Annotated in this window: 44 protein-coding genes (1 of these 44 cut by a window edge); 12 read left to right on the forward strand and 32 right to left on the reverse strand. The window is 55.0% G+C overall.

Features of this window, described 5'->3' with window-relative positions:
- Window positions 1-731 precede the first annotated feature (731 nt).
- Window positions 732-1,658, forward strand: coding sequence for a prolyl aminopeptidase (pip, locus tag JSS75_08200; GenBank protein MBS1903667.1), 927 nt, complete (start codon window positions 732-734; stop codon window positions 1,656-1,658).
- 101 nt (window positions 1,659-1,759) lie between these two features.
- Here the strand turns inward: pip and JSS75_08205 are convergent, their stop codons facing one another.
- The gene (locus JSS75_08205) at window positions 1,760-2,641 is read right to left on the reverse strand and encodes an EamA family transporter (protein ID MBS1903668.1); all 882 of its coding nucleotides are present in this window, start codon (window positions 2,639-2,641) and stop codon (window positions 1,760-1,762) included.
- Window positions 2,642-2,781: 140 nt separating this feature from the next.
- Here JSS75_08205 and JSS75_08210 point away from each other — a divergent pair, with 140 nt between their 5' ends.
- Together JSS75_08210 and JSS75_08215 are read left to right on the forward strand one after the other, a co-directional pair.
- Window positions 2,782-3,309: a DUF2231 domain-containing protein gene (locus tag JSS75_08210; GenBank protein MBS1903669.1), complete on the forward strand. Its 528-nt coding sequence runs from the start codon at window positions 2,782-2,784 to the stop codon at window positions 3,307-3,309.
- A gap of 23 nt (window positions 3,310-3,332) precedes the next feature.
- Complete coding sequence (locus tag JSS75_08215; GenBank protein ID MBS1903670.1) at window positions 3,333-5,063, forward strand: hypothetical protein; 1,731 nt, start codon at window positions 3,333-3,335, stop codon at window positions 5,061-5,063.
- Window positions 5,064-5,071: 8 nt separating this feature from the next.
- Here JSS75_08215 and JSS75_08220 read toward each other — a convergent pair whose 3' ends face one another.
- From JSS75_08220 to JSS75_08260, 9 genes are all read right to left on the reverse strand, one after another.
- Window positions 5,072-7,279 (reverse strand): BamA/TamA family outer membrane protein, encoded by a 2,208-nt coding sequence (locus JSS75_08220; protein MBS1903671.1) that lies wholly within the window; start codon window positions 7,277-7,279, stop codon window positions 5,072-5,074.
- A 65-nt stretch (window positions 7,280-7,344) separates the two neighbouring features.
- Window positions 7,345-7,575, reverse strand: a complete 231-nt coding sequence (locus JSS75_08225) for a DUF2795 domain-containing protein (GenBank protein ID MBS1903672.1) — start codon at window positions 7,573-7,575, stop codon at window positions 7,345-7,347.
- 119 nt (window positions 7,576-7,694) lie between these two features.
- Window positions 7,695-8,915, reverse strand: a complete 1,221-nt coding sequence (locus tag JSS75_08230; protein MBS1903673.1) for a tyrosine--tRNA ligase — start codon at window positions 8,913-8,915, stop codon at window positions 7,695-7,697.
- A 2-nt stretch (window positions 8,916-8,917) separates the two neighbouring features.
- Window positions 8,918-9,373, reverse strand: coding sequence for an SsrA-binding protein SmpB (gene smpB / locus JSS75_08235; GenBank protein MBS1903674.1), 456 nt, complete (start codon window positions 9,371-9,373; stop codon window positions 8,918-8,920).
- A 172-nt stretch (window positions 9,374-9,545) separates the two neighbouring features.
- Window positions 9,546-10,493: a C40 family peptidase gene (locus JSS75_08240; GenBank protein ID MBS1903675.1), complete on the reverse strand. Its 948-nt coding sequence runs from the start codon at window positions 10,491-10,493 to the stop codon at window positions 9,546-9,548.
- A gap of 230 nt (window positions 10,494-10,723) precedes the next feature.
- On the reverse strand, window positions 10,724-12,892 hold the full coding sequence (locus JSS75_08245) for a T9SS type A sorting domain-containing protein (GenBank protein ID MBS1903676.1): 2,169 nt from the start codon (window positions 12,890-12,892) through the stop codon (window positions 10,724-10,726).
- A 97-nt stretch (window positions 12,893-12,989) separates the two neighbouring features.
- Window positions 12,990-15,137: a T9SS type A sorting domain-containing protein gene (locus JSS75_08250; protein MBS1903677.1), complete on the reverse strand. Its 2,148-nt coding sequence runs from the start codon at window positions 15,135-15,137 to the stop codon at window positions 12,990-12,992.
- 120 nt (window positions 15,138-15,257) lie between these two features.
- Complete coding sequence (locus tag JSS75_08255; GenBank protein ID MBS1903678.1) at window positions 15,258-17,414, reverse strand: T9SS type A sorting domain-containing protein; 2,157 nt, start codon at window positions 17,412-17,414, stop codon at window positions 15,258-15,260.
- A gap of 102 nt (window positions 17,415-17,516) precedes the next feature.
- Window positions 17,517-19,658, reverse strand: a complete 2,142-nt coding sequence (locus JSS75_08260; GenBank protein ID MBS1903679.1) for a T9SS type A sorting domain-containing protein — start codon at window positions 19,656-19,658, stop codon at window positions 17,517-17,519.
- A 221-nt stretch (window positions 19,659-19,879) separates the two neighbouring features.
- On the opposite strand from JSS75_08260, the gene JSS75_08265 reads away from it, so the two are divergent.
- Both JSS75_08265 and JSS75_08270 read left to right on the forward strand, forming a co-directional pair.
- On the forward strand, window positions 19,880-21,202 hold the full coding sequence (locus JSS75_08265; GenBank protein MBS1903680.1) for a nodulation protein NfeD: 1,323 nt from the start codon (window positions 19,880-19,882) through the stop codon (window positions 21,200-21,202).
- 5 nt (window positions 21,203-21,207) lie between these two features.
- The gene (locus tag JSS75_08270; GenBank protein MBS1903681.1) at window positions 21,208-22,035 is read left to right on the forward strand and encodes a carbohydrate ABC transporter permease; all 828 of its coding nucleotides are present in this window, start codon (window positions 21,208-21,210) and stop codon (window positions 22,033-22,035) included.
- Between the two features lies 1 nt (window position 22,036).
- Here JSS75_08270 and JSS75_08275 read toward each other — a convergent pair whose 3' ends face one another.
- The 7 genes from JSS75_08275 to glgA form a co-directional block, all read right to left on the reverse strand.
- Entirely contained in the window at window positions 22,037-23,026 is a 990-nt protein-coding gene (locus JSS75_08275) for a polyprenyl synthetase family protein (protein ID MBS1903682.1), read from the reverse strand.
- On the reverse strand, window positions 23,026-23,799 hold the full coding sequence (gene tatC, locus JSS75_08280; protein MBS1903683.1) for a twin-arginine translocase subunit TatC: 774 nt from the start codon (window positions 23,797-23,799) through the stop codon (window positions 23,026-23,028). The genes JSS75_08275 and tatC overlap by 1 nt, the downstream gene beginning before the upstream one ends.
- Window positions 23,800-23,804: 5 nt before the next feature.
- Window positions 23,805-25,097: a serine hydroxymethyltransferase gene (locus JSS75_08285; protein MBS1903684.1), complete on the reverse strand. Its 1,293-nt coding sequence runs from the start codon at window positions 25,095-25,097 to the stop codon at window positions 23,805-23,807.
- A gap of 36 nt (window positions 25,098-25,133) precedes the next feature.
- Window positions 25,134-25,571: a ribose 5-phosphate isomerase B gene (gene rpiB, locus JSS75_08290; protein ID MBS1903685.1), complete on the reverse strand. Its 438-nt coding sequence runs from the start codon at window positions 25,569-25,571 to the stop codon at window positions 25,134-25,136.
- Entirely contained in the window at window positions 25,568-26,848 is a 1,281-nt protein-coding gene (locus tag JSS75_08295; protein MBS1903686.1) for a hypothetical protein, read from the reverse strand. The genes rpiB and JSS75_08295 overlap by 4 nt, the downstream gene beginning before the upstream one ends.
- Window positions 26,845-28,092: a hypothetical protein gene (locus JSS75_08300; GenBank protein ID MBS1903687.1), complete on the reverse strand. Its 1,248-nt coding sequence runs from the start codon at window positions 28,090-28,092 to the stop codon at window positions 26,845-26,847. The genes JSS75_08295 and JSS75_08300 overlap by 4 nt, the downstream gene beginning before the upstream one ends.
- 122 nt (window positions 28,093-28,214) lie before the next feature.
- Window positions 28,215-29,729: a glycogen synthase GlgA gene (glgA, locus tag JSS75_08305; GenBank protein MBS1903688.1), complete on the reverse strand. Its 1,515-nt coding sequence runs from the start codon at window positions 29,727-29,729 to the stop codon at window positions 28,215-28,217.
- 168 nt (window positions 29,730-29,897) lie between these two features.
- Here glgA and JSS75_08310 point away from each other — a divergent pair, with 168 nt between their 5' ends.
- Complete coding sequence (locus JSS75_08310; GenBank protein ID MBS1903689.1) at window positions 29,898-32,156, forward strand: T9SS type A sorting domain-containing protein; 2,259 nt, start codon at window positions 29,898-29,900, stop codon at window positions 32,154-32,156.
- Window positions 32,157-32,167: 11 nt separating this feature from the next.
- Here the strand turns inward: JSS75_08310 and JSS75_08315 are convergent, their stop codons facing one another.
- From JSS75_08315 to JSS75_08325, 3 genes are all read right to left on the reverse strand, one after another.
- Complete coding sequence (locus JSS75_08315) at window positions 32,168-33,595, reverse strand: hypothetical protein (protein ID MBS1903690.1); 1,428 nt, start codon at window positions 33,593-33,595, stop codon at window positions 32,168-32,170.
- Between the two features lie 134 nt (window positions 33,596-33,729).
- On the reverse strand, window positions 33,730-35,403 hold the full coding sequence (locus JSS75_08320; protein MBS1903691.1) for a DUF1501 domain-containing protein: 1,674 nt from the start codon (window positions 35,401-35,403) through the stop codon (window positions 33,730-33,732).
- 15 nt (window positions 35,404-35,418) lie between these two features.
- Window positions 35,419-37,146, reverse strand: a complete 1,728-nt coding sequence (locus tag JSS75_08325; protein ID MBS1903692.1) for a DUF1800 domain-containing protein — start codon at window positions 37,144-37,146, stop codon at window positions 35,419-35,421.
- A 226-nt stretch (window positions 37,147-37,372) separates the two neighbouring features.
- On the opposite strand from JSS75_08325, the gene JSS75_08330 reads away from it, so the two are divergent.
- Complete coding sequence (locus JSS75_08330) at window positions 37,373-37,936, forward strand: hypothetical protein (protein MBS1903693.1); 564 nt, start codon at window positions 37,373-37,375, stop codon at window positions 37,934-37,936.
- A gap of 52 nt (window positions 37,937-37,988) precedes the next feature.
- Here the strand turns inward: JSS75_08330 and JSS75_08335 are convergent, their stop codons facing one another.
- The 7 genes from JSS75_08335 to JSS75_08365 form a co-directional block, all read right to left on the reverse strand.
- A complete protein-coding gene (locus tag JSS75_08335; GenBank protein MBS1903694.1) occupies window positions 37,989-40,313 on the reverse strand; it encodes a carboxypeptidase regulatory-like domain-containing protein in 2,325 nt (774 codons plus the stop codon).
- A gap of 120 nt (window positions 40,314-40,433) precedes the next feature.
- A complete protein-coding gene (locus tag JSS75_08340; protein ID MBS1903695.1) occupies window positions 40,434-40,745 on the reverse strand; it encodes a hypothetical protein in 312 nt (103 codons plus the stop codon).
- Between the two features lie 36 nt (window positions 40,746-40,781).
- Window positions 40,782-42,683 (reverse strand): asparagine synthase (glutamine-hydrolyzing), encoded by a 1,902-nt coding sequence (gene asnB, locus JSS75_08345; GenBank protein MBS1903696.1) that lies wholly within the window; start codon window positions 42,681-42,683, stop codon window positions 40,782-40,784.
- Window positions 42,684-42,782: 99 nt separating this feature from the next.
- Window positions 42,783-43,277, reverse strand: coding sequence for a hypothetical protein (locus tag JSS75_08350; GenBank protein MBS1903697.1), 495 nt, complete (start codon window positions 43,275-43,277; stop codon window positions 42,783-42,785).
- Window positions 43,278-43,419: 142 nt separating this feature from the next.
- Window positions 43,420-44,283 carry a sigma-70 family RNA polymerase sigma factor gene (locus JSS75_08355; GenBank protein ID MBS1903698.1) on the reverse strand — a complete coding sequence of 288 codons (864 nt, stop codon included), beginning with the start codon at window positions 44,281-44,283 and terminating at the stop codon, window positions 43,420-43,422.
- Between the two features lie 72 nt (window positions 44,284-44,355).
- Complete coding sequence (locus JSS75_08360; protein ID MBS1903699.1) at window positions 44,356-44,757, reverse strand: hypothetical protein; 402 nt, start codon at window positions 44,755-44,757, stop codon at window positions 44,356-44,358.
- Between the two features lie 4 nt (window positions 44,758-44,761).
- Window positions 44,762-44,974, reverse strand: a complete 213-nt coding sequence (locus tag JSS75_08365) for a hypothetical protein (protein MBS1903700.1) — start codon at window positions 44,972-44,974, stop codon at window positions 44,762-44,764.
- A 149-nt stretch (window positions 44,975-45,123) separates the two neighbouring features.
- Here JSS75_08365 and JSS75_08370 point away from each other — a divergent pair, with 149 nt between their 5' ends.
- From JSS75_08370 to JSS75_08385, 4 genes are all read left to right on the forward strand, one after another.
- Complete coding sequence (locus tag JSS75_08370) at window positions 45,124-45,669, forward strand: NUDIX hydrolase (GenBank protein ID MBS1903701.1); 546 nt, start codon at window positions 45,124-45,126, stop codon at window positions 45,667-45,669.
- The gene (locus tag JSS75_08375) at window positions 45,666-46,727 is read left to right on the forward strand and encodes a hypothetical protein (protein ID MBS1903702.1); all 1,062 of its coding nucleotides are present in this window, start codon (window positions 45,666-45,668) and stop codon (window positions 46,725-46,727) included. The genes JSS75_08370 and JSS75_08375 overlap by 4 nt, the downstream gene beginning before the upstream one ends.
- A 111-nt stretch (window positions 46,728-46,838) precedes the next feature.
- Window positions 46,839-47,903: a hypothetical protein gene (locus JSS75_08380; GenBank protein MBS1903703.1), complete on the forward strand. Its 1,065-nt coding sequence runs from the start codon at window positions 46,839-46,841 to the stop codon at window positions 47,901-47,903.
- 25 nt (window positions 47,904-47,928) lie between these two features.
- Window positions 47,929-50,115, forward strand: coding sequence for a GGDEF domain-containing protein (locus tag JSS75_08385; protein MBS1903704.1), 2,187 nt, complete (start codon window positions 47,929-47,931; stop codon window positions 50,113-50,115).
- 78 nt (window positions 50,116-50,193) lie between these two features.
- Here the strand turns inward: JSS75_08385 and gatA are convergent, their stop codons facing one another.
- The 5 genes from gatA to alaS form a co-directional block, all read right to left on the reverse strand.
- On the reverse strand, window positions 50,194-51,528 hold the full coding sequence (gene gatA / locus JSS75_08390) for an Asp-tRNA(Asn)/Glu-tRNA(Gln) amidotransferase subunit GatA (protein MBS1903705.1): 1,335 nt from the start codon (window positions 51,526-51,528) through the stop codon (window positions 50,194-50,196).
- Window positions 51,525-52,013 carry an NUDIX pyrophosphatase gene (locus JSS75_08395; protein ID MBS1903706.1) on the reverse strand — a complete coding sequence of 163 codons (489 nt, stop codon included), beginning with the start codon at window positions 52,011-52,013 and terminating at the stop codon, window positions 51,525-51,527. Before JSS75_08395 ends, gatA begins: the two co-directional genes overlap by 4 nt.
- Window positions 52,014-52,037: 24 nt before the next feature.
- Window positions 52,038-52,412, reverse strand: a complete 375-nt coding sequence (locus JSS75_08400; GenBank protein ID MBS1903707.1) for a VOC family protein — start codon at window positions 52,410-52,412, stop codon at window positions 52,038-52,040.
- 70 nt (window positions 52,413-52,482) lie between these two features.
- Window positions 52,483-54,324, reverse strand: a complete 1,842-nt coding sequence (dacB, locus tag JSS75_08405; GenBank protein MBS1903708.1) for a D-alanyl-D-alanine carboxypeptidase/D-alanyl-D-alanine-endopeptidase — start codon at window positions 54,322-54,324, stop codon at window positions 52,483-52,485.
- A 12-nt stretch (window positions 54,325-54,336) separates the two neighbouring features.
- The gene (gene alaS, locus JSS75_08410; GenBank protein ID MBS1903709.1) at window positions 54,337-56,910 is read right to left on the reverse strand and encodes an alanine--tRNA ligase; all 2,574 of its coding nucleotides are present in this window, start codon (window positions 56,908-56,910) and stop codon (window positions 54,337-54,339) included.
- A gap of 481 nt (window positions 56,911-57,391) precedes the next feature.
- Here alaS and JSS75_08415 point away from each other — a divergent pair, with 481 nt between their 5' ends.
- Window positions 57,392-57,671: the start of a hypothetical protein gene (locus JSS75_08415; protein ID MBS1903710.1), read on the forward strand. 1,169 nt of this gene lie beyond the right edge of the window; the window shows 280 of its 1,449 coding nt (coding positions 1-280); the start codon lies at window positions 57,392-57,394; its stop codon lies off the right edge, out of view.

Consider the following 57,671-nt stretch of genomic DNA (forward strand, 5'->3'; position numbering starts at 1 on the left):
GCAGCCACAAACATTCGGTCCTGCCCAGAACCTCGCCCACGAATGAATTCGTGGGCTACATCTGTGGCCGTCCTGCCGGACTCAATGCGGCGAAGCCATAATCTCCCTTTACCTCACCCGTCATTCTGAGCGAAGCGAACGTGCTCAGAATGACCCAGAATACAACCCTCCCCCGTAACTCCAATAAACCGCGAGCACCCATCCCCACAATTACCAATAATATCAACAACATCGCTATACACACGCACAGCCGGCCCCCATAATGCAACGAGTCCGCCGTGGCGGACTCGTTGCAAAGAACAGCTACACTATGGTGCTCGTCGTCTCATACTATTAAGATACGATATGCATAAATCCGTGTCAAGGTGCCCATCACAGATTTTCGATTAATTAATATTGCGTGCACCTGCTCACCGCCGCCGAAAGCCACTCCCCAACCATCCCGTGAATAGACGATAGACATCCTCAACAGGTCTGTTCAAGATGTCTGAAGTCTATCCCCCTCCCGTAACGAGAGGAGGATCGACTATACATTGCTTATGCTGGTTGAAGTAGAATCTCAAAAATAGAGATACGCATGAGCAACGGCAAATACGTCTCCTCCTCCCGCTTACGGGAAGTGGTTGGGAAGAGGGAGAGTACGACACTTCGTCGGTATCCAAGAAATCCGGAATCTATCTCTGCTGCAAATTCATTTTCATAGTTCATCTTTCATACTTCATATTTCGCTCATGCCGTTGTATCCGCCGATCGAACCGTTCAATTCAGGGCACCTGCAGGTGTCGGACCTTCACACGATCTATTACGAAGAGGTCGGCAACCCGAACGGGCAGCCGGTCGTGGTCTTGCACGGAGGGCCAGGCGCTGGGTGTTCGCCCGATATGCGGCGCTTCTTCGATCCGAAGCATTACCGTGCGGTACTCTTCGATCAGCGCGCCTGCGGACGCTCGTCGCCGCTTGCGGTGCTCGAAGGCAACGATACGTGGAGCATCGTCGAGGACATCGAGAAGCTTCGCACGCATCTCGGCATCGAGAAGTGGGTGGTATTTGGTGGATCATGGGGTTCGACGCTTTCTCTCTCCTACGCCGAGACGCATCCCGAGCGTGTCACGCATCTGATCTTGCGCGGCATCTTCCTCTCGCGCGATCTCGATAACGACTGGCTCTATAAGTACGGCGCCAGCGAGATCTTCCCCGAGCAATGGGCCGATTTTTGTTCGGGTGTTACACGACAAGGAAATGAATCGTGGGTCGAGGCCTACTATCGCGTTCTCACCGGCCCCGACAAAGACGCGATGCTCGCCGCGGCAAAGCATTGGTCGAACTGGGAGTATTCCATCATCAAGCTCGTGACAACCGAGCGCCCGACCGAGGATCAGTTCGCGCTGAACTTCGCGCGCATCGAGTGTCACTTCATCATCAATCGTTGCTTCCTCGAAGAAGGACAGTTGGTGCGTGACGCACATAAGATCGCGCACATCCCGACCACTATCGTGCATGGACGCTACGACGTCATCTGCGCAATGCAGAATGCGTACGAGCTGCACAAGCTCCTTCCAAAGTCGGATCTTGTGGTCTGCCCGCGCTCAGGGCATTCGATGTTTGAAGACGAGATCAGCGAGGAGTTGGTCAGGGCGGCAGATAAGTATCGGATGTAGGGTCGAGGCATGCCTCGACCGCCGTCGGGTACAGGCTGCACTACGTGAGATTCAGACTGACGAAAGAGCGGGCGACGCATGCGTCGCCCCTACGAGGTTTTTTACATCCGTAGCGAGATCGCTGTTCCGATGAGTACGAGTGCGGAGCCGGATATTTCATATGCATCGAGTTTCTCGCCGAGAATAATCCACCCAAGGAAGACTGCGATTGCCGGCGTAATCACCGAGACGTAGCTCATTGTCACTGCGCTCGTGATCTTGATGAGCTTGAAGTAAATGCCGAATGTGACAATCGTCCCAAGAATGGCGAGATAGAGGATCGGCCAAAGTTGGCTCCATGAGAGATCGATCTTGTCGATCGGCTCGGTAAAGAGCGCGATCACCCCAAGCACAAGCGCACCGACGGCAGTCGTGATGGCATTGACGGTCACGGCCGGGACGTCGTGGGTCCCACGCTTTGTAACGATTGCGCTCGCCGCACTGACGATCGGCGCAATTAGCAAGAGTCCCATCGCCCACAGTCCTTCCACTTTTACTTGCGAGAACTGCGGCAAGAAGATCGTCGCGATACCCAACACGCCGATGACAATACCTGTGACACGTGTACGTGTCAGATGATCACCCGGAATGTAGTAGTGCGCGAATGCAGCGGTAAAGAGGGGCATCGTGCCAAAGATCACCGCACCGAGACCGGAAGGGACATACAGCGATGTTGCATACACAATCCCGAACGACGCACCGTTACTCAGCAAGCCTACCGAGAGTGTCGCAAGCCATTGCTGTTTGGTCTTCGGGACGGAGATGTTTTTTGTTGCAACAAAACCCCAGAGCAGTGACGACGCAACCGTAAATCGCAAGGCCGCAGCAGCAAATGGCGGCATCGCCGACGAATTGCCGAGATGGATCACGAGCCACGTCGAGCCCCAAATGAGGCAAATGATCGTATAGAGAACGAAGAACGTGGTACGAGATGGTTGCTGCATTGCGTGACGTTACGACGGGTCATGCGTACGGTTACAAAGATACGGGATTGGTAGATGGTTATTGATTACAGATTACTGACTACTTGCTACTGACTACTGGCTACTTTCTTCGTACTTTTGTAGGATCAAACCCACCGCACATGGGCTTCGGAGAACTACACATAGTATCGAACTACTTCACCGTCGCGCTGGTGACGCTTGGCATTGCGTTCGAGCTGATCGGCCGCAAGCGCTCGAATGATGGCGCAGTACGGTACGGTTGGAATAGTCTGCGCCTCGGCTTCGTCTTCGCTATCATATCCGTCTTTACCGGACTCGCCACCGAAAGTGCGACGAAGATTCCGTCGGATGCAAGTCTGAGCGAGATGTTTCATAAGACGACTGCGATGGGCTTCGCGGTGTTCGTCGTGATCGTCGTTGCATTCCGAATGGCGTTGGCGAAGGTAATCAACGCGCCCGATAAAGGTGCCGCGACACGCGGTGCATATCTGACGCTACAGATCGTCACGATCGCACTGATGCTTGTCACGTTGGTACTCGGAACACGGCTGGTGCGCACCTATGGCGTCGGGGTCGCACCGGTCGAAAAGATGAACACCCTCCCGCCCACACCGCCTCAACCCGCTGGCGGCGGTATCCAACTGGACACGACACACTACCGTCCGTGACGCCAACGCCACCCCGCTCTTCCGTGCGCACACGCCGCCGCCGCATACTCGACGGTTCGCTACTCGTGCTGGGTATCGTAGCGATCGTCGTTCTTGTGACGCGCTATGGAATGCCGTTTCGCATGGACGATGTGCTCTATATGCAATGGGCGATTCATCATCCGTTCACCGACTCGTTCAGCACCACCGCAGGCGAACTCTTCATGTCGTTCCGTCCGGTCATGGCGATGACCTTCTGGTTGCTGACACACCTCGCCGGGCCGGACCGCTACTGGATCTGGCATACACTTCTGGTCGGGGCATACTTCACGGCAATCGCGTTTACAGGTCTCACTGCGCGATACATCTGCGAGCGAATCTCTGCATTACCGATCTCGGCCGTTGCCTACTGGCTTGCCTTCCTGCCGATCCTGAACGTGCTGTTCTGGTTTGCGGATCTCACGTACGCACTCGAAATGATGTTCTGCTCCGCGGCGTGGTACTTCGGTATTCGCGCACTCGACGAATTCAGAACATCGTTCTGGGTGACCGCTAATATCATCGGGGTCATTGCAGTGATGACCAAAGAGCCGTCATTACTATTGATCCATGGCGTATTCCTCGGGATGGTCATCTTTCGCCGACGTCGCATTCAGCGCGGACTAAAACCCCTCTCGACAAACGGCCGCATCCTCTGGGCAGCGTCCTACGGATTATTTGCCCTCGTCTCACTGGTGATGTTCTTCTCATCGAATGCTACGAGCACCCGTTTTTTTCATTTCGGCGAGATCCCGCGGGAAACTCTGCACTTCTTGATGATGGACCGTCTGCGATACTATTCCGATACCCTTGCGACAACGCCGTTCGTCGTCTTCGTATCGCTTGGGATCGTCGGGCTGATCGTGGCAGACTCGGCTCGCACGGTTCGCAAATCTGCGGTGATCGCGACGATTTTCAGCGTATTGATCCTCGTGTGCTGGGTCGTGTACAAACCCTTATTATTGCTGACGATCCTGCTCGCAGCTCCATTATTCGCAATACAAGGAGGCAACCGCGGAAGCCGACGTGTATTGATTGTCCCGTTCGGCGCGATCGCTATCGTAAACTCGCTTGTGTTGCTGATCACCATGATGTTGGTCAAGACGCAACTGGCCGAGCTCTCATTTTTGCTCACGCTCATCGCTTCGGTCGGCGTTGCGTCGCTTGTTGGTGTAATTTCTGAGCGACTGTTGGTCACATCATCGCTACGAATCGGCGCAACAATCGGCATCGTCATAGCTGCAATCGGCGCGACGATATTTCTTCTGCCGAAGCTGCGCTCGAAGGAAGCGCTCTTGTGCGATGTTCGTTCGAGCCGGCTCCACGCGAACCAAGCAATCCGTCTGATGGCACACCAGCTCCCACAAAGCTCGACCGTCGCCGTGACTACCCCCGCACTCATCGGATTGCGGAGTGAAGACGAACTCACCTCAACAAGCGACGATTACAAAGTATATGCGCAGCACTCCTTCCAACAAGGCTTCGTTCGCGCATACTTCCAGGTGCTCGGGCGTCCCGATCTCCATCTTGCCTATCTTGCTGACTCGACAACACTGCCGCGCACGCTGGATTCGCTCCGCAGTGCACGCGATCATTACCTCTTTCTCGAAACCGGATTAGATGTCGATCTCGCGCATGGTAAACGCAACGGGCGCAACTGGTTCAATGGTCGAGATTCGTTGCTCGCGCGATTTGACGACGGAGGGTTCGCCTCGGAAGTCTGGAAACTTCGCTGAGATACCGCTCAGAACGATTGTCCGAGCGCGAATTGGAAGGAAGACAGGTCCCAAAAATTAAAGTGCCGGTTCCAGATCCATTCGCCGGTTGCAGTCGGTGACATCGGGCGGTCGCCGGTCGAAGATGGATCGGGATCGTAGAGCTTCATCCCAATATCCAATCGAATGACACCGATGAGTGTATTATAGTGGATGCCGAGTCCGGCATCGAGCGCACAATTTTTGATCGCCGGCGAGAGCGGACGGTCCCAGATATTTCCCGCATCGGCAAAGAAGGCCAGGCGCAGATCGGTCAGCAGGCGTTGAAGGCTTGTGATTGCGACGGGATATTGAAACGGCGCATATCTCCACTCGATATTTGCTTCGATAGACTTGTACCCGCCAAGTAACGGGCTATGCGCAGTATCCTGCGACACGACAATCCCGCGAGAGCCCCATCCACGCAACGAGTTTGGACCGCCGGCGAAGAGTCGGCGTTCGATTGGAATGTCGCGGTCTGGGTTCGACGGATTGGTTAACGCAATCGAGCCAAGCGAAAGACGAAGCGCTACGACACTTGTTCCGTTACGGGAAGCATCGAGATAGGTTTTCGCCTGTGCCGTCACCTTCGCATACGATGCACTCGGCAGCTTCGACTGAAATAAGTCTGCTATATCGGGCGTCGCAAATTGAAGTGCGCCGAGCAGAATGGACCCTGTTGTCGGGTTCAGCAGGTCGTTTGTCCAGTCGAGCGTTAGATTGATCGGTGTGATCGGCACATTGAACTGACGGCTTGTCAGCATCGGCGTTGGCGAGACGACACCGGTGTTATCGACTCGGTCGACATATTCAAGGCTGATGTCAGGTGAATATGTGACTCGCGGCAACGCGCCTGCATTGCTCAGCAAGATGTTCGAACTGAAAATTGCTTCGATCACCAGTTCTTTGTACAGATCGGTGATAGAGACGTTCGAAGCATTCCCCAGAATGATGAGCGGGCTGTGTCCGAACACATACGGCACGGAAAGCTGTAACGAACCGGAAACGCGACGATCGCTCTTCGGAATGAATTGCCACGAGAGCTGTGCCGTAAAACTCTCGGCGCCGTTGAATAACGATCGATTATTGAAGGTCGCCGCAAGACCACCGGCTCCTCTGCTCGCACCTCCGAACCCGGCAAACGCACTCGGCGTCAGGTCCATCGTGGATTGCATCCGTAGTTGTACCCGCACGGGCAAGGCCGTACCTTCGGGGATGGTATTGAGTTTGCCGCTATATGCCGAGGTATCGAGATCGACGCGATAGGCTTCGAACACACCGAGCATTCCAAGATTACGCTCGGAATTTGCAAGATCCGTGTAGCGATACCATTGCCCTGAGTCGAGTTCGATCGATCGTTTGACGACACCGGACCGCAACGTTCCTCGCGACCGAATGACGGTATCGTACGTGACCACCAATCCTCCATTTCGAACACGCGGACCGGTTTGGTACACCAGATTAATATTGAGCGTCTTCCGATCGCGATCGACAAGTACCAACTTCGACGAATCGCGCGGCGAGGTGAAGAATGCATATCCATTCTCGCGCAGGATGGTCTCGACACGGCGTGCTTCGGCAAGCAACGCCTGTTCGGTAAACGGCGAGCCATGGGTCAGCAGCGTTTCGCCGTTGACCTTTCGCGCCAGTGTCGAATCGATATGTTCCAGTCCTTCGACCGCGAAGTGATCGATCGAATATCGTGGCCCTTCATACACCTGAAACACAACGGTGTCGCTGACGTCCGGGAGATCGCCGGGATGTCTCGCCTGCTCGGTCATGCGATACCGGTCATAGGCACGCTGCCACTTCGCCGCACTGGCCGAATCTTCGTGGATCACGTAGCGTGCATGTGCATCGAGATATCCTTGACGTCGGTAATAGGCGATCAGTCGGAGCGTATCGGCATCCTGTACCTCGGGATCGATGTACTGCACCGGCATCCCGACCGTGGAAATGACACTATTGAAGAGATGTTCGTACCATTCGGAATGATACGTCTGGACGACACTCTGTAATTCGGCCGAACTAAGCGCTCCATTACCCTCGAAGCGGACAGCCTCGATGGTGCGTTTGCGAAGGCGGAGAATATCGGCTGAGTTCTGTGCTTCGGCGTTGGCGGCCATCAACGCACAGACGCTCAAATACAGAACCAACGAACGAGGACCCAACCGGCTGGGGAGTTTTCGGCGGAGCATAGAAGGGGCGCTCCGCACCGTGCGACGTGAGCCGCCGTTCTTGCGCGCCCCCACGACGATACCGATCAATATTCGTTCAATTCGTCGTCGTAATAAAACTCATCGGTTTCAGCCGAGTAATCCGGCCATACCTCTTCGATGGACTCGAAGACCTCTTCGCTATCCTCGATCTCCTGGAGATTCTTGATGACGGCCGGAGGTGCACCGATGCGTTCGCAATAATCGATCAGCTCATCGCGGGTTGCGGGCCACGGTGCATCTTCCAAAAATTGCGCTAGTTCGGGTGTCCAAAGCATACTATATCGATCTCTAAATTACAAATTAACTCTTGCGTTCTTTTAGGCAAATTACGCGCGTTTGGTTCCGAACGGTTCTGCTTTTTGAAAATTTATTGCAAACGCAATCAGCGCAACGCCTACGCACACCGCAGTTTCAGGAAGCGCCGCTTCCCTACTTTGAGAACGATCCCCTCTGTCGTTGGCGTGACACCTTCCTGGTGGCTTGTCACCTTTTCTCCGTTCAAAGATACACCACCGCCCTGAATCAGCCTGCGGGCTTCGCTCTTGGTCGGGGCAAGACCGGCTTCGACCAGCAGATCGACAATATTGCGCGACTCCCCGGATGGAAGCATCAACTCTTCGATATCGTCCGGCACTTCTTTGCGCACGAACATCTGCTCGAAACGTTCGAGTGCCGCATCGGCGGCGGCCTCGTCGAAAAATTGTGCGATGATCTCTTTCGCCAATCGAACTTTCAGGTTGCGCCGATTGCCGCTGTGGTCGTCGAGCTGCTGTTTGATCGCCGCCAGATCCTTCACGCGCGTCGCGAGTACAAAATACCGATAGATCAAATTATCCGGGATCGACATGGTCTTGCCGAACATTTCGTCGGCGCTATCGGAGAAGTTGATCGAGTTGCCGTACGATTTGCTCATCTTCCGCACGCCGTCGGTGCCTTCGAGCAGCGGCGTCGTCAGGATGCACTGCGGCTCGATCCCGTAGTGTCGCTGTAGTTCTCTACCAACGAGCAGATTGAACTTCTGATCGGTACCGCCGAGCTCGATATCGGATTTGATCGCGACCGAATCCATTCCCTGTGCAAGCGGATACAAGAATTCGTGCAGCGAGATTGGCTGCTCCTCGTCGAAGCGTTTGTGGAAGTCGTCGCGTTCGAGCATCTGGCTCACCGTGTAAGTACCGGCAAGTTTGATGACTTCGGAGAACGTCATCTTCCCAAGCCAGTCGTTATTCGAATGAATGACGAGCCGTTCGCCAAGCAAAATCTTTCCTACCTGATCGACGTATGTCTTTGCGTTCGCCTTCGTTTGCTCCTCGGTGAGCATGGGGCGAGTCTTTTGACGGCCCGACGGATCGCCGATCATCGCCGTGAAGTCACCAATAATCAAGTGTGCTTCATGCCCAAGATCCTGGAAGGTGCGGAGTTTGCCGAGCGGAACACCGTGACCGATGTGCAGATCGGGGCTCGACGGGTCGGCGCCAAGCTTCGCGACGAGCGGCTTGTTCCGCGCTGCGCTGCGTTCGATCTTCTTTGCAAGTTCGGCTTCATCGATGAGATCGACCGCGCCGCGGCGGATCTCGTCCATCTGTTCGTTCAGTGGCGGAAAATTCGTTGGCATAGTTATTCTCTATCCATTTCGCGCTTGATGTCGCGCTCTTTGATGCTCTCGCGTTTGTCGTGCGATTTCTTTCCTCGGGCAATGCCGAGCAATACCTTCACTTTATTCCCGCTGAAGTAGATCGATAGCGGAATGAGCGTAATTCCCTTGGTCGCAAGTTTCGGTGCGAGCTTCTTTAACTCCGAAGCATGGATTAACAGCTTGCGCTTTCGAAGCGGCTCGTGGTTGGAGAGGTTCGCCTCTTTGTAGGTAGAAATGTGGACGTTCTCGAGAAAGAGCTCTCCGTCGGACACTCGGGCGTACCCGCCGGTCAACTGGACTTTCCCCGCTCGCAGCGACTTCACTTCGCTGCCTTTGAGCACGATACCCGCTTCGATCTCATCGACAATAAAATATTCATGACGTGCAGACCGGTTCGTGGCGATCGATTTGATCGTCCGTTCTTTGGGTGTCCCGATATGTGCTGCGGCTTGTGCCAAATGGTGTATCGAATTCTAATTGCGTTTTTGAGAGCGATGCACGCTCTTCGTTCTACGCGATTCTGTAGTAATCGTGACGTATGAAACGCCCGAAAAACAAAACGCTCCGGCGGGTGAAGCCGGAGCGTTGAAAACTTCGAAGCTACTCGTGTTAGTTCGCTTCGTTGGTCGCTTCCGGAGCGGCATTCGCTGCCAGACGGAGTTTCTCCGTGATCTCGCGCTGTGCCGTTGCCGTGTTGGTGAACAACCGCTTGGCGAAGAGATAGTGCTTCGACCAATATTCGCTCTGGAGCGAACAGACCGTCACACCACGCGAGCAGCTTGCATTGGCGAAGAGCCCTTCCCCGACATAAATGCCGACGTGCGAAACGCGGGCATGACGTGCCGTATGGAAGAACACCAAGTCGCCGAAGTGCAGCTCGTTCTTTCGGACATCCTCGCCGAGGCCGGACTGTTCGCTGGCCGTGCGGGGCAATTCGACATTGAACGCTTTGCGGAACACCTCGCGGGTGAATGCAGAGCAGTCGATCCCGGTGCGGCCGACACCACCGAAGTGGTAGCGGGTCCCGACCCAGTCGATGATCTGCTGCATCACGTCCGAACGCGTCGCGGCGACACCCGGGTTGGACTCGTCAAAGAGCGTATAGTCGCTTTGGCGGTCCCGTGCGATCGCAGGATCTTCGGAGCTGGCGAGCAGGTCCTGATTATGGGACTTGATGAAGTCGTCGAGCGATACCTGGATGTTATCTTCTTCGCGCTCTTCCTTTGCCGCTTGGGCAATATCGTCAGCGCTCATATCATCCTCGGTGACGGACTCTTGCGGCAGTGCCTCGGCACTGGCCATGGATTTGATCTTTCCGATGATCTCGGCTTTTTCGGCGGTCGAAAGCGGATGCAGGTTCGAACGGTGGCTTCGAGCAGAGAACTTCGAATGGCGTTTTGCTCTGTGCAGAGCGCTATGCGAGGTCTTCCGTCCCGTCGTCCGACTGCTGTGCCGCTTGCGAGCTTGGCTTTGGTTCGGTGTGAATGCCGTGAGGGCGAACCCAATCACGAGCATCATCACCATCACCCAGCCACGCCCCAGGAAGCGTGTCAGCATAGGCTTGGTATTCGGTTGTGTGGTTAATGAACTAGTATATCGTCACGTACTATGAGTGCTCCCTCAGAAAGATACCGCGTATCTGTCTGAGGGAGCATTCAGATATACAAATATACGCTATTTCCGTGCCACAAGTTCGAAAAATCGGATTTTGACGGCGGTTTTATTTTGCTACCGACAAGGGGAATCACCGTCCTACAAGTACAGCGAAGACCGCAAAATAAGTCATATCAATGTATTACAGAGACAGTAGTCGTGGCAGCCGCCCCGCCGGACGAAAGTGTGAGCACATACGTTCCGCTTGAGATCGAGCCGAAATTCAGCTCTTCGACGTGTTGGCCTTCCGTTTGGAGCCCAAGATCGAACATCGCAACCCGTGTGCCACGCATATCATAGAGCTCGACATACGTCGGAGCACTTTGGCTGAGCGTGTACTGCATCCGGATCCGGTTCACGGCCGGGTTCGGATAGATGCGCTCGATCTGCAACGTTGATACCGTTGCTGCTGTCGGATTCTTCACGTCGGCTTCCTCGTCCGTATCGATTCGCAAGATCGTCCCCCGGAAACCGCAAGTCCACCCGGCGTGGGTCGTGCCGAAAGTGACACTGAACAAGTCGGCGGTGGTCAGTGCGCGTTGGGGGTGCCATGAAGAATCGGGATCGACGGTATGGATGATCATCGCACCATGCCCGACGACCGTGGCATGATAGCCGTCGGCCGTATAGATACCGAGCGGTGCAAGCGTGGAGTATTCGGTAATATCGGTATATTTCCATGTGTCCCCACCGTCACTGGAATATGCAAGCGCACCGTGCCACTGTTGTTGCAGCGGTGGCACTCCGAGTCCGCCCAAACCGCCAAGATACAAACGCGATCGAGCAGCCCCAATTCCGATTGTCGAGAATACGTAAGTATCCGGGATATTCAGTTTTTTCCAGGAAATCCCGGCGTCGCTTGTGCGGAAGACGCCATTAGGAGAAGTGATAAATCCGTATGACGAATCGAAGAACGCAAGACTTGTAATGCCCACCGTGTCCGGCAGCGGGCCATGATAGCGAGTCCAATATTGGCCGCCGTCGGTTGAACGCAAGAATAGCGCTGAATCGCCAACGGCATACACAGCATTGCGCGAAGCGAAGCTGACGGCTCGAAGGTGTCGTGTGGTGTTCGATGGGATGCGCGTCCAGGTTGTTCCGGCATCGGTGGTACCGAAGATGGTCCCGAATTCCCCGACAACGAAGCCGTTGCCGCGGTCATCGAGTGCCGAACCATAAAACGTACTCGTTGTACCGGTTTGAACCGGAAGCCACGTATGTCCGCTATCGACAGTCGTGAGGATGGCGCCGTAACTTCCGGCCGCAAAACCGCGACGGCCATCGTTCATCATGCGGATGGTTCGAAGTGCACTTGTCTGCGGTCTGCGCGGGATGAATGTCCAGCTCGTTCCTCCATCGGTCGTCTTGATCACCACACCATCTTGCCCGACCGCAATACCGGAATATTCCGAAAGCATCGAGACGCGCTTGATGGAAGTCATCGAACCGAATTCGCTGCGAGACCACGAACTCCCGCTATTGCTCGAGTACAACAGTTCTCCGTGATCGCCAACGGCGATCATCGGACCGTTTCCCTTCTTATCGACGCTGTTGAGAGGTTGTGCTCCGAGCGTGAAGTTCATCGAATCCTCAAACTGCCAACTATGTCCCGCGTCATTCGTGCCGAGGATATAGCGTCCCGGTCCGCCAACTGCGATGGCGTGACGATCGTCGAGATAATAGACATCGTTGATCGTATTGCCGGAGGGCATCCGAAAGGACTCGAACGTCCGGGCGGAGTCGCGGCTCGCATAGTACATTCCTCCGTCTCCGACGAACACAATAAGTCCCGGCCTCGGCATGCGAAGACGACGGATTGCACCGAACGACAACTCTTGTGGAAATCTGTTCCATGTCGATCCACCGTCACGGCTGATCAGCAACGTTCCAGCCGCTGAATTTCCGCCGCAGATCAGCGCCAGTTGGTTATCGACCATGAGGACATCCAGTAACGGGTCCGTCACTCCCGTAGACAACGTGGCCCAGGTTTTTCCGCCATCGGTCGTTTTATACGCTGTTCCATTCGCACCAACGACCATACCGGTCAGCGTATCGATAAAACTGACGCCATTAAGCGTGAGTGTGCCGACCTGACGGTTCGTCAGCGTCGTTCCTGCGTCGCTCGTCATGGTAACCAACCCTTTGTCACCGACCATCACGGCTGTCATCTCCGTGATGGCTTGCACCGAACGGTATGTGCCTGCAAGGTTGGAAGGATTCTGCGTGACCCACGTGTTCAGTTGAGCACGAGCAGAATGAAACGCGATGCAACATAAGATCACGATGAGTCTGTGTGTCTTCATTTCCGTTGTGGCTGCGAATGCGAACAAGCAGTCAGGACAACGTTTGAGGCCCTCTAAAGATACAACCGTCGCTGCCGAAACGCAATCGGCAACGCCTCTAACGTGTCACCACGATCTGTGTCGTTGCGGCTGCATTTCCGGCTTCCACGACAAGAATGTACGTCCCCGTGCTCAACCCTCCGAGATTGAATTCGCATGCATGCTCGCCGTCGGACTGCAGCCCTTGCATTGAGCTCAACACTCTGGCACCGAGCAGATCGAAAACTTGTATCGTCGTCGGTGCCTGCTGATCGAGGCGATATAATAGATGAATCCGGTTCACCGCAGGGTTCGGATATACACGCTCGATCTGCAACGTTGATACCGTTGCTGCTGTCGGATTCTTCACGTCGGCTTCCTCGTCCGTATCGATTCGCAAGATCGTCCCCCGGAAACCGCAGCTCCAGCCGGCATGGGTTGTGCCGTACGCAATTCCGAAGAGGTCGTTGGATGTCGGGGTTGTCTGCGCAGTCCAGGCACTTGTGGGATCGGTCGTATGCAAGATCAGTCCGTTTCGTCCGACCATAGTCGCGTGGTATCCGTCTGCAGTATAGATCGCTTGCGGAGGTTTCGGAGAGACGGTCTGCAGTTCGGTGGCGTTCCATGTATCCCCGCCGTCGACTGTATAGGCTACTGCCCCGGTATAATTTCCAAAGCCAATCCCAACGGCATAGGCATGGGTCGGCGATGTTCCGACGGCGATACTATTGAATGCAAAATCGGTGGTCGGCATGACAAGCCTCCACGAGATGCCTGCATCCGTTGTCTTGAAGATACCGGCCGGTGATGCGATCATTCCCCTCGACGAATCGAAGAATGCAATGCCGTTAATACCGAACGAGTCGGGGAGCGGCCCATGATAACGGGTCCAATATTGTCCGCCGTCGGTCGAGCGAAGGAATAGTGCAGAGTCGCCGCCGATATAGATTGCATTGCGGCTGGCTTGTGTAATACAACGGAAATGCTTCGTCGTAGCCAGGGGGACCTGTTTCCAGCTCGCTCCGGCATTCGTCGTTGAAAGCATCGTGCCGAATTCACCGACGATAAACCCACGCCCGTCGGTGTCGAGGATGGATGCGAGCAAATTCTGATTCGTGCCGCTTACCGTTGGCAGCCAAGTGTGACCGCTGTCCGAGGTTATCAGGATCGCCCCATTCCCGCCGGCAGCGAAACCGGTCTTGCCGTCCGGCATCATCTTTACCGTGCGGAACGTCTGGATCTCGGGTTTGCGCGGAATGAACTCCCATGTCGCTCCGCCATCCGTTGTTCTCATCAGGACGCCATCCTGCCCGACGACCATTCCGAGTTTATCGGAATACATCGAGACACCTTTGATCGAACTGAACGAACCGAAGTAGGAGCGATTCCAACTATTTCCCCCGTCGAATGAGTAGAGTATCTCACCGTAGTCACCAACGGCTACCACGCTATTCGGGCTCTTGGAATCAACTCGGTTCAGCGCCGTACCACCGAGCGTAAAGTTGTTGCTGTCGAGCAAATGCCAATGTACGCCCTGATCGGGAGACCCGATCATATAACGGCTCGGGCTGCCGACGGCCACAATATGTTGGTCGTCGAGGAAGCACAGGTCGTTGATCGTATTTTGATACGGGATCTGGAATTGCACGAAGGTATGGGCTGTGTCGTGCGATACGTAGAACGCGCCGTTATCACCGACGAAGACGATGAAATCCGGCCGCAGCATACGAAGACCGCGGATAAACCCAAAGCCCAACTCGCCGCCATATTGACTCCACGTCTTGCCGCCGTCGCGCGTAATTCGGAGCAGGCCGTTGCTGGATGTCCCTCCGCAGATAATCGCGGTATTCTGGTCGACCATCAGCACACCGAACAACTGCTGGGTAATACCGATGTTCAACGTTTTCCAGGTTTGTCCGCCGTCGGTGGTTTTGTATGCCGCACCATTCGAACCGACCGTCATGCCTGTAAGGCTATCGATAAAATTCACGGCATAGAGGTTCTGAGACCCGATCGATTGATTGACGATCGTTGCTCCCGCATCCGTCGAACGCGCAACCGTTCCTTTATCGCCAACCATAAACATCGTCGTCGGCGATACCATCTGGATCGCGCGGTAATACCCGGCAATATTCGACGGGTTTTGTGTGATCCAGGTATTGATCTGCGCGTCGGCAGATGAATAGATACACAGCGATACAATCAACAGAACGAATGAGCGGATCATAGAGCCAAAGAGTTACACACCAAATTCGAACTAATAATAACCATCATTCCCCTAAAAGGTTACAGTACCGTTACGGCTTGAATTCTATATGAGATACGACTTTGTATTACCCCGATCGCCTCATTTGACAACGACGATCTGTGTGGTTGCGGCAGCGTTGCCAACAGAAAGAAAGAGCAGATACGAGCCGCTGGCAAGTTCGCCGAGGTTTAATTCGTCGGTATGCTCCCCGTTCGCTCGCATACCGAGCTGCGCGTCCAGCACTCGTACTCCGAGCTGGTCGAACACTTGCACGTTCGCCTTGCCGGGTTGGTCAAGCTGATACAACAAGCGCACCCGCGATACTGCCGGATTCGGATACACTCGTTCGATCGTGAGATGCGGCATTGCAATGACATCGGGATTTCGGACATCCAATCCTTCGTCGGTATCGATGCGCAAAATCGTCCCGCGAATCCCGCAACTCCACCCGGCACGCGTCGAGCCATAGACAATACCGTACAGATTATTTGTTGTCGGCGCTGATTGCGTAGACCAAGTGACACCGCCATCAACCGAATGATAGATCAATCCATAGTGCCCTACAAAGGTCGCGTGAACTCCATCCGGTGTAAAGACATCGGACGGTGGAAACGGACTGCGTTGTAATAATTCTGTACATACCCACGTCTCTCCCCGGTCGGTACTGTAGCCGACAGCACCGGTGAACTGTCCCCCCGTTGCAAGACCTACACCGATTGCATTCGGCATCATACTACTGGCCGATAATTTCATGAACCCGCACACAATCGGAGAGAGTACCAAATGCCACGAAATACCTGCATCGGTTGTCTTGAACACACCGAATGGCGAGCACACCAACCCTTGCAGCGAATCAAAGAAGGTCATCCCAGTGATCGCAAATGAATCCGGCAACGGCCCATGGTAGCGAGTCCAATACGCCCCTCCGTCCGTCGACTTCAGAAACAGTGCCGAGTCACCACCGATATAGAGCGTGTTCTTGCTTGCCTCGGCGATGCAATGCAATGTCTTCGACGTGGCGAGAGTAACGCGCGACCACGTAACGCCGGCATCGCTAGTCCGCAGCAGCGTGCCGAAGTCGCCTACGACAAACCCTCGCCCATCCTCATTAAGCACTGCTCCGTTGAGCCCGGTGATGACACCAGTTGCAGAGGGAATCCATGTGTGGCCACTATCGACAGTATACAGAATCGTCCCGTAACCTCCGGCGGCGAATCCGCGCTGGCCGTCCGGCATCATCCGGATCGCTCGCAGCGTACGAACTTCCGGCCGACGAGGGATGAACTCCCACGTCACGCCGCCGTCGGATGTACGCATGATCAGTCCGTCCTGACCAACGGTGATACCATCAAGCGCAGAGTACATCGAAATCGCCTTCAATCCACCAAGCGATCCGAAGAAGCTTCGTGTCCAGTTCTCACCTCCGTTGGTCGAATAGAGGATCTCACCGTAGTCGCCGACGGTGACCACGTGCGCAAGATCGTTAGCATCGACACCGTTGAGCTGGGCGGATCCGAGATCGAAGTTCGCACTATCGAGCGCATGCCAATGCGTACCGCCATCGGATGTGCCAAGCATATACCGGCCGGGGCTGCCGACAGCCACAATATGCTGCTCGTCGAGGAAACAGACATCATTGAGGTCGTTCTGATATGGCAGAAGATACTTCGTGAACGACGCGGCATGGTTTCGCGTAACATAGAGCGACCCGTTCAAACCGACGAGGACAATGAAGTCCGGTCGAAGCATCCGAACCCGTTTGACAATACCGATCCCAAGTTCGGCAGCAAACAACGTCCACGTCGCTCCTCCATCGCGCGAAATATGAATCGTGCCGCTCTCCGACGTGCCACCGCAGGCGATCGCAAGGCTATCGTCAACCATCAATACGCTGTGTAGTGGTTCGTTCGATCCGGCACCGATATTCATCGGCAGCCACGTGGCCCCGCCATCGGTGGTCTGAAATGCGACGCCGGCTTCGCCCACACACATTCCACGGAGCGAATCGAGAAAGCTTACGCCGAGAAGCGACTTGGTCGTGAGCGATTTGCTCAAAAGTGTGTATCCCCCATCGGTGGAGTACGCGACGGTCCCTACGTCACCGACGGCGAACATGGTCGTCGGTGTCACCATCTGCACCGCGTGATAGACGCCGGCTAAGTTGGAGGGGTTCTGCGTAACCCACGTATTACGCTGTCCGTGCACGGAGTGCGCAAGACACAGCGATGCGACGAAAATGAGAATTGAGCGAATCATGGCGCCAATCGATTCGCGAGTACGTTGATCGAATAGAGGCATCTTTTTAAGAACAATGTTACATCGCATCTATCGACCTCGCCACATAATAGACATACACCGTCACCGCACCACAACCAATTGAGCAGTAGCTAAAGCCGATTCCGTCGTCAACGTGACGACATATGAACCGGCGGGTAATGCACGCACATCGAGTTCGGAACTGTGCTCCCCTTCGGTAAGGATACCAAGATCTCTTGAGAGAACCCTCTTCCCCTGGATGTCCATGATTGAAATCGTTGCCGAAGAGCTCTCCGGTGTTGAAATCAACAAGCGAATCCGGTCGGAAGCAGGGTTTGGATAAATACGCTCGATGTCCACGGTTGGCAGTACGACGTGTGTCGGATTGCGCACATCGGCCTGCTCGTCGGTATCGATGCGCAAAATCGTCCCGCGAATTCCGCAACTCCACCCGGCATGCGTCGAGCCGAAGCCGACACCGAAGAGGCTGTTCGATGTAAGTGTCGTCTGAAGCGACCACACTCCATCCGGGCTGCTGACATGCGTGATCTGACCGTAGCGACCAACGGCGGTCGCATGGTAACCATCGGCAGTATAAATTGCATACGCCCGGCTCACGACGCTCCCAGAGATCGCTATTCCCCATGTGTCGCCACCATCAGTAGTATGCGCATAAAACGAACCGTCAAACGAGGTACCAAGCGCAAATGCATTTGTCGGTGAACTACCAATCGCGACTGCAATCCACGCGGCAGGTAATCCGGTAGAAATGACCTGCTTCCAGGTAATTCCTGCATCGTCAGTCTTCCACATTCCGTCGGGCGAGCCAACAACCCCTCGCAACGAATCGAAAAAATTCAGCGAAGTGACTCCGAACGAATCGGGCAACGGCCCATGATACCGTGTCCAATACTCTCCTCCATCTATCGATTTCAAGAACAATGCTGAGTCACCGCCGATATAGAGCGTATTGCGGCTCGCCTCTGCGATGCACGTCAATCGTCTACTTGTACTGAGCTTGACCGTAGCCCATGTTGCGCCTGCATCGGTCGTCCGAAGCAGCGTCCCCATTTCGCCGACGATATAGCCCCGACCGTCGGCATTGAGAACTGCCGCGAGCAGCCCTGCAATAGTACCCGACTCGACCGGATTCCATGTGTGACCGCTATCCCGTGTAAACAAGATCGACCCGTAGCCCCCTGCGGCAAAGCCGGTACTTCCGTCCGGCATCATTCTCACCGTTCGAAGTGTACGGATCTCCGGTCGGCGCGGAAGGAACTCCCAACTCGCTCCTCCATCGGTCGTTCTCATAATCACTCCATCCTGACCGACCACCAACCCACTCGTTGCCGAGTACATCGACACACCTTTGAGCGATGTCAGCGCACCGAAGTCACTTCGATTCCATGTGTCGCCTCCATCGCTCGAGTACAAGAGCTCGCCGAAATCGCCGACGGCAACCACTGCATGCGGATCTTTCGAGTCCACCCCATTCAACTGGGCAGCGCCCAATGTGAAGTTATTCGTATCGAGCGCCCGCCAATGGGCTCCTTGGTCCGATGAGCCGACCAAATAGCGGCTCGGACCGCCAACAGCAACGACATGCAATTCGTCGAGGAAGCAGACGTCGTTGAGATCGTTTTGGTATGGCAGTTGATATTGAAGGAAGGTCCGCGCGGAGTCCCGGGAAACGTAGTACGTCCCGTTCGCGCCGACGAAGACGATAAAATCCGGGCGAAGCATTCGGATGTTTTTGATCGCGCCAACGCCTAACTCGCCTGAATACGGTTTCCAGGTAGCTCCTCCGTCGCGAGTGATGCGAAGGCTGCTAAAACTGCTCGCCCCGCCGCACACTAATGCCAAGTTGTGATCGACCATCAAGACCCCATAGAGCTGTTCGCTCCCGCCGATGTTCATTGGCAGCCACGTATTCCCCCCGTCGGTCGTCTTGAATGCATTGCCTTCTTCGCCGACGACCATCCCGGTGAGCGAGTCGGCGAAATTTACTCCGTAGAACGACTTTCGCATGATCGACCTGTTCTCCAGCGTTACCCCGCCATCTAACGATCGGGCGATGATCCCGACGTCACCGACGGCGAACATCGTCGTCGGCGTCACCATTTGCACCGCACGATAGACTCCCGCAAGATTCGGAGGGTTCTGTGTGACCCAGGTATTGAGTTGGGCGTGCGCGACATGCGCTGCCACCAGCAGGATGAAGGATAGAATGAGTGTGTGTCTCACGGCACTATTGAACAGGGGAACAGTATTCCTTAGAGAAGAAACTCTCGAGGGGGTGAAAAGTTACAGCCGCCCACGGGGCCGATAGTGCCCTGATTTGATTAACGTTAGGTTTGTGGGTCTCGGTGAGGCGAAGAATAGGGCACCAGATAGGAACGGGGCTCCTAGGCCGATGACACCCAAGCGAGTATTCGCGTGTTTGTTCGACAACGATACCACACTATATGCTCAGATCCTGCATTGTGATGATCGCCTTGTTGTTCGTGGTCGGGTCGTCCGCCGCTCAGCAAAAGGTCGAGGTCATCGATATCATCGGCGAAGTCGATCCCGCAATGTCGAACTATGTTGACCGTTGCGTCAACGAAGCACAGGAACAGCATGCTGTGATCCTGCTGCGAGTCAATACATTCGGCGGCAGACTCGATGTTGCAACGCACATCCGCGATGCAATAATCAACGCGAAGGTCCCCGCAACGATCGCCTTTATCGACAAACGTGCAATTTCGGCCGGTGCGCTTATCACGCTTTCCGCACAGAAGATTTATATGTCGCCGGGCTCCACGTTCGGCGCGGCAACCCCGATCCACGAGACGGGTGAAAAGGCTTCGGAAAAAGTTGTTAGTTATATGCGCGCCGAAATGCGCACGACAGCCGAACTGCACCACCGCAACCCCAACGTCGCTGCCGCCATGGTCGACGAACAACTGGGCCTCGACAGTGCATCGGGCATCTCCCTGGCAAAAGGCAGCTTACTGACACTGACCAACGAGAGCGCACGCAAATCAGGGTATATCGACGGCGAAGTGAATACGCTCAACGAGGCTCTTACTACCGCAGGATATTCGAATGTGGTAGTCACAGAAGCATCGCAGACGCTCTCTGACGAAGTGATCCGCTTCCTGACACTGCCAATGGTCAGCAGTATCCTTATCCTCATCGGGCTTGTAGGTATTTTCTATACGATCAAGACGGGTCATGTCGGGATGATTACCCTGACGTCGATCGCGGCGCTCATCCTGTTCTTTACCGCCCAGTATGTGACCCAGATCGCACCGATCATGGCGTTGGTGCTTTTTCTCGTCGGTATTTTTCTTTTCCTTATCGAACTCACACCAATCCCCTCGTTTGGCGTAGCGGCAGTGCTTGGTTTGACCGGCGTATTCCTCGGCTTATTCCTTGCCCTTGCCGGCGATCTGCGTGCGCTGACACCCGAGCGGATCCGAACGACATCGGAGGTGCTTGCCGGCGCGTTGCTTGGCTTCATTGTCGCAATGTTCATCATAATAAGGTATGCGCCGGGTTGGGGATTGATGCGGAAGTTTGTCCATCAAGTTTCGTCATCGTCGACGACAGCGATCAGCTCTGGTCGTAACGACCTTCTCGGACGATTCGGATTGGCGATCACACCGCTTCGGCCAAGCGGTACCGCAATGATCGACGGGAAGCATGTGGATGTCGTGACGACCGGCGAATTCGTGCCGGCAGGTTCGTCCGTCGAAGTAGTGCAGATCGCTGCCAGCAAGATTGTCGTTCGAACACGAGAGTAAGCGAAATGGCACAGGGTATCAAACCGCTCCGCATCCTGAACTATGCGTTGCTGATCGTCGCTTCGGTTGCGACGTTCTTCCCGTTGCTCTGGATGATCGTGTTGTCACTCTCGCCGAACCCGGCGGGATCTGCGACGATCTCGGAGCTCATCGCAAAAGGATTCACGCTGTCGAACTACTCCGATATTCTCTCTGCGGATAGTTATGGGCGCTACTTTGTCAATTCCACCGTGGTCGCATTCCTCGTTGCCGTTGGTAACTGCGTGTTGTGTTTGTACACGGCGTATGCATTCGCACGGCTGGACTTCCCCTTCAAGCGCACACTCTTTACATCGGTGCTGCTGGTATTGATGCTCCCGGCGTATGTCGTGATGATCCCCTTGTACCGCGAAATGGTGACCTTCGGTTGGATCAACACATACTTTGCACTGACGCTCCCGTTTCTTGTAACTCCGCTCGGTATCTTTCTGCTTCGTCAGTACATCGGCGAATTGCCCAAAGAGTTGGAAGAAGCGGCGTTGCTTGATGGCGCAAGCCTCATGAGCGTGATCCATAAGATCATTTTCCCCCTCACCCGTCCGGCGCTCATTGTACTGTTTCTCTACCAGTTTCTCAATACCTGGAATGCCTTTCTCTTCCCGTTTCTCTTTACCAATACGGACAAGCTCCGGACGTTACCTGTCGCGCTGACATTCTTTCAGGGACAACAATCCATCGATATCGGACACTTGATGGCAGGCGCAGGGCTATCGGCGATCCCGGTGCTCATTCTCTTTGCAGTCTTTCAACGCAAGATCATTGCGGGGCTCACCGCAGGCGCCGTCAAAGGGTAAGCTATTTCGAACGTTCGATCACAAAGTGGGAGAAATCTTCCAGCGCCTGTTTTGCTGCACTTGGTGGTAGCGGCGCGATGGCTGCTCGTGCGCGTGCGGAATACTCTTCTGCTTTCGCACGAGCATAGTCGAGTCCGCCGGTTGCACTGACGAGATTGATGATCAGATCGCGCTCGGAAGCGCTGACCTTTTTCGATTTGATCAGCGAGCGAATGCGCTTGGCTTCTTTGGGATCGATCGTAGAAAGCGTATGCAGAATCGGGAGTGTCAGCTTACGGTTTTCGAGATCATTACCAACAGGTTTGCCGACAATCGCCGCATTCCGTTCGTAATCGAAGAGATCGTCGCGAATCTGAAATGCGATCCCGACACACTCTCCATACTCGCGCAGCATCGCTCGTTCGTCGGCGTTGCGCCCGCCGTCGACCACGCTTGCCGCACCCATTTCCGTACACGTCGCGATGAGCGATGCCGTCTTGTCGGCGATTATACGAAAGTATGCTGCTTCGTCCGTGTTCATCTGACGGGACTTCTGTAACTGATACAACTCGCCTTCGCTCATGCGACGGACTGCCGTCGAGGTGATCTCGAGCAGATGAAATTGCTTCGAGTCGATCGTCAGTAACAACCCTTTCGCGAGCAAGTAATCGCCCATCAGCACGCCGGCCTTATTGCGCCAGAGCGCCCGTACACTCGCGAACCCGCGCCGAGTGTCCGCCTCGTCGATCACGTCGTCGTGGACCAAGGTCGCGGTATGTAACAACTCGACGAGCAATGCGGCACGATAGGTGGTGTCGTCAACAGTCCCGCATGCTTTTGCCGCCAGTAACACCAGCATCGGCCGGACCTGCTTCCCTTTCGTACGCACGAGATACTTTGCAATGAGATTCACGAGCGGCACGTCGGAGAGCATCGCCCCTTTCATTCGCGAGCGAAACTCCGAGAGCTCCGCCGTCACGGGCAAGAGGATCTGGTCAAGGGAGACGGGCATCAGATCTGGTTCTCCAGTTCTTTCTTTCGACGGTGACGCTGCGCAAGCATCGACGCGAAGATGGAAAGTTCGAACAGAGCCCAGAGTGGCAGGAACAAGATCAATTGCAGCATCGGATTCCCGCCGGGCGAAAGAATCGCGGCAAGGAATAGTAATACGACGATCGTATGCCTGCGATAATGCCGCATGAAGGGCGGCGTCAGAATCCCCAGACGACCGAGAAAGTACGACACGAGCGGAAGCTCGAAGACGATGCCGGAGATAACGATCGTCATCAAGAATACGCTCAAATACTTATGAACATCCGGCATGATCTTGATGTACTTCGAGCCGAAGTCCGCCGCAAAGTCAAGCGTCATGGGCAACATCACGAAATAGGCGAAGACCATGCCGACGAGAAAACTAAAGACCGTGTAGAATGTAATGGTCTTGACGTATTTCTTCTCGTGCGAATAGAGGCCGGGCTCGACGAACTTCCAGATCTGCACGATCGAGTATGGGAAGGAGACGATCACTCCGCCCCAGATAATGATCTGCATATAGAGATCGAGTTGACCGTAGATCTCTGTCGTGATAAATTGAAACGCCGGTGCGTATTTCCTCGCCGGCGAAAGAATGACTTGTTCGAGGATCCAGTCGCTGAAAATTGCACAGAGAATCATTGCAACGACGATCCCGATCGCCGCACGCATGACTACCCAGCGCAATTCCTCGAGATGGTCCCATACGGACATCTCGGGGTCGATACGTGTCGAACGATCTTCGTCAGCCATTCAGATCAGAATATCCCTTCGTAGAGCGGGAAGCCCTTGGTGAGTGTCCGGACCTCCTCACGAACGCCGGCGATGACTTTGGCATCGTCGCTGTTCGTGATCACCCGGTCGATCAGTTCTGCGATCTGTACCATCTCGCCTTCGTTCATGCCACGGGTCGTGACCGCCGATGTGCCGATACGAATACCGCTCGTCACGAGCGCAGGTTTATCGTCGTACGGCACGGCATTTTTATTGACGGTGATCGCCGCATGATCGAGTGCTTCCTCCGCAGCTTTGCCGGTGATGTTCTTGGCTCGCAGATCCACGAGCATCAGATGATTATCGGTGCCGCCGGAAATAATATTATAGCCTTTCGACACCAGCGCTGCCGCAAGCGCACGTGCGTTCTTGATCACGCGCGCACCGTATGCCGTGAACTGATGGTCGAGCGCCTCGCCGAATGCAACGGCTTTTGCGGCGATCACATGCATGAGCGGCCCACCTTGAATTCCGGGCATCACCGTCGAATCGAGCAGTTCGGATACCATCTTGGTCCGTCCGCTTTTCGGTGCAACGGCGCCCCAGGTATTCTCAAAATCCTTGCCGAGCAGGATCATGCCGCCACGCGGTCCGCGAAGGGTCTTATGCGTTGTCGACGTCACGATGTGACAGTGCGGCAACGGGCTCGTCAGATGCCCTTTTGCGATGAGGCCTGCCGGGTGCGCCATATCGCACATGAGCCATGCACCGACGGAGTCGGCGATCTCACGCATACGCTTGAAGTCGATGTCACGCGAATATGCGCTTGCGCCGACCGTGATCATCTTCGGCTTGTTGGCGTGCGCTTGCGCTTCGACGTCGTTATAATCGATATACCCGGTTTCCTTCGAGACGCCGTAGGCGCTGAACTGATACAGCTGCCCGGAAAAATTTGCCGGATGCCCATGCGTCAAATGCCCGCCATGGGCGAGGTTCATTCCGAGCACTTTGTCGCCAGGCTTCAGGAATGTGAAGTACACCGCCATGTTCGCTTGCGAACCCGAGTGTGGCTGCACGTTGGCATACTCGGCCCCATAGAGCTTCTTGACTCGGTCGCGTGCGAGATTTTCGGCGACATCGACGAACTCGCAACCACCGTAATATCGCTTGCCAGGATATCCTTCGGCATACTTGTTCGTCATCACGCTCCCCTGCGCTGCAAGCACCTGTGCGGAAACAAAATTTTCACTGGCGATCAGCTCGAGGCCTTCGCGCTGGCGTCCGATTTCCTGTGCGATCGCCTGGGCGATCTCGGGGTCTTGAATTGAAAGATTCATATCAGTATTAGAATATGCAGTGGCGTCCGGCGCAAACTACTTCACACCCGAATCGATCTTCTCCACGCGGACCTGATGACGTCCGCCTTCGAAAGCCGTCGCAAAAAATGTATCGATGATTGTCATCGCGTCTTCCCAGCTCACAAGCCGCTCACCGAGCGCCAACACGTTTGCATCGTTATGCTCGCGGGCGAGCTTCGCCATTTCCGGCGTCATGGCATCGACGGCGCGAACACCGTGATGACGATTTGCCGTGATCGAAATGCCGATGCCGCTGCCGCACACAAATACTCCTTTATCTGCCGTGTGTGTTGCAACCGCTTCGGCAGCAGGATGTCCGAAATCGGGGTAGTCGCTGCGTTCGGCAGAAAATGCGCCGAAGTCGAGCACCTCGTATCCCTTCGATGCAAGATACTCTCGTACCTTTTCTTTATATGCAAATCCTGCGTGATCGCTGGCAACAGCTACCTTCATTGATCGTCATCCCTTCTGAGCGACACGAACCACTTTTCTCCGAGCATCATCGTGGCGCTGAATTTGAAGTAGGTATCTTTCGGTTCGATGTTCGCATTGCTTGGCGTACGAATTCCGAGTTCGGCTGCGAGATCGATCGACGAACCACCACCGAACGGAATGCCAAGACCAAACGAACCGCCTACCTCGTTCACGGTAACTCCGGCAGCAGGCTTGAACGGAAGCTGTGCATAGCTTGCACCGAGCCGAAGACCGACTTTCTCCCAGAACGCAGCACCGCGCGCATCCTGTGCGCCGAGCGCCATACGTTCGAACGCGAACGAGTAACGGTTCGACGAGCCGAGCGTCGGGTCGCCGATCAAGTCCTTCGTGAGTGAAAAGACACGGGCATTGGAAAAATCCTGTCCCGAGAGATTTGCTTCGACGCGATAGCGATCGCCGAAACGCCCTGCAAGACCGAGACGGATCGACGAAGGATAGTACCCGTAGCCGCCGACTTCGATCGTCGAATCGAGCGTTGTGGAGATTGGCGTGACGATCGTCCGCTGTGTCGCAGTTAACGTCGATGCCGTCGAGTACGATACACCGATCGTCAGTCCGCGCAACTGCGGGAAGAGCGAATCGAGCGCCAGCATAAACCCAAACGTCCCGCGTAATCCGCTTTCGGCATATTCACGCTGGAAAATACCGGCCTGAACGTCATTACCAGAAATATTCGCTTGTGTCTGGGTCCGGACGTTTCCGAAAATGATATCTAATCGAGCACCGAGCGACAACGCTCCGAACGGTCGTGCGGCAAGCCCCATGTAAAACTGTGAGAGTCCGCCGGCGCGCTTGTAGATCGTGTTGCCTAGCGAATCCAAGCGTTCGGTCTGCGCTTCGGCGTCAGTGATCGGTGTGAAGCCAATTGCAGCGCCCATCGACGCAGCCGACCAGACCGATGTACCCGCCGAGAGTCCACCAAGCTTGACCATCGAGCTCACTCCCTGATCCGACCCGATCGTTGCTTTGTCATACGCATACCGCAGCCGCAGATCGACCATCGTGGCAGGGATATATGCGAAGCCCGCAGGATTCAACTCGTTGATCAACGAACCGTCCGTCAGTGCAACGCCTGTCTGGGACAATCCAAGCAGATGCGCGTGCGTACTCCCGACCGGATCGCCAAAGCCGAGGAACGAGTACGGCGACCCCTGCGCAAACGCCGAACTGCCGCTCATCAGCAGCACAGACACTGCGAACAGAATACGCAAATGCGTGAGCAGGTTACTCTTCATTTCAGATAGGAGAACGCAATGGTGAGACGTGGGCGCTTGGTCGGGTCGAGAGCATCTTGTCCGTAACAGATCCATCGATTGACATTATAGTCTTCCACGAAGATTGCCGTTCCTCCGAACGCGCGTGATGCATAGCCGGTCTGTACTTCCAGCACCACGCTGTCGACGCTGTGACGGACGGCATACTCAATCAGTGTACGGATCTGGTAATTGATAGCGTTGGCGTCCGTTGTGGAGCGCGACCCATACGACGCAATCGCAGCGATGGAATCGGCCGTGAGACTATCGCGATAGATCAACGCCGGTAGCGACGAGTCCGTCGGTACCGATCCGAAGGTGTGTTGTGTCGGGTCGGTGAACAACGTCAGCAAACCGGAATTGATCGTAGCGAACGGCCCGAGGCCGAGCTGCGTGCGTAATTGACGGGTGTCGATTACGATTCGTTCGCGGCGCCCGACACTCCCGCGCAGTTCGAACGTCCCGGTCGGGGGCGTTTGCGTTTCCTGCGCAACGTGAAAGTCGTATTCCGGTATGCGTGTTGTCGTGTAATTCCCCGCTGTCGAGAATGCTAGCAATTGAAGTGTGGGTTGCAGCGATGCGCTGCCGTTCTCGTTCGACGCAAAGGCACGAATCGTGCTCATGTTCGCGCTCGGAACGAGAACCAGCGAAAGCTGCGTCGTCCGCAGCGCCGGGAAGAGCCGGGCGGTATCGAGTTGGAGCGCGAGGTTCAAGACCGAGTCTGCGGCAACGATACCACTGTAGTGTGCAATTGGTGCACCGACCAGATCGCTTGCGGAGATCGATGCCATCGAATCCGACACAGTATTCGAAATATAGATATCGAACTCGATCGTCGTCGATCCGGACGTCCCATAGTAAAAGGCGTTGCTCATGTGGAGCTTCAGCGTATCGTCGAGCAACTGCCCGACGCTATCTTGCAAGAACGGTAGTTTTAGCACCGGCCAGGCCGAAAGCCCTTCGGAGGCGACTTGCCCGATGAAGAGGTATGGCGATGAATGGTTGGAGTTGTAGCTGCGGCCTTCGGACGAAACCGTAGGCTTCACGAACGAACTCAGCCGAAGCACCGAAGCATCGGCAAGTGACGAAGAACCACGGAATACGCTATCGCTGACGTAGTCGCTGCCGATCGTGGAAATGTTCTCTTTACACGACGATAGCAGCGAACCAAGCAACAGCATGGCGAGCGCGGCGAGATGAAAGGATGTGCGTCCGGTAATTTTCACGTTGTGGGTAAACACCGTCACTCTACGGCGAGTTTGGGAGAAATGTTGCCCTATGCGCCCAATAAAGACGCGCAATCGCTTCGGTCGTCGCAGACCGTCGGTTCGTGGGCCTTGGGAATTGTTCACTTTTTGGCCAGCACCTTTTCGTAGAGCTCGGCGTATTTTTGCGCCGAATTACTCCAAGAGAAATCCGCTGTCATCGCGGCCGTCTGCAACTCACGCCACTGGTCCTTGTGCTTACGGTAGGTTGTCATCGCACGCTCGAGCGCCTTCCAGAAGGAACGGCTGTCAAATTTGTCGAAGACGAACCCAGTTGCAGGCTTCTTCTTCGAGCCATCGGCCAGATCGATGACGGTATCCGCCAGACCGCCCGTACGCCGTACGACCGGGATCGTCCCGTAGCGCATCGAATACATCTGGTTGAGTCCGCAGGGCTCGTAAGCACTTGGCATCAGGAACATATCTGCCCCTGCTTCGATCTTGTGAGCGAAGCCGTCATGGAAGCCGAGAAACAGCCCGAGCTGATCGGGGTGTTTTTTCTGCAGTTTTGTAAAGAGCTCCTCGTATTTGCGTTCGCCCGAACCCAGGATGACAAGCTGTGCCCCGCTCTTGAAGATCTGATCGATCGTTTCGTGCAAGAGTTCGATTCCCTTCTGCTCGACGAACCGAGCGATCAAGCCGATCACCGGTGTTCCTTCCTTGTACGGAAGATCGAATGCAGAGCACAAATCCTTTTTGCACTCTTCCTTCAGTTGGATCGAATCGAGATTGTACTTGCGGGCGGTATTCACATCGTTCATCGGATCCCAGATCGCCAGATCGATCCCGTTGAGAATCCCATGCACATCCTTCTTCCGTTTCGACAGCAATCCTTCGAAACCACACCCATACTCTTTTGTCAAGATCTCATCGGCGTAAGTTTCACTCACGGTAGTGATCGCATCGGCGTAGGAGAGTCCGGCCTTCATGTATGAGAACTGGCCGTAGTATTCGACTCCGTTCGGTGTAAAGTACTCCGGCGAGAGTTTGGTCTTGGCAAACGAAGCTGCAGGGAAATTCCCCTGGTACGCAAGGTTATGAATCGTGAACACCGTTTTCGTCCCCTTAAAAAACGGGTCGGTCTTTAAAGAATCTTTCAGCAGCAGCGGTATCAATCCCGATTGCCAATCATTACAGTGGATGATATCCGGTTTCCACAGAAGTCGGCGGCAGAGTTCGAGTACGGAAAGATTAAATGCGAAGAATCGCTCGTCATTATCCGGATATTCCTTTCCCGTTTCGGGATCGGAATAGAGCCCCATGCGCGAAAAATACTCTTCAGATTCGCTGAGGTAAATCTGGACGCGAGTCTTCGGCGTGAGGATGGCACTCGATTTGGCGCTCATGGTCACCGTGCGATCGCCGACCGCAAAGTCCATCCCCTGTAGTCGATTGATAATATGGATTTTCTGCTTTTTTTCTCCAATAAATCCGTATTTCGGCATGATGATACGCACATCATGATTGAACTCCCGCAGCGCTTGCGGAAGCGCCGAAGAGACGTCTGCAAGCCCGCCAGTCTTGGCATACGGAAACACTTCGCTCGAAACGAAGAGGACACTCCTGGGTAGGATCGCTGTTTTCTGCTTATCGGGCATAGGTTGTTGCTAAAGATACCAACACGGCAATCTGCGCCGTGCGAGAGATCATAATTGTGCAAAAATACGGAATTTTAGGTCTTTTCTTCTCGGTTTTCAATACAAGGTACTGTGTCCCCATTTGGATGTACCTGAATGGTTGATATTCACGCTAACCCTATGAATCGAATGAAACATCTTCGAGCGATTATTTTTCTCTCGATCGTTCTGAGCGCGCTTGGTGTCGGGAGCTTGCATGCGCAGAGCGATACAATTGTGATTTCCCCCGCGCATGGTACCTCAGATCCGTGCGGTTTCCACATGACCGTCAAGAACCGTAATAGCGCCAATGCGGCGATCTTTAAGATCAAGCTTGAGTTACTTTCCGCCGATGGTACCGGCTTCGGCGATCCGTCAGCGCCGTATGTCCCTACGGGGTGGGTTGCCGGGCTCGACCAGAATTCGACGGTCATCGATTCCTTCCAAGCACAGGTGAACGGTATCGCTGCGGGCGCCACACTCAGCGGTTTCAAATTTGCATATTTCAACGACGGTACGCACGAGTATGACGCTCCGAAGACCATCAAGTGGACCACGTACGACAATGCAGACAATCAGCTCTCTACAGGGCAGATCGCACCGACATGCGTACCATTCCAATTCTTCTCGACGTACGACACGGCGACCGTGTTTACCGATCTGAGCGGCTGCGATCCGATGTTCCACTTTACGGTCGGCAATCGTAACGATCTGGCTCGGCCGATCGGGTACATGCGCTTCCAGCTCGTGACCCCGACCTCGGGCACCCTGCGTCCGGCAAAGTGTACCGCACCGAGCGATTGGGTGTTGGATTCCGTCACGGCGTATTCCGCATACTATCATACCGACAATAATGCGATTGAAACCGGCAATGGCAAAGGTATCTTCAATGTCGGGCTACGAGGCAATACGAACGTCACAAAGCATAGCTTTGCATGGTGGGCTTCGGACGATCAGAACTTCTTCATCGATCGCGATACGATCTTTAATATTCCGATCCAAGCAACCTGCGTCACCTCCGATAACGACAGCATTACTGCCGACGCCGGTACGAACGGTTGCTTATACACCATGACGGTGCGCAACTGGCACGTTTCGAACCTCATCGCGCCGGGCCCGATCACAAAGATCGTACTCAAGTCACAAACACCGGGAGTGCATTTCGATGGCGCACCGAACGCGCCGGCAAAATGGACGAAGACAGTAACCGCAGATAGCATCGTCTATGCGGCCGATAGTGTCAAACGCGGTATTCCGGGCGGCATCATCAGCACGCAGTTCAGCTATTCGGTGACTGGCTCGACCACCACTCCGTTCACGATCGGTTGGCAGACGTACCGCCCGCAAGGACTCATTAGCTCGGGTTCCTATTCATCGACATGTGAAGTACAGCAGCCGCGCGGCGACTCCTTGAAGGTCGATGCTGGTGCGAACGAGTGCGATTTTGTCGCCCATGTGATCAACTTGCACAATACGCCTGCATCGAATATCGGCAGCATTTCGCTTTCGATCCCGAGCGGGACGGGTCAGTTGATTGGGGTTGCCAGCTCGTCGGGCTGGAACATTGCCAGTGTATCGCCCACCGAACTGAAGTATAGCGAAGCGGGCGCTCCGCAGACTACCGGATCGACGCAGGACCTTACCTTCACACTGAAGCCAAAGACTGCCGGCCAGCCGGTTACTCTTACTTGCAAGACGAATGACGAATCGAGCACACAGGTGTGGACCGGTACCGCCGATATCACGTGCTCGCCGGCTCCAACGCCGTGCGATACGGTAACCGAAGGCTTGATTGCACCGATCGACTCCTGCTACCATTCGTTTACCGTTGCAAGCCGCGGAGGCGCAGACATCACCTCGATCACGTTTGCACCGAACCCAACGGCTTGGAAAGTCGATAGCATTCTTGCCACGCCGTCTAACTGGACGTCGTCGATCGACGCGAACGGCGTTGCAACGTTCACGTCGACGAGCGGGATCTTGTCCAACGAATCGTTGGGCGGGTTCAACCTCAAATTCCAAGGAAACGATACGCCGGATAACTTCACGGTGACCGTCACTTCGACCGATCGCAACAATCATGCATGTACGAATTCCATTGCGCTCACATGCAGCTCGCTTGCCGTGCCCGTCACACCGGAAGCCGATGCGCGCCTGGCAAACATCTCACTCGTTCCGAACCCGAGCCGCGCAAGCAGCGTACTGACCTTTACAGTCAACTCGCAGGAACGTGTGTTTGTGACCGTGTATGATGAGTTAGGAAAGACCGTGAAGGTCGCGACGAACCAGGTCTATACCTTGGGTTCGTACTCAGTTCCGCTCGAACTGGGTTCGCAGCCGGCGGGCAATTACTATGTTCGCATCCAGACTCCGTACGGCATCGTCACGAAGCGCCTGATCAAAGAGTAATCAATAATCGATCAATGTTTGGAAGAGGCCCGACGGGAACGTCGGGCCTTTTTTTCTATCGCTTCTTGGAGCAGTATGCCAAGCGACGGATGGGTGTGTAGTCGGTGTGCAAAGACGTCACGAACGAGTTCGGAATCGGGATTGCCGGAAATCACATCCTTCAATGCATAGAACCCGTATACTTCATCTTCACCGGTCTTGAGATTCATTCCGCGACGGCTCATATGCTTGATCGCCCGCTCGACAAGTTTTTCAACGTATTCGTCCTCGCTATCGTCGAATAGTTCAAGAATAACCTCCATAAACCGAAGAAAGAGATCGACACTGAGCCCATAGGCTGCCCCTGCATTTTGACGCTGCGCACGACGCAGCGAACGTCGTGCATGCTCGAGTTCGTGACGCAACAGATGCATCAGTGTCTCGTACATCGAGCCGGCAGCAGCAATAGGAGACGGCGACACATGCCGATAAGCCGGGAAACCGGTTTCAAGGATTTCTTCCGCCATCGTAAATTCACGGATCTCGATCGAGACTCGTAAAAACCGACTCAGGTGAAACGAATATAACGAGAACAACCGAATGCCGTGCAGCTTCCATTGTTCGCGATACCGCTCATACGCCATACGATAATCGCCTTTGACGAAGGCGACCGCCGCACCGCGCAACTCCAGTTTTTTTCGCTCGCCCTGCGAGAGGCCCGACGGGAGTTTGTCGACCAGTTCGAGGAGCTTGTGATTATAGTGTTCCAACTGTTCCGGATCGCTCACGATCGACACATAAAACATCGAGTAGGCGTAGTAGAGGTAGTATAACGCCGCGATGCTCGTACCGGCCTCGACACGCTCGCGTAAGCAGTCGATCTGGCTGAGCCAATGCATGTCCCCTTCGGGGCTGCGCTTGCGCTCAGGGTCCAGGATAAATGCATACAGCGATCCGATCAGTTCGTACACCTCTATCAACAATTCTTCCTGCGGACCTTTCGACACGAGCGTGCGCTCCCACAGTACCAACGCCGTTTTGTATGCACGGCGGCTGAACATGGACGAACTCGTACTGATCATCAGATGAAGCAGGCGTGTATAGAAGTCATGACGTTCGAGCTCACTGACGTCTTCACGCTGAATCGCCTGCTCCAAGGTGTGCAAGGCTTTGCGGTAATGCACATCGAGACCTCGGGCGACCAACATACCCAACAGATCGAAGCCTCCGCCCGGAGCGAGCGTCTCATAGCATCGCTCCAGCAGCTTCGACTGGACGGCGTATAGATGCGAAGCGGTCATCTCGAGGTTCACCGCAGCAGCACGCATCGGCTCTTCGCTTCCAGGATGGTCGAGAATCGCGTGCAGAATCGTTGCTTGCTTGCCGCGTACAGGAATCGCCGCAAGTTCTTTGCGTTCATCTTCTGAAATTGCAGCAACTAACTCTGTGAGCAGGCTCATGAAACGACGTACATCTAATGGTTGAACCGCCTCCTCTCGTGGTCATACGGGGCGGTTCATCGTTCTACATACTGGAGCCGTCGGAAATTCCGCGGCATCCCGGCAATACTGTTTCGATCGGGGGAAACTCTTGCCTAATGAATAATCGTCATCGACTTTGTCTCGACCATTCCTCCGGCATCGAGCCGGTAGTAATACGTACCGCTTGACAAACGGCCGGCATCGAACATGACACGGTACGATCCGGCACCGTGATATCCGTCGCTCAGCGTCGCAACGTGCTCGCCACGCGCATCGAAGAGTTCGAGCAGCACCCGCGTACCTGCTGCAAGATCGAAGCCGATCTCGGTGGTCTCGCGTACGGGGTTCGGGTAGTTCTGGTGCAGTATGAACTGCGGACTGCTCAAGCGCGAAACCGCATCGACGGGGTTCTTGATCAGGTTTTGCATCGTCCCAACCCCATTGAGCGGGAATTGCAGCGTAAAGTCGTCGGTCTTCGTGAACGCAGACTGGTTCAGTACCGCCTTACGGAATGCGTCGTTTGCACCGAACCATTGGGTCAGTAGTGCGGCATATACTTGGCGAAAATCGAATTGTGCGGTGAGGTCGCCGTAGATATCGAGCGGACGAACACCGCTTGTGGTAAGGTTCGGGTTGTCGCCGTAGAGTCCACCGTTGATACCAGCTCCGAACACGAACATCGGAGCTGCTGTACCGTGGTCTGTTCCGTGCGATCCGTTGGGGATCACACGACGGCCGAACTCGGAATAGGTCATGCCCACCACACGGTCGGCGTACCCCATATTCTCTATGTCTTTCTGGAAGGTCGCAATCGCCTCGGCAAGCTGCGAGAGCAAGTATCCCTGGCCGGTGATGGTTGGGTCCTTCGTATTCTGGTTGACGTGCGTATCGTATCCGCCTTGTTGCACGAAGTACACACGCGTCTTCAACCCCGCATTAATGCACCACGCAACTTTCTGGAGTTGGACAGCTAACGGATTGTTCGCATTGTACGCGACAGTGTTCTTCGTGGCGTTCGGATGTGTCGTCTTGTTGAAGAGATCGGTAAATCGCTTGCCGTAGACGTCGGACTGCTTCAAGATCTCGTGAACGTACGAAAGCTCCGTGCCATAGTTCGACGATGGGAATGGGTCGTCGGCATAGTCCGTCGCTGACGTATAGTTGCTTGGGTCGGAGATCGCGATGGATTCGACGGCCGTGTCGCCTTGGAACAGCAGCGTGGTCGCCGAGCCGATCGAGATCGCCGGCGGATCGTTCGGGTCAAGGCTTGCACGCTGATCCTGCAAGTAGCGGGCTACCCAGCCGGTCGAGACGACGAGGTTCGAGTCGCTCGCCGAATTCCAAATATCCGTCGCACGGAAGTGGGAACGGTCCGGATTGGCATATCCGACGTTTTGGATTACCGCCAGTTTGCCGCTCGACCAGAGATCGAAGTAGTTCGTTGCCGTCTTGCCATCTGTCTTGATGCTCATGCTCGGGTTGAGCGCCATCGACGAGCTCAGTTGGAACGGTGTCAACAGATTCTTTTCCGTGTAGAGGAAGCCTACTTCCTTGCGGCTATCGTAATAGACCTGATCTTGAAACGGGATGACGGTATTGAGTCCGTCATTGCCGCCTTGCAGGTTGATGATCACGAGCACACGGTCCGTGTCGGTTTGCGAATTTAGAATTGCGTCGAGGAGCGACGACTTCCCGAATGCACGACCGGCAAGGCCGCCGATACTGAACGGGACGCTCGCTGCAGCGAGCCCGAGCGGAATATGCTTTACAAAATCGCGACGTTTCATGTTCGTGGTCTCCGCTTATGCTAAGTGATATTCCGCAAGTAACATGATCTTGTTGGTCATCTGGCGCAGGGCGCTCAGTTTGCCAGTGTCGTCGAGTGTTCCCCACTCGTATGTGTTCGGCGGCATCTGGTTCTTGATGTACTGAAGCGCCAGTGGCCCGAGCGGCTGTGCGCATAAGAACGTCGAGAGTTCGGCCAGCATCGAATCGAAGTCCGTCCCGTAGTTGGAGAACTTCTTCGCCCACGTGAGAAATTTTGTATCGTCGAGCGTGGTAGCAGTGTACGGTCTTCCGTTACCGTCGGTGCCTGCCGTTGGGATCGAGTGGTTCTGGCTGACCGTCAGCGCAGCAGCCAACACGTTTCGGATCGGAAGCGTGGTGGTACTGATCCAGTTATGATACCCCGGCCACCCCTTCACATTCGGTGGGTCGAGGATGTACTGCCCCTGCGCATACGTATATGCATACAAGTAGCCGGCCGAGAGTTCATCGACCGGAAGATCGAACTGGCGGATCATCCCGACAATGTGTTCGACCGGCGACTTCGGCATTGCGCCGATGTTCACCGCGTCGAAGAAATGCTCGCTCTTGAAGAGCTGCGAGAGCACGTCCTTGATGCTCCACTTCACCATAAACGTATCCACCATCCCCTGAATCACCGCCTGGGTCGCAGCATCCTCCATGTTCGGCTCGTGGTAGACAAAGTACTGGTAGAGCTTCTTGCACATGAACCAGGCGATGCGCTCGCCGCGCTGCGCGAACATCGTATCGATCAGCTCACGATCGTAGGTAACCGTCGGTGCATACTTGGCAACAGCATCGAGATTGTAATAGACATGCTGGCCTGTCGTGGGATCGTCGTAGATGTGCTGGAAGCTTGAATCGTGGTTCGAAATTGTGTACCGTGTTGGCAGGATGTTTGGGGCCGGTGCCTGGGTATCAACGTCCCAACCAGTGAGGATATGGGCAATGGCCTTTACGTCGTCTTGAGTGTAATTCGGCGTAACACCGTCTTTAGCCCAGACAGGTCCCATTGTGAACAGCTCCTGCAATTCTCGAGCGTAATTCTCGTTAGGGTTCCTTCCAATGTTGTAGATTCCATCAAGGTACCGGAGCATCGCTGGATGAACCGTGACATCCTTCACCATCTGCTTGAAGTCGCCCCAAGCATGTTGGCGGAAGTAGTCGAGGTAGGAATACATCAACTGCGGGTAATAGACCTTGGTCTCTTCGACACAGAAGTGATTCATCCAGAAAAGCGTCATCTTCTCGCGAAGCATCGAAGCTGGCTGAGCCATCTGTGCGGTCCAGTGCGAACGGATATCGCGCATGTAGCCTTGATAGCGAATCATTTCCGCTTGGCTGGAGTCGGGCTGGACGTGCAGCCACTTATCGGAGTCGGTCGGCGGCGTCACCGGAGCGAGCAGCGAATCATTGAGCAGCGCGTCGACGACTGCAGAGTAAGTCTTGCCTTGAGCTGCAGCAACTTCAGCAAGTGTCGCTCCAAACCCGGCACGTCGGTAGAGATGGCCGATCGTCGTTGCGTTCCAATCGTTCGGTCCTGGATTCCACGGACTGATCGTCGACTGAATCTTCAAACGGCTTCGGTTGGCAGCGGCGCGGATGTTTTGTGGTGTTGCGGTGAGTGTGTTCGGTGTGTTCTCCTGAGCGAGCACCTCGTTCGAGAGTACAGCGGTCGCAGCAGTACTGATACCCGCTGTCCGAAGAAATGAGCGTCTATCCATTTGCTTCCTCCTGTGCCGGAATCACGTGCCTCCGGATTCCGGCAACGGTTTTCGTCCTTTAGTCTGTCTTGATGCCAGACAGTCATGATATGATAAACAAATATACGGATGAAATTTTGCTTTCTTGAGGACATTGCCCCGCCCAGCTAAATTTGGATTCTCGGACTCGCCGTCATATATTTGACGCCACATCATTATCTCTATTTCACCCAACACACCATCAATCATGAAAAAAGTACTCATAGCCAGCGTGTTCGGCGGACTCACGCTGTTCGTCTGGGGCGCAATCTCTTGGATGGCATTCCCATTCCATGGCGACGACCTTCGACCACTAACCAACGAAGATGCAGTCGTTGCAGCATTCAAGGCAGGAAATGCGACGACAGGCACATACCGACTCCCCAGCATGGCCCGCGACGCGAACAAGGACGCGGTCATGGCCAAAACAAAAGCGGGTCCGGTGGCGATTATCCAGTACACGGCCGAGGGCTACGACCCGATGAACCCGATGTATTATGTCAAAGGTCTGCTGATCTATATCATCGCCATGTGGATCGCTGTGATGATGCTCTCGAAAATATCGTACTCGCTGGCCACCTACGGAAACAGAGTGCGGTTCATGATGATGATCGGCGTGATCCTTGCCGTCGCCTGCCGCTTGAACGACTGGGCCTTCATCGGATATCCGACGAAGTTCACGCTGCTCTTCGCGGCAGACGACATCATCGGCTGGACACTAGCCGGCTTGGTCGTCGCTCGCTTCACGAAGCCGGAACTGGCGAAACGATGATGGGAATTCGGAGATCAGAAGTATGAAGTGCGAATTCATACTTCTGATCTCGTTATATATGCACTTCTACTTTGAATTGCAGATTCCTCGGTTCTTCCCATGCTGCACCGCTGAAGTACGAGCCTTTGATCGGATGTACGTTGTCGAAGATATTGCCGAGATAGAGCGAAGGCTCGATCTCCCCGCCGCCGGGAATGAAGAACGTGTACCCGATCGAGCAGTTGACAATCCATGACGGTGTCGTGTGCGCTCCCTGATTGAGATCGAAGAGGCCAGACGAGTATGCGAAGGACTCGTTTCCGTTCGACAACCCCGAACTATACATTGCCGTGATATTCGCGAACCAACTCGACGGTTCGTAGTTGATCGAAGCAACAAGCGACAGTCGTTGGTCGTGATCGAGGTCGCTCACGCTTCCCAAATCCGCGATCGGCAAGAAACCGCCGGTGACCGCACCCGAACCATAAGCGTGAATGATCGACGCATTGATATACCCGCTCAGCGGATCGTTCACCGGGTTATACGATAATCCCATTTCGATGCCGGTCACCTTGACTGCTGCGATATTTACAGACGTCTCGATCGCACTCGACCCGATCGTCTCGTCGTCCACGCCCGGTAATTGCACCTTTCGGAAGATATCCGCTTTCAGGTGCAATCCGTTTTCGAACGAATGCAGCACGCCGAGTTCGTATGCATCGTCACGCTCGGCAAGCGTTGGCGTCGTATTGCTGCCAGTCGCGACAGCAAGCGCCCGTAGTTCTTCGATGTTGGCAGGAATAAAATACTTGCCATACGACAGGTAGCAGGTTGTCGCATCGTCAAGGTACAGATTCCATCGCAGTCGCGGGCTCACTCCGCGTTCAGCATCCCGATCGGGTGCAATCTGTTGATCGTAGCGCACGCCTACATCGAACCGTGTCCATTCGAACGGGTGGTATTCCGTTTGCACGAACACGCCCACGTCGGTGCCATGAAAGTTAGTGCCGAGTGTTCGGCCGATTGTGCCGCTCGTATCGAGTGCGTCGAATCGCCCGTCTCCATTGGTGACGGATGCGTTAAGCCCTGCACTCAGAAGCAATTCGTGTGAGAACCGATCGTTCCATTTCAGTCGAATGCCGTAATTGGTATAGTTACGATCCTGCGCAATGGCGTACCCGTTGACAGTATCGTCTGCAAAGTGAAACGAACGAGGGTCGATGCGTCCCGGCGTGAACGTCAGGTTACCCTCGCGGGCAAACGCGCCAACGAACAGATCGGATTCGCGATCGTTCTCACGGCTGATCGTGTGGAAATACGAAAGTGTCTGAAAACTATTGTAGGTATTCTGCAGATCGGACTTCACACCTTCGTTCACCGGATCGAACGGGATTTGTGTGTACGTCTTTGCGTAGTTCAGATTCGACGTGATGTAATCGTTTGGGCCGAGCAGATAGTCGATCTTTGCATAGCCCGAATAGTCGAAGCCATGATCGTGGTAGATATATGGGAGCGGCGCATCGAGCCTGCGGTCGCTTTCCTGCCGATTCCCCGAAAGGAAGACGCCGAGGTCTCCGAAGTGATTGCTCAACGAGATTGTCTGCCCGTTCGCGTTGATCGGTCGAAGCGTTCCGGTCCCGATGCCGAGCGAAGCAGGTGCGGAGTTGTCGCGCCCGAGAAATGTGCCGGCGTACGTTTCCACATCGAGCCGGGCCGAGCCGCTCGGAACACGATTGACGAGATCAATCACGGCAGCGGTCGGTCCGCCATATTCCGCCGGCAATGCGCCGGTATAGAACGTGGCATGATCGATGACCTTGTCTTCAACGACTTCATTGAACCCACCAAATACCCCCGGCGGAATGAGGATCCCATCGACATAATATGCATACTCCGCATGCTGACCACGGATGTGAATTTCTCCGGACGGCGCTTTTGCGGCACCGAGAATATTCTGTTGCAGCACGCTCGACATCCGCGATGTCGGCGATAAATGCTGCCGCTCGAGATCGACCACCTGTACACCGCTACGCACATCGATCGCCGTCAGTGTCGGCGCTTCTTGCTCGGCGCCAACGACAACTTCCTCCTGTAATTGTTCTGCCAGATATACAGTATCGACCGTATGTCCTGCCGCAAGTCTCACGGAGTCACGATACGAATGATAATTGACAAAACTAACGGTCAGGGTATATGTACCCGGAGCAATATCCTCGAATTCTGCGTAGCCCGTCGCATCGCTCAGTCCGCCTTTCACAAGTGATGCCCCTCGGTGGAGCGAGACACGCGCAAGCTGGATCGGCTGACGATGTGACGAATCGAGAACAAGGACTGAATAATGAAGATGTTCGGCAACTGAACCCGATGCCCGCGACGCGGGAGCTCCGGTTAACAACAATACAAGAACTGATAGAAAATTAAATGCTCTCATAATACAAGTGCACAAGGGCGTAATGATAGCGTACTATATGATCGAACCTGCACCATCTCGATACAATGGTGCGAACAGACGGGCGTATCAAAGCGACCGTTGTGGCGGGCCGCGAAGTTCGATCGTGTTGTGAGAGTGTACAGCGACGCCTTCGACATTGGGCGAAGACGCGGCGGCGAGAATGAAATTCAGATGCGATGGAGCAATAACCGGCTCCCACATATCGGAGAGTGGCGTGGATTCCAGATCGCAGGATGCACACGCCGGATGTACTTCGGTTACGCCGTGTACATCAATGCTATGTGTATGAAAATAGGGCGAGGCGAGACGAAACACTACCAGCACCACAATGAGCGCGGCAGCGATCGTTCTGACCCAACGTATGTCCCTATTAATCACCTATCTGTATAAAAAGATACTCTCATGCATGCGTGCCTATCCAAAATACCGTTTCTCCCATAAGAATAGATTCAGTAGCGACCAGAGCTGCTGCTCGTTCTTGCGGGTACCGGCGATGTGTTCGGATTGGAGCTGTTTGATGTAGTCCGTATCGAAATGCTCGCGTGCAATTCTGCTCGACGCAAGTTGATCGTCGAAGAGCGGCTTCCATTCCTTCTTGAGCCACTCGGCGACCGGCGCGGCGAAGCCTTGCTTCTTTCGGTAGATGTGCTCGTGCGGCAGGATGCCTTCGGCAGCCTTCTTCAGAATGTGCTTCGGCTCGTTGTTGGGGCCGAGCTTTATGCGAGTCGGCATACGGAATGCGTACTCGACGATGCGATGATCGAGGAACGGCACTCGTGCCTCGAGACTCGGCATCATCGAAACCTTGTCCACGCGCATCAGAAGCATCTGCGGCAAGCGCTGCTGAAACTCAAGGTACATCATCCGCTGCGGGTAGTCGGCATTCGGATATCTCTCGTTCACTTCCCGGTGCCATGCGGCTGGATACTTGAAGGTCGAATGCGTCTGCTTAGAGTAGTCACGGAAGAGCAGCTTCTTATGCTCTTCGGTCAGCGATACGGCCCCACCCCAGAAGAACTCCTCGCCTTCGGCGTATCGGCGAACATATTCGCGCATGAGCGGATGCTTCGCAAACGGCTTCATCCCATAATAGGCAAGCTTCCGTGCGAACAGCGGCACAGCATGCTTCCAGAACCGCTGGCGAAATCTGAGATCGCGCAGCATCCACGGGTAGCCGATAAACTCTTCGTCCGAGCCCTCGCCGACCTGTACAACGATCGTGCCACTATCGCGCGTGAGCTTCGAGACGAAGTAGAGCGGGATACAGACCGGATCGCCGTTCGGCTCGTCTTCGTGATAGGCAAGATCGGAGATGACATCACGAGCCATCTGCTGATCGACAAGGATCTCGTGATGATTCGTTTTGAACTTTGTCGCGATCTCGTGCGCGTATTTGAGCTCGTTGTATTTCTCGAGATCTCGGAAGCCGACGGTAAAGGTCTCGACCGGCCGGTCCATCAGCTCGCTCATGAGCGCAACGTTCAGGCTCGAATCGATTCCACCGGAGAGGAATACACCGAACGGCACGTCGCTCATCATCCGGTCTTTTATACTTCGACGCAACAGGAATCGGAGATCTTCGATTGCTTTCTCTTCGGTGAGCGATTCATCTACCTCACCAGCATCGAGCAGTGACCACCAACGCTTCTTCTCAACATCACCATTCGCACGAACACGGATCGAGCAGCCCGCTTCAAGTTTGAAGATGCCCTCGAACATCGTCTCGGGCGCCGGCGGCATCAGCAGCGTCAGATAGTGCGGGATGGCACCTTCGTTGAGCGACTTCGAAACTGCGGGATGCTGCAATAACACCTTAATCTCGCTCGCCCAGAGGAATCGCCCGTTCGGATTGGTGTAGTAGAGCGGCTTGATGCCGAGGCGGTCACGGATGAGGAATATCTCTTTCTTCTGTTCATCCCAGATCGCCACAGCGAACATGCCGAGAAACTTCGTAAAACATTCCTCACCCCATTCTTCGAACGCGTAGAGGATCGTTTCGGTATCGGAGCGGGAGTGATACTGATAGCCTTTGGCTTCGAGTTCGGCGCGAACTTCGAGGTGGTTATAGATCTCGCCGTTGAAGGTGATGGCGAATCGTCCGTCTTTGGTCACCATCGGCTGGTGGCCTGCGGGCGAGAGATCGACGATGGCAAGTCGGCGGAACGTCAGTCCACATGTGCCGTCGCGCGAGATGAAATTCCCGGCATCGTCCGGGCCGCGATGAATCATCGCGTCGGACATCCGCGTCAGGATGGCCTCGCTCGTCGTCGGGTTTGCCCGAAAACCGTACTCGTAAACGCCTGCAATTCCGCACATAAGGTGTTGCTAACACGATACGGACAGAATTCGTCACGGTTACGAGGATTGGAATTCAGATGCTTGCTGGACACTCGGGCCGATACAATTGCGACGCGCTCAAAACGGCTTCCACGTGATCGTGTTGAGCATGCGAATCACTTTGGTCCGGGGGACTTCAATGATTGCAGTATCGACGAAGAATAATGGAACGGTCGGCACCGCGTCGGATTCGACAGCCCCCGTACGAACGATGGAAACCGGACGAGCCCTTTTCGTTGCGATTCGTACAGGAGAAAAATACTGAAAGAACGCCGATATCGTGTCGTGAGCGATCGTTACAAGTTTCTTATCCGCGATCGTGTCAGATCGGAGATACATGCCGGTCAGCTTCGCCAGAATCCGAATCGAATCGGTAAGCCCATCGACTGGGACAATACGATAATATGCCCCATCATTCGACGGCTGCGAAATCCAAACCACCGCCGTATCAACACTCATCGATATTGTCATCGAGTCGGAAAACTTCGTCGAATGGACCGGACCATCACCTCCGTTATCTTCGACATTCGTGCACGAGACTGCACCAATCAAGACAGTTAGTAGTACCCACAAAAGATGTCGACTTCGATGTGTTGGAAGGTTCATTGCTTACCTGGATCAGTACTCACAACAAACGTGCAGGATGACAAAAAGATACAAATAAAAAGGGGCGACCAACCAGTCGCCCCTCACAGAAATCTGAGATGCTATTCCCTTATCCCAGGAAGTTGCGCAGCAACTTCGTCTTGTGTGCGTGACGCAGTCGGCGGATTGCCTTTTCCTTGATCTGGCGCACGCGCTCGCGTGTAAGATTGAAGCGGGCGGCGATCTCTTCGAGCGACATTGCCGGCTGATCGTCGAGTCCGTAGAAGAGCTCCAACACTTCGCGCTCGCGAGCCGAAAGCGTCGTCAGCGCACGCTTTACCTCGATGCGGAGCGAATCGCCCATCAAGATATTATCGGGCGACTGCTGTGCGGGATCGTGGAGCACGTCGAGCAAACGGTTGTCGTCGCCCTGTGCGAACGGCGCATCTACCGAAAGGTGACGGCCAGAGATTTTGAGTGTCTCGGACACCTCGACAGCGCTCATGTCGAGCTTCTCGGCGAGTTCTGCCGCCGTTGGCTCGCGCTCGAACTCCTGCTCGAGCTGGGAAAACTTTTTGCCGATCTTATTGAGCGCACCGACACGATTGAGCGGCAGACGAACAATACGCGATTGCTCGGCGAGGGCTTGAAGGATCGACTGACGAATCCACCACACCGCGTACGAGATGAACTTGAAGCCGCGTGTTTCGTCGAAACGCTTTGCGGCCTTGATCAGGCCAAGATTACCTTCGTTGATCAGATCGCCGAGCGAAAGACCCTGGTTCTGGTATTGCTTGGCAACCGAAACAACGAAACGAAGATTGGCCTTGACCAAGATCTCCATGGCCTTCTGCGAGTCTGGCCCGCTGGCACGGATCCGCCGTGCGAGATCGATCTCCATCTGAGAGTTCAACAGATCCATTCTGCCGATCTCTTGCAGATACATATCGAGCGATTGGCTTTCGCGGTTCGTGTATTGTTTGGAAATGCGCATACGTCTGTATTTCCTGAAGGCTCGTTAGGTAACTGGATGTATTACCGAAAAAGGGGTTGGTTTGTTCCGCGATTATTGTGCATTTCCGGGAACCTCCTCGGGCATCGAAACCACCGGAACCGCTCCCAGAGCGGCGTAGCGGTCATGCAGCGTTCGTGTGAGCACCACGAGCTTCGACGCACGAGCCATCCCGAGCACCATCATTTCGCGCTCGGAAATATCCGGATGCATCGAACGCAACTCGGCGAACGGCTCTGCAGTACGTGCATTGAACCCAAGTACCCGCACCGCCATCAGCATCGACTTGATCGCTGCGCGCTCCGGTGCGCTCGCTGCTTGCGCAAACAACTCTAGTGCATTGTACATCGTCGTATAACAACTCCCCGCTTGCAGTGCACGACGCAGCACCGAAGGCGATTCGCTTCGGTGTGTCAGATAGTCTCGGAGAATATCCGTCTCGATCAGGAATTGCATGTGCTCAGGGGTTCGTGGCAAGCGATCCCTCGGCCGAAAGTGCCAACGCGACGATATCGACCGGAAGCTGCTGCACCAGTGCAATCCGCTCGACCTCGCTTCGTGAATCGGCATCGCGGTCATCCCAGACGACGAGTTGTACACTCATCCCATCCTCGAATGCCGCATCTGCCGTATCGAGATGGATGCTCCAGCCGGAGCCGGTGCGGCGTAGCATTCCGTGTGTGTGAATCGGGCGATCGTTCATTGTGCGCTGATGCTGGGGCTAACCGGAGCCTTCCGTACATTCGTTCCGAATGGCTCTACTCAAGAATTGCGAAGATTTTTCCACCCGGTTGCTGTTCTTGAGTGTCTGTTAAGACACGTATGCTCAAAGTACTTCACCAACTCCGATCGTCGGTGCTGATCCAGAACCCATGGTGGCAATACCGCCTCGACGCATACGAACACCCGGATGGCAGCGAAGGTGAATTCCACTACGTGCATACACCGGGCTCGGTGTTCGTAATCGCCGTCACTGACGATCAAAAGTTCGTGTTGACGAAACAATACCGATATCTGAACCGCCGCACGAGCATCGAATTCTGCGGCGGCGGAGTGAAGGCGCACTTGGGCATTGAAGGGTCGGCACGCGCCGAGCTACAGGAAGAGACAGGGTTCGAGTGCGGTTCGCTTACCCAAATCGGCTCGTTCAATCCGATGAACGGTGTGACCGACGAGCTCTGCACCGTATTCGTCGCCCGCGATCTGAAACCTGTTCCGCCGAAGCCCGATACAACCGAGGAGTTCGAGATTTGTGTCTGTTCTCGCAGCGAATGCGTCGAACTGATACGCTCGGGCGAACTCTGGGACGGGATGACCCTTGCAGCACTTGCGCTCTTCGATGCGCATACTAATCGTATTCAACCATGAGATCAATCGTTACGCAGATGAAGACGCTTTCCCTTATCGTGCTTGCTGCCCTCTGTTCGGTGCATGTGGCCAATGCCCAGAAGCTTCAGTATGTCGCAGGTACCAGCTTTCATGTCCAGGTCGATGAAATGCTGAAGCTGACCCAATTTCTGACCCAGGTCGATAGTTCTCTGGTCGAGCCCAGCTTTCGGTTTACGACGTATCATTTCACGGAGGTGATAAAGGAAGTCCGACCCGATGGCAGTGCACTCGTCGGCTCCACGCTGGACTCGTTCACCACGAAGATCTTTGTTGGCTCGGTAAAGGATCGCAACGAGTACTTTCGCTTCAATTCGAACAACGAATACGACCTCGGCAATCGTCTGAAAGACCCTCGCGCACTGCCGAGAGCCCAGTATCTCGGGCAAACGCTCGAATATGTGCTCGATGCGAACGGCCTCGTGCACCATTTCGTGAACCTCTCGTCGTTTCAGGCCGCGACGATCGGACGTTCGTACGACTACGATATGATGCATGCGATGATGGCGTTTGCGGATTCGCTGCGGGTCGGGCAATTGCTCGAGATGGGCAACGGCGTTTTTGCCGCCATCGCCAACCGTGGCAAGGTAGCCTTGCCGTACACGGTTACCGAGATCCACCTGACAAAAGAATTGAGCACCAAGGTCGCGGGAAGCAAGATCGGCTTCACGGCGCGTTTTGTCGATCCGCCGGCGAAGACCGATTATCTCGAAGGTATTTCGTACCCGATCAATGTCAAGGATTTCAAGGGTGGCTCGTTCGGGAGCGTCTCGTTCAAGAGCGGGATCGTGACCGCAATGGAAGAAACCGATACCGCATCGATGCAGCTATTTCTCGATACGGAGCAGTTTACGAATTCAATCTATCGAACCGTTTCGATTAAACGAACACCGAACACCGTTCTGCATGGCGTGGATATCAATATTCGCGAGATCAACGATTCGACTACCAGCCTGCCGCAAACTCACGGCAAGACCGGACCCGATACGAAGTCGGAGCCCCACCCGCTCGAGCCGATTACGACCCCGCCCGGCCACTGAGTTTGGCACATCGATCAAACGGCGTATTTTCCGCGATATTGGCATCCAGACGCTAAGTCTGACGTATCTTTGTACAACTATTTTCACGTATCGTATTTTACGCTTTCTTAGATGCAACGATCAGTGCTGCACGCTTTCCTCTGTATCATTCCTTCGCTCGTACTTTCGCTCACCGGCTGCGCAAAAAAAGGGTCCGATGCACCCGGCAATGGCGCGACAGTATTCGATAGCAGCGAGAAGGCATCACCGGTCGCTGTCAACGACGCGAACCACCGCTTCTATTTCCGTCTGAAGGCCGGCGATACATATCGCTACAAGGTGCAGATCACCTCGACTGCAGATGCGCAAAACGACGATCACCTTTATAAGCAGTTTCCTGCTTCCGAAAAGGCAACGAGCGTAAATACCTACTATATCCGCCAGACGGTGAAAGAGGTCACGAAGGATTCGACGATCGATTTCTCGATCACGATGGATTCTGTCTCGCTCCGATTGGATAAGGATACGCTTCATGTCCGGTTTTCCTCGAACGATCCGGCAACGCGCAATGACCCGAGATTCCAATCGTACATGTCGGTCATCGGCATGACATTCGGCGTGAAGCTCAACAAACTTGGCGATGTGCTGGAAGTTTACAATACGGCGGACTATGTGAATAAGGCGATGAAGACATTCCCCGATTCGCTCAACACACCACAGAACCGCGAGACGATGAAGAAGCAGATCGAAAGCACGGTCGCAGAGTACCTCGGGCGCACGATGGTTCGTTTCCCGGATCGCGTGATGGCGAAGGACTCGTCGATCGTCGTCAGCCGCGAGGTCAATGCTCCGATCTGGAATCAGATCTCGTTCCCGATGCGTCTCGATGGCAAAACCGTCATGGACGGCTTCCAGGAGCGCTCTGGGAAAGTGCTCGCAAGCTTTACGACCAAGAGTACGGTCACGCCGATCAAGGATACCCTGCAGGATCCGGCAGCCCGCGCAACGCTTGGGAACATGAAAACGAACGTGACGGAAAATGTGCTGGTCGAGGACGCAACCGGAATGCTTGTGCATCGTGAGATTGTCGACGAGCGTGGCTGGGAGTTCAAGCTCGAAGCGCTCAAGAAACCGGAAAACTACTTTAAGACCCGTCGCGCCAGCAGCGAACATACCACGGTGGATCTGCTGAAATAAGACGAACGTTCACTTGCGCTCTTGAATGAACGACGCACCGGAATCATATCACGACGAATCTTCCGACGAATCGTCGTCGCCGAAGCGGGTTCGCTTTGACGATTTCGAGATCGAGCACGACGCACCGCATGCAGCCGATCGCGGCAGTGAGGGGGGCAACTTCCTCAAAAATGCGGTGCCGCGCATCAAGAACCTCTCCGGGGATCTGCTCGGCGGCCGGAAGAAGAAACTCTTCGGTTCACGCGCCGAGGCTGCAAGCGCCGACGAGCACGCGGAAGAGATCCCATTCGATCCTCTCGCTGCTCCGTATTTCTCCGACGAAGAGCAATCGTTGATCCGAGTGCGAAAGATGCCGAAGTCCCCCGCGCCCGAACCACGCGAACCGCAGGCACCGCCGCCTCCGACGCCAACCCCAACGCCTGCGCCCATCGTCATCGAAGAAGAGGAAGAACTCGTCATGGAAGTGACCGAGGACGAGGCTAACGACGACTACGAGAGCGCATCGGAAACAGAAGAAGAGATGCTGCTCGAACCGGACGAAGCATTACTCGAAGAAGAAGAGGTCGTCATACTGGATGACGATGCCTCGCCCGAAAGCAATGTCAGCGAACCGCGTCGCGCCGAGACGCCGCTCGATCCTTCCGTCAGAGTGTATCTCGATACGCTTCGTCGCTTCGATTCTCGTCCGCGTCGCGGCGGCGAGATCCGCGACCCTCGCAAAGATTTTGTGCTCTTACTCTCGGAGCTGCTCGACCTGCTTCGCGATCATACCGGCGCTCAAAGTGCGCTCTTCTTCTGGGTCAATCATAAGAAGCAGCATCTCGTGCTCGAGTGCGCCTCGGTCGACGACTTTGCGTTCCACCATTTGCTCAGCGAACGCCGCTACCCCATCGAGCACGATGCCGTAAGCAAAGTTGCGCTGCGCGGCGAGCCGCAGCTCATGCAGAGCATCCCGCCGCAGGCCGAATACGACCTGATCCCATACTACTCCGAGCAGATCGGTATCCGCTCGTTCGCAGCAATGCCTGTGCTCTTTGCGGATGCCTTGGTTGCGGTGCTTGCCGTCGATTCGCTCGAAGAAGAGCAGTTCAATGCCGAGACGCTGCGATTACTGACGGAGTATAGCGGCCTGATCTCGGGGCTCGTCCGCTCGTATATCGAATCTTACGATCTTCTGACCTCGGCACGGACACTCGAATCGGCCAGACGACTCTATAACCTTGCCGGTGCAGACCTCAGCGGCCGTCCGCCGCGCGAAGCCGCAAAGACCGGCGAATATATTCTCCGCGCTCTGAGCGAAGCTGCCGGTGAACTTGTCGAATGGGAGTGGTTCTCGACTATCGCATTCGACGAAGGACAGCGAACTTGGGGCATCCAGCATTTGCAGGCGAAAGCCAGCGAAGGCTACATCGGACCAAGGACGCAAATCGATCTTGCAGAAAGTATCGTCGGCAAGTCGCTGCAGACCGGCAACAGCATCCGCATCGATGAACTCACGCGGCAAAGCACGCGCTTTAGTGTTCAAGAAGATCGCGACCGTGCCGCCGGACATTCGTTTCTCGTGATCCCGATCAGGACTGCAAACAAGAATTACGGGGCGCTCGCGATCGAACACAGCGAAGCCGGTCGGTTTACGGATGTAGATATCGAGACGCTCGAGCATCTGACGCGCAGCGCTGCGGCGGCTCTCGAGATATTCTCTCTCTCGCAGATCGTCAGCGACCGTTCGCTGACCGACCTACTCACTGGCTTGCTCAACAAGCGCGGCTTCGAAGTTCGGTTCGGCGAGGAGCTTGCCCGTGCAAAAGAATATAACGAAGCGCTCTCGCTCGTCATGTTCGAGGTGGACGACGTGGCGCAATACACGAGTCAATTTCCCCAGGAAGACCTAGACACCATCGTCTTGTCGCTTGCGAAAGTACTTGGGTATCTGAAGCAGCCGTACGATGTGCTGGCCCGTGTCGGCGAATTTTCGTTTGCGGTACTGTTGTCCCGAATGATCGACGAGGAAGCATATCTCTGGAGCGAAAAAGTCCGGCAGAAAATCGTCAGCGAAGTGATCGCCATCGGCCGCAAGAGTTTTTCGGTCACGGCCAGTATCGGCGTCGTCGGCGCACGCAGCAACTCTACTCGGGAAGACCTCATGGTCTGTGCCCGCATGGCGCTCGATAAGGCAAAAGAGCGCGGCGGCAATGAAGTGATCGTGTACTGACGAATGATGCAGTTTAAATAGAAACGGCGCAGGATCACCCTGCGCCGTTTCTATTTATGAAGATCGCCCTTCGATGACTTATCGCTTCAACTCGGCCAGCACATCCACATGGATCTTGGATGCGAGAGCGAAGAGCGTCGACTCGTCAAAATCCTTCGTGATGAGTTGCGCGCCGATCGGAAGACCGTTGCGGTCGCGTCCAACCGGAATACTCGCGGCAGGACAGCCTGCAATATTCGCACTCACCGTATAAATATCGTTGAGATACATCGACAGCGGATCACTGACTTTATCCCCGAGCTTGAATGCTGTCGTCGGAGTTGTCGGGGTCAGTATCGCATCCACCTCGGTAAATGCCTTCGTGAAATCCTCTTTGACGAGTCGGCGCACCTTCTGCGCACGCTTATAGTATGCATCGTAGTATCCGCTCGAGAGCACATACGTCCCAAGCATGATACGACGCTTTACCTCGCGTCCGAAACCTTCGCTGCGGGAGCCCACATACGTATCGGCAAGCGAGTGTGCACCACTCGTACGATACCCATACCGAATGCCGTCGAACCGCGCGAGATTGCTCGACGCTTCTGCCGTTGTCAAGATGTAGTACACTGCGATCGAGTACTTTGTATGCGGCATCGAGATCGGCACGAGTGTGCATCCTGATGCGACCAGTTTCTGTTTCGTCGCCTCGATCGCGTCGCGAACATCGGGCTCGATGCCCTCGCCGTAATACTCGGCAGGAATGCCGATCCGCAATCCCTTCACCTCGCGGCTGATGGCCTTCGAGTACTCATCGACCGCTACATCCGCACTGGTTGCATCGCGTTCGTCGCGACCCGCCATTACTTCCAGCGCCGTTGCGGCAGACTCCAACGTTCGCGAGAATGTCCCGACAGTATCGAAACTCGAAGCAAAGGCGACAAGCCCATAACGCGAAATGCGGCCATACGTCGGCTTTACGCCGACGGTACCCGTGAAGGCCGCAGGCTGGCGGATAGAGCCGCCCGTATCTGTTCCGAGCGCAACGTCGCACGCACCGATCGCCGCAGCAACGGCGCTGCCACCCGACGATCCGCCAGGAACGCGCGAGATATCCCACGGATTGAGTACCGCTCCGAATGCTGAGTTCTCGTTCGACGAGCCCATCGCGAACTCGTCCATGTTCGTCTTTCCAACGACCGATACTCCCGCATTGACAAGCCGCTCGACACAGGTTGCATGATAGAGACTCGTGAACGGCTCAAGAATCTTCGATGCACAGGTCAGGCGTGCGTCCTTGATCGCGAGCACATCCTTCACGGCGACGCTCATCCCCGTAAGTCTCCCGTTCGAAACAGGCTGGATGGGCGCGTCAAAGACCTGTAGAAAACAGTTGTACGTCTCGTTGAGCGACTTGATCGTTTCAAAATTCATGCGTCGTTGATCTGCGACCTATCGGCCGCGTTATTCGATCGGGTAAACACTTGCGGAAACGGCACGTCCCCTTCCGCATTCAAGATGTACGTATGAACATACGTCGTGCCTTCTTTGTGCGTTGGAAAGATGAGGCGTTCGATTGCCGCATCGAGCGGCAGCCATTCGAATGCCTGATGCTCTTCAGAGAGAATAACGTCGTAGTCCGGGTCGACCAACGCTAGAAATACGGGCACATTCAAAACTTGGTCGCGTTTCACACTATAGAACGACGCGACGTACGGCACGGCCCACATGGTCTCGGGACGAAGCCCAGTCTCCTCGAGCATTTCCCGCAACGCCGCATCGACTGCCGTCTCGCCGGGGTCGATCCCTCCGGTCACGACCTGCCAACAATTCGGGTACACCGGCTCGTCGGCAGAACGATGCAACACCAAGTACTCCGTTCGTCCGCCCAAGCGGCGGGCGATGTGGAGTTGGATCATGATCGGCGAGTGCTGCACGCGGCGTTACCTCAGATACTGGGCGAATTCGACCGGATTGTCATCCGGATCGAACGTCACAATAAACCGACAAAAGCCCGGGGCTTCGTGGATGCCGCCGTCGAATGTCACACCTCGCGCCGAGAGCTCTGCGAGGGCTTGTTCGATGTCATCAACTTCAAAGACGAGATTCATTCCGGCAGTGCGGTCGCCTTTCGGCGGAGCTGCTTCATAGCCACCGAACACAGAAAGACGAAATCCGCCGATGCCGCATGCGAATAAATTTGCTGCCGGAATTTCTTCGAGTAGCGGTAGGCCGATCTTCTCCAGATAAAATTCGCGCGCCCGGGCAACATCGCTCGTGCCAAGCACTGCATGACGACATCCTTTGATCGTGGACATATCCTTGTATTAGAACTGCGGTGAAGACTCTTGTGCTGAGTGCGACTACCGGTTCTTGTGCTGAGTGCGACTACCGGTTCTTGTGCTGCCCGGATGTTTCCGGCGCCATCAACGACGGCGGAGCCGGATCGCTCGGCGTCGGGCCATACTTCGCAATGTAATCGGAATAGCGGAAGCTTGCCAGTTTCTGCACAATCTGGTTCTGGATCCCTTTATACTGTTTCACCCCGCCATGCATGTCCTGCATCGTGATGAAATACGCAGCGAGCTGTCCGTCCTGAGTCGAGACATATCCGGCGAGCGCCGTCACCGCGTTGAGCGTACCGGTTTTGCTTCGTGCATTGAATTGCGCAGGGGTCCCCATCATGCGCGCACGTGTGGTCCCGTCATAGCCAGCGATCGAGAGTGTCGAAACGAAGTCGTTATACATCTGGGGTCTGGTGCGAATGCCGTGCAACAGGTCGATCACCGTCGTGGCCGTCGTATGGTTCTCGTGCGAGAGGCCCGAACCGTCGGCACAATACCCATTGCGGCAGTTTACATTCAGCACGTTCATCCACGAGCTGATGAGCTTGCGGCTGCGTTCCGGTGCACTCGTAGCCGATACATCGGCGATCGACGACAGCTTTCGGAACATCGACTCTGCAAGGTAGTTGTCGCTTCGTTTGTTCGTGACCCGAAGAAGATCGATAAGCGGTGTTTCCTTTGCGGCAAGCGTCTTGTATTCCGTCACACCCCTCGGCGGTTCGCCGCTACGAGCCGTGCCGGTGACACGAATACCATTCTCCTGCAAGCGCCACTTCAACAACCCGGCCATCGCTTGCGGGACGTTGTGGATCGGCACATTGTATGTACGGCATAAGCGAGCGGGGATGAGTCCGCTAATCACAACCGTCTGTACCGGATCGTTCGGGCCTCCGCTCGAGCTTAGATGCAGCGTGTACTGCGAGCGGGTCCGTACTCTGACCTTCTTCCATTTTGCATGACGACCCCGACCGATCTTCACGCGCTTGTAGGAGGTGACAGCCGGCGCACTCGTCGATGCACGATTGACGATGCGAACGTTGACGATCGGAGGATTGACGGAAACGTGTACTCCGGCACCCTTCTTGGCACCGGCACTCACGCGAACGGAGATCACGTTACGATCGATAAAGAAATTCGGCGAGCTCGAGAGAAACCCCGGGGTGCCCTCGTCCTCTTCTTCCTCGCCCAATGCATCGGACGCTGAATCTTTTTCTTCGTCTTTTACGGAGGGGTCGAGCAGTCCGGCAGACGAATCACCGCCACCCGCCAAGTTGGGCGCAGCCTCCATGTGCTCGTCGAAATAATGTTTTGCATCGGGCGTGAGGATATGATCTTCCGACAGATCGCTCACGATATCTCCTTCGATCTGTGTCACGCCTACCGCTTTCAACCTCGTCGCGAGTTCGTCGAAATCGCGGACGGCAAGCGTCGGGTCGCCACTCGGCCGAAGGTAGACGTTGCCGATGACGGATCCGCCTTCGACACGCGCACTTGGCAAGAGTTCGAGCCTGGTGCTGAACTTGTAATCGGAGCCGAGCGCCCACAAGGTTGTCGATGTCGTGAACAGCTTCTGCACGGAAGCAGGCATCACCGGAAGATCGGGGTTGACGGCATACACCGGATGAATGCGATCGTCCGGCTCGAAGAAGACCACCTTGCATGCAGGAGTCATTCGTTTATACTTCGTCGCGGGCAGTATCGACGCAAGCTCCTCGCGCAGACCGTTGAGCGCAACGGCAGTATCGCAGTTACAACCGGTGAAGTTAACATTCAGAGGAGTGTGAATGGAATCGAACAGGACAGGCTGTGCCTTGAGCGACGTTGCTGCCAATAGCAGCGACAATGCAATATATCTCCAGCGGTTCGTTGGCTTCAAACTGGTCACTCCCTGTTGGTATTACGATAGCATTCCTCGAATAATTCCTCCGGCCGCTGCAAGAGCTTCCGATAGCTTCGAAGGATCCTTCCCGCCCGCTTGTGCAAAGTTTGGCCTGCCGCCTCCTTTGCCGCCCACGATTTCGGCGACCGCTCCGACGAGCTTCCCTGCCTGGATCTTTTTCTCTTTGGCGACATCATCGCTGACAAGCGCGACAAGCGACGCCTTGCCGTCGATCTCGGAGCCAAGTACGATTACCGCCCCGCTGCCCATCGACGACTGTACCATCTCTGCAAACGACTTGAATTCTTCCCCATCACTCGAGGCAACGAGCTTCGTCGAAAGACGAATCTTCGTGCCTTCGAGCACAGCGGTCGATCCGACGATCGAGGAGGCTTCGTCCTTGCGCGACGCAAGATTTAGCCGGGCGATCTCCTTCTCGAGCTTTCGTTTCTCTTCTTCGAGTCGTTCACGCTCAGCCGTCAGGTCGGTGATCGTTGCAAGCTTCTCGCTGATATACCGCTCGATGCCCCGGCCGGTAACAGCCTCAATACGTCGGGTTCCGCTGGCAATGCTGCCTTCATGCACAAATTTGAACAGGCCGATCTCAGCTGTGTTCGGAACATGGGTCCCACCGCAAAACTCGCGTGAGAACGGACCGAAGTCAACCACATTCACGTGTGTCCCGTACTTGTCGCCGAAGAACATGAGCGCACCCATCTTCTTTGCATCGTCGAACGGAATGTTGCGATGATGCACGAGCGGGGTCGCCTCACGAATTTTCTCGTTGACGAGCGCTTCGATGTCTCGCAGTTCTTCGTCGCTGACTTTTTGATAATGCGAGAAGTCGAATCGAAGCCGATCCTCCGTCACGAGCGAACCGGCCTGATGGACATGTTCGCCAAGAATAAGGCGCAGCGCGGAGTGAGCCAGATGCGTCGCGGAATGATTGCGCATGATGTCGTAGCGGCGGATCGTATCGACCTCGGCCGTCACAGACGCACCTTCGGTAATAATCGCCTCTTCACGCTCGATCACATGTCCGATAGCCGTACCGCCGGCGAGCTTGCGGACGTCGACGACCTTGTACGGGTCACCGCTGATCATCAGAATTCCGACGTCCGAAATCTGTCCGCCGGACTCCGCATAGAATGGCGTCTTGTCGAGGACGACCAGATCGTCGTGCGCAAAGATAACCTTCGCCTCGGCGGCCATCACATCGTAGCCGAGGAATTCGGACGACACATTGAGCGATTCCGTGCTGGCAATCTCGTGGTGCTTTTTTGCCGCATGCACACGTTTGCTACGCTCCTTCTGCTCGTCGAGCAGCTCGGCGAAACGCTTCATATCGACAGTAAGCGCTCGTTCACCGGCGAGCACCTGTGTCAGATCGATCGGGAAACCGAACGTATCGTAGAGTTTGAACGCATCGTCTCCGGCGATCGTCTTCTTCCCACTGGCGGTAATATCGTCGAACATTGCAAGACCACGGTCGAGCGTTGTATTGAAGCTATCTTCTTCGGCCTTGATCACCTTGAAGACAAGATCTTTTCGCTCGCGAAGTTCTGGGAATGCAACACCCATCACTTGTGCGACGACACCGGACAATTCACAAATGAACGGCTGCGTAAACCCAAGCTTTCTGCCATAGCGGGCAGCGCGTCGAAGAATACGACGCAATACATATCCGCGCCCTTCGTTGCCGGGCAAGGCTCCGTCGGCGATGGCACAGCTGAGCGCTCTGACGTGATCGGCGATCACACGCATCGCAATATCTGTCATCCCTCTATCTTGCAGTTCATCAGAATTATAGGGGATTCCAGATTTCTCCGACATCCACTTGATGTACGGCGAGAACACATCGGTATCGTAATTCGAGTATTTGTTCTGCATCACGGCGCAGACGCGCTCGAAGCCCATGCCCGTATCGACGTGCTTTGCCGGAAGGTCCTCCAGCGATCCGTCGGGTTGACGATTGTGCTGAATGAACACGAGATTCCAAATCTCGACAACGTCCGGCGAGCCGGCATTGACAAGCGGACCGCCGGATTTATCCGGCGTCTTGTCATAGTGAATCTCCGAACACGGTCCGCACGGCCCCGTCTCGCCCATCTCCCAAAAATTATCTTTTGCGCCGAACTTCTGAATATGGGTGGGGTCGATATCGGTTACCTCCGCCCATAATCGAGCCGCTTCATCATCGGTCTCGAAGACCGTTGCGTAGAGGCGGGTTTTATCAAGCCCCCATACTTTCGTCAGGAGCTCCCATGCCCAGGCGATCGCTTCCTTCTTGTAGTAGTCTCCGAAGCTCCAGTTGCCGAGCATCTCGAAGAGCGTGTGATGATAGGTGTCGTGACCGACTTCTTCGAGATCGTTGTGCTTGCCCGAGACACGCAAACATTTCTGCGTATCCGCCGCGCGCGTATAGGGCCGAACTCCCTCGCCGAGGAAGACATCCTTGAACTGGTTCATTCCGGCGTTCGTAAAGAGCAGCGTACGGTCGCCGTGCGGAATGACGGGCGCGCTCGGGACGACGGTATGTCCCTTCGATTTGAAGAAATCCAAAAAGCTCTGTCTGATCTCGCTCGAGGTCATGCGTAGGAAAGGTTTGGTCGCGGTTTATAGATAGGCTATAAAACAAATCCGGCGAATAGGGTTTCTCCCTGCTTCGATTGGTAGTGGCTCTGTTTTGAAATGGGTTCAAAAACTGTCATTCTGAGCAAAGCGAAGAATCCCTCGATGAAACGCAGTCAGGCTCCACCAAAGGGATACTTCGCTTCGCTCAGAATGACAAGTGTACATTGAACCACTACTGTTCGATCGTTGATAGAAATACACCTGCCATCGAAATTCTATTTGTTTTCATAAAAATGCTGTCTTTTGAAAGAAATCGGAACCATCGGACTTAGACTGTCATTGTAGATACCGCATCTTGATCAACGTATTGCCAGCATTATTTGAGTTGGCGGAGTGCCGCCGTGTGAATACACATTGATACATATGGATCGCTTCGGTGCCGATACTTCACCGGTGGTCGATCAACGATAGCTCTTCATTCTATTCATCGCTACAACCTATGAAACGACTGACGCTCTGGAGCATGCTCCTTCTGTGTGCCCTTTCATCCATCCACTGCTCGAAGAAAGCCGAACCGGGCGCGATTGCGACCGATGTCTCGCTGGTACCGATCAAACCGGTGCCGCTTCCCGATCCCGGCATCCCCAATTTCCATTTTCCCGAACCCGAGGCCACGATCGATCAGTGGATCAACTCGAATGACATGCCGAAGGAGTATCTGCATTCGTGGGGTATCTGGACCGCGTTGAATGCAAATTCGGGCCAAAAGTATAACGGCG

The sequence above is a fragment of the Bacteroidota bacterium genome, from assembly GCA_018266755.1.
Classification (GTDB): Bacteria; Bacteroidota; Ignavibacteria; order Palsa-1295; family Palsa-1295; genus JAFDZW01.

Coding starts and splice junctions, on each gene's coding strand:
- JSS75_08310 (MBS1903689.1), top strand. CDS start 29,898: ATGAAACATCTTCGAGCGATTATTTTTCTCTCGATCGTTCTGAGCGCG.
- JSS75_08225 (MBS1903672.1), bottom strand. CDS start 7,575: ATGCTTTGGACACCCGAACTAGCGCAATTTTTGGAAGATGCACCGTGG.
- gatA (MBS1903705.1), bottom strand. CDS start 51,528: ATGAATTTTGAAACGATCAAGTCGCTCAACGAGACGTACAACTGTTTT.
- JSS75_08205 (MBS1903668.1), bottom strand. CDS start 2,641: ATGCAGCAACCATCTCGTACCACGTTCTTCGTTCTCTATACGATCATT.
- JSS75_08400 (MBS1903707.1), bottom strand. CDS start 52,412: ATGTCCACGATCAAAGGATGTCGTCATGCAGTGCTTGGCACGAGCGAT.
- JSS75_08285 (MBS1903684.1), bottom strand. CDS start 25,097: ATGAATCTTTCAATTCAAGACCCCGAGATCGCCCAGGCGATCGCACAG.
- asnB (MBS1903696.1), bottom strand. CDS start 42,683: ATGTGCGGAATTGCAGGCGTTTACGAGTACGGTTTTCGGGCAAACCCG.
- JSS75_08265 (MBS1903680.1), top strand. CDS start 19,880: ATGCTCAGATCCTGCATTGTGATGATCGCCTTGTTGTTCGTGGTCGGG.
- JSS75_08220 (MBS1903671.1), bottom strand. CDS start 7,279: ATGCTCCGCCGAAAACTCCCCAGCCGGTTGGGTCCTCGTTCGTTGGTT.
- JSS75_08380 (MBS1903703.1), top strand. CDS start 46,839: ATGCAACGATCAGTGCTGCACGCTTTCCTCTGTATCATTCCTTCGCTC.
- JSS75_08395 (MBS1903706.1), bottom strand. CDS start 52,013: ATGATCCAACTCCACATCGCCCGCCGCTTGGGCGGACGAACGGAGTAC.
- JSS75_08270 (MBS1903681.1), top strand. CDS start 21,208: ATGGCACAGGGTATCAAACCGCTCCGCATCCTGAACTATGCGTTGCTG.
- JSS75_08245 (MBS1903676.1), bottom strand. CDS start 12,892: ATGAAGACACACAGACTCATCGTGATCTTATGTTGCATCGCGTTTCAT.
- JSS75_08330 (MBS1903693.1), top strand. CDS start 37,373: ATGAAAAAAGTACTCATAGCCAGCGTGTTCGGCGGACTCACGCTGTTC.
- JSS75_08315 (MBS1903690.1), bottom strand. CDS start 33,595: ATGAGCCTGCTCACAGAGTTAGTTGCTGCAATTTCAGAAGATGAACGC.
- JSS75_08365 (MBS1903700.1), bottom strand. CDS start 44,974: ATGCTACGCCGCACCGGCTCCGGCTGGAGCATCCATCTCGATACGGCA.
- JSS75_08240 (MBS1903675.1), bottom strand. CDS start 10,493: ATGCTGACACGCTTCCTGGGGCGTGGCTGGGTGATGGTGATGATGCTC.
- JSS75_08295 (MBS1903686.1), bottom strand. CDS start 26,848: ATGAAGAGTAACCTGCTCACGCATTTGCGTATTCTGTTCGCAGTGTCT.
- pip (MBS1903667.1), top strand. CDS start 732: ATGCCGTTGTATCCGCCGATCGAACCGTTCAATTCAGGGCACCTGCAG.
- JSS75_08325 (MBS1903692.1), bottom strand. CDS start 37,146: ATGGATAGACGCTCATTTCTTCGGACAGCGGGTATCAGTACTGCTGCG.
- JSS75_08360 (MBS1903699.1), bottom strand. CDS start 44,757: ATGCAATTCCTGATCGAGACGGATATTCTCCGAGACTATCTGACACAC.
- JSS75_08320 (MBS1903691.1), bottom strand. CDS start 35,403: ATGAAACGTCGCGATTTTGTAAAGCATATTCCGCTCGGGCTCGCTGCA.
- JSS75_08255 (MBS1903678.1), bottom strand. CDS start 17,414: ATGATTCGCTCAATTCTCATTTTCGTCGCATCGCTGTGTCTTGCGCAC.
- JSS75_08385 (MBS1903704.1), top strand. CDS start 47,929: ATGAACGACGCACCGGAATCATATCACGACGAATCTTCCGACGAATCG.
- JSS75_08370 (MBS1903701.1), top strand. CDS start 45,124: ATGCTCAAAGTACTTCACCAACTCCGATCGTCGGTGCTGATCCAGAAC.
- JSS75_08375 (MBS1903702.1), top strand. CDS start 45,666: ATGAGATCAATCGTTACGCAGATGAAGACGCTTTCCCTTATCGTGCTT.
- rpiB (MBS1903685.1), bottom strand. CDS start 25,571: ATGAAGGTAGCTGTTGCCAGCGATCACGCAGGATTTGCATATAAAGAA.
- glgA (MBS1903688.1), bottom strand. CDS start 29,729: ATGCCCGATAAGCAGAAAACAGCGATCCTACCCAGGAGTGTCCTCTTC.
- JSS75_08230 (MBS1903673.1), bottom strand. CDS start 8,915: ATGCCAACGAATTTTCCGCCACTGAACGAACAGATGGACGAGATCCGC.
- JSS75_08250 (MBS1903677.1), bottom strand. CDS start 15,137: ATGATCCGCTCATTCGTTCTGTTGATTGTATCGCTGTGTATCTATTCA.
- JSS75_08355 (MBS1903698.1), bottom strand. CDS start 44,283: ATGCGCATTTCCAAACAATACACGAACCGCGAAAGCCAATCGCTCGAT.
- alaS (MBS1903709.1), bottom strand. CDS start 56,910: ATGACCTCGAGCGAGATCAGACAGAGCTTTTTGGATTTCTTCAAATCG.
- tatC (MBS1903683.1), bottom strand. CDS start 23,799: ATGGCTGACGAAGATCGTTCGACACGTATCGACCCCGAGATGTCCGTA.
- JSS75_08210 (MBS1903669.1), top strand. CDS start 2,782: ATGGGCTTCGGAGAACTACACATAGTATCGAACTACTTCACCGTCGCG.
- JSS75_08275 (MBS1903682.1), bottom strand. CDS start 23,026: ATGCCCGTCTCCCTTGACCAGATCCTCTTGCCCGTGACGGCGGAGCTC.